46 protein-coding genes, 1 tRNA gene, 1 pseudogene and 1 CRISPR repeat array (1 of these 49 running past the window's edge) are annotated in these 57,671 nt (G+C 42.7%); of the genes and pseudogenes, 20 read left to right on the forward strand and 28 right to left on the reverse strand.

Annotated elements, in window-relative coordinates:
• Positions 1-955: 955 nt before the first annotated feature.
• Positions 956-1,043 (reverse strand) — tRNA-Ser (locus V2H77_RS14445).
• Positions 1,044-1,227: 184 nt separating this feature from the next.
• Between V2H77_RS14445 and tusE the strand changes: the two genes are divergently transcribed.
• Positions 1,228-1,557: a sulfurtransferase TusE gene (tusE, locus tag V2H77_RS14450; RefSeq protein ID WP_341499352.1), complete on the forward strand. Its 330-nt coding sequence runs from the start codon at positions 1,228-1,230 to the stop codon at positions 1,555-1,557.
• Positions 1,558-1,570: 13 nt separating this feature from the next.
• Here tusE and yccX read toward each other — a convergent pair whose 3' ends face one another.
• Complete coding sequence (yccX, locus tag V2H77_RS14455) at positions 1,571-1,849, reverse strand: acylphosphatase (RefSeq protein ID WP_341499353.1); 279 nt, start codon at positions 1,847-1,849, stop codon at positions 1,571-1,573.
• Between the two features lie 223 nt (positions 1,850-2,072).
• Between yccX and hspQ the strand changes: the two genes are divergently transcribed.
• Complete coding sequence (hspQ, locus tag V2H77_RS14460; RefSeq protein WP_036807155.1) at positions 2,073-2,393, forward strand: heat shock protein HspQ; 321 nt, start codon at positions 2,073-2,075, stop codon at positions 2,391-2,393.
• A 52-nt stretch (positions 2,394-2,445) separates the two neighbouring features.
• Positions 2,446-3,373: a CRISPR direct-repeat array (repeat unit 28 nt; unit sequence TTTCTAAGCTGCCTGTACGGCAGTGCAC).
• Positions 3,374-3,748: 375 nt separating this feature from the next.
• On the opposite strand, the gene V2H77_RS14465 is transcribed toward hspQ, so the two are convergent.
• Entirely contained in the window at positions 3,749-4,162 is a 414-nt protein-coding gene (locus tag V2H77_RS14465; protein WP_265378286.1) for a CoA-binding protein, read from the reverse strand.
• A 123-nt stretch (positions 4,163-4,285) separates the two neighbouring features.
• Here V2H77_RS14465 and V2H77_RS14470 point away from each other — a divergent pair, with 123 nt between their 5' ends.
• Positions 4,286-4,744: a methylglyoxal synthase gene (locus V2H77_RS14470; RefSeq protein WP_341499355.1), complete on the forward strand. Its 459-nt coding sequence runs from the start codon at positions 4,286-4,288 to the stop codon at positions 4,742-4,744.
• Positions 4,745-4,869: 125 nt separating this feature from the next.
• Here V2H77_RS14470 and helD read toward each other — a convergent pair whose 3' ends face one another.
• A complete protein-coding gene (helD, locus tag V2H77_RS14475) occupies positions 4,870-6,924 on the reverse strand; it encodes a DNA helicase IV (RefSeq protein ID WP_341499356.1) in 2,055 nt (684 codons plus the stop codon).
• Between the two features lie 243 nt (positions 6,925-7,167).
• On the opposite strand from helD, the gene yccS reads away from it, so the two are divergent.
• Positions 7,168-9,309 (forward strand): YccS family putative transporter, encoded by a 2,142-nt coding sequence (gene yccS, locus V2H77_RS14480; protein WP_341499357.1) that lies wholly within the window; start codon positions 7,168-7,170, stop codon positions 9,307-9,309.
• Between the two features lie 59 nt (positions 9,310-9,368).
• Here yccS and V2H77_RS14485 read toward each other — a convergent pair whose 3' ends face one another.
• Positions 9,369-9,971 carry a TfoX/Sxy family DNA transformation protein gene (locus V2H77_RS14485; protein ID WP_265378290.1) on the reverse strand — a complete coding sequence of 201 codons (603 nt, stop codon included), beginning with the start codon at positions 9,969-9,971 and terminating at the stop codon, positions 9,369-9,371.
• Positions 9,972-10,467: 496 nt separating this feature from the next.
• Between V2H77_RS14485 and sulA the strand changes: the two genes are divergently transcribed.
• Positions 10,468-10,926, forward strand: coding sequence for an SOS-induced cell division inhibitor SulA (gene sulA, locus V2H77_RS14490; RefSeq protein ID WP_341499358.1), 459 nt, complete (start codon positions 10,468-10,470; stop codon positions 10,924-10,926).
• Positions 10,927-11,484: 558 nt separating this feature from the next.
• Positions 11,485-12,585 (forward strand): porin OmpA, encoded by a 1,101-nt coding sequence (ompA, locus tag V2H77_RS14495; protein ID WP_265378292.1) that lies wholly within the window; start codon positions 11,485-11,487, stop codon positions 12,583-12,585.
• 263 nt (positions 12,586-12,848) lie between these two features.
• Here ompA and matP read toward each other — a convergent pair whose 3' ends face one another.
• Positions 12,849-13,304: a macrodomain Ter protein MatP gene (gene matP, locus V2H77_RS14500; protein ID WP_341499359.1), complete on the reverse strand. Its 456-nt coding sequence runs from the start codon at positions 13,302-13,304 to the stop codon at positions 12,849-12,851.
• A gap of 211 nt (positions 13,305-13,515) precedes the next feature.
• On the opposite strand from matP, the gene V2H77_RS14505 reads away from it, so the two are divergent.
• Positions 13,516-15,246, forward strand: coding sequence for a Lon protease family protein (locus tag V2H77_RS14505; RefSeq protein ID WP_341499360.1), 1,731 nt, complete (start codon positions 13,516-13,518; stop codon positions 15,244-15,246).
• An 84-nt stretch (positions 15,247-15,330) separates the two neighbouring features.
• Positions 15,331-15,849: a bifunctional 3-hydroxydecanoyl-ACP dehydratase/trans-2-decenoyl-ACP isomerase gene (gene fabA, locus V2H77_RS14510; protein ID WP_265378295.1), complete on the forward strand. Its 519-nt coding sequence runs from the start codon at positions 15,331-15,333 to the stop codon at positions 15,847-15,849.
• 1,198 nt (positions 15,850-17,047) lie between these two features.
• Here fabA and rmf read toward each other — a convergent pair.
• From rmf to rlmKL, 6 genes are all read right to left on the reverse strand, one after another.
• Positions 17,048-17,215: a ribosome modulation factor gene (gene rmf / locus V2H77_RS14515; protein ID WP_074524881.1), complete on the reverse strand. Its 168-nt coding sequence runs from the start codon at positions 17,213-17,215 to the stop codon at positions 17,048-17,050.
• 247 nt (positions 17,216-17,462) lie between these two features.
• Positions 17,463-18,026 carry a membrane integrity-associated transporter subunit PqiC gene (gene pqiC, locus V2H77_RS14520; RefSeq protein WP_341499361.1) on the reverse strand — a complete coding sequence of 188 codons (564 nt, stop codon included), beginning with the start codon at positions 18,024-18,026 and terminating at the stop codon, positions 17,463-17,465.
• Entirely contained in the window at positions 18,023-19,672 is a 1,650-nt protein-coding gene (gene pqiB / locus V2H77_RS14525; RefSeq protein ID WP_341499362.1) for an intermembrane transport protein PqiB, read from the reverse strand. Before pqiB ends, pqiC begins: the two co-directional genes overlap by 4 nt.
• Positions 19,673-19,692: 20 nt before the next feature.
• Positions 19,693-20,940, reverse strand: coding sequence for a membrane integrity-associated transporter subunit PqiA (pqiA, locus tag V2H77_RS14530; protein ID WP_341499363.1), 1,248 nt, complete (start codon positions 20,938-20,940; stop codon positions 19,693-19,695).
• A gap of 85 nt (positions 20,941-21,025) precedes the next feature.
• Positions 21,026-22,939, reverse strand: coding sequence for an ABC transporter ATP-binding protein (locus tag V2H77_RS14535; protein ID WP_341499364.1), 1,914 nt, complete (start codon positions 22,937-22,939; stop codon positions 21,026-21,028).
• A 5-nt stretch (positions 22,940-22,944) separates the two neighbouring features.
• Positions 22,945-25,062 carry a bifunctional 23S rRNA (guanine(2069)-N(7))-methyltransferase RlmK/23S rRNA (guanine(2445)-N(2))-methyltransferase RlmL gene (gene rlmKL / locus V2H77_RS14540; RefSeq protein ID WP_341499365.1) on the reverse strand — a complete coding sequence of 706 codons (2,118 nt, stop codon included), beginning with the start codon at positions 25,060-25,062 and terminating at the stop codon, positions 22,945-22,947.
• Positions 25,063-25,162: 100 nt separating this feature from the next.
• Here rlmKL and V2H77_RS14545 point away from each other — a divergent pair, with 100 nt between their 5' ends.
• From V2H77_RS14545 to V2H77_RS14555, 3 genes are all read left to right on the forward strand, one after another.
• A complete protein-coding gene (locus V2H77_RS14545) occupies positions 25,163-26,278 on the forward strand; it encodes a YcbX family protein (RefSeq protein ID WP_341499366.1) in 1,116 nt (371 codons plus the stop codon).
• Positions 26,279-26,763: 485 nt separating this feature from the next.
• Positions 26,764-28,047: a glycosyltransferase gene (locus tag V2H77_RS14550; RefSeq protein WP_341499367.1), complete on the forward strand. Its 1,284-nt coding sequence runs from the start codon at positions 26,764-26,766 to the stop codon at positions 28,045-28,047.
• A 233-nt stretch (positions 28,048-28,280) separates the two neighbouring features.
• The gene (locus V2H77_RS14555; RefSeq protein ID WP_341499368.1) at positions 28,281-29,576 is read left to right on the forward strand and encodes a glycosyltransferase; all 1,296 of its coding nucleotides are present in this window, start codon (positions 28,281-28,283) and stop codon (positions 29,574-29,576) included.
• A 346-nt stretch (positions 29,577-29,922) separates the two neighbouring features.
• Here V2H77_RS14555 and V2H77_RS14560 read toward each other — a convergent pair whose 3' ends face one another.
• From V2H77_RS14560 to pepN, 4 genes are all read right to left on the reverse strand, one after another.
• Positions 29,923-30,468 carry a cell division protein ZapC gene (locus V2H77_RS14560; RefSeq protein ID WP_341499369.1) on the reverse strand — a complete coding sequence of 182 codons (546 nt, stop codon included), beginning with the start codon at positions 30,466-30,468 and terminating at the stop codon, positions 29,923-29,925.
• Positions 30,469-30,784: 316 nt separating this feature from the next.
• Positions 30,785-31,795 carry a quinone-dependent dihydroorotate dehydrogenase gene (gene pyrD, locus V2H77_RS14565; protein ID WP_341499370.1) on the reverse strand — a complete coding sequence of 337 codons (1,011 nt, stop codon included), beginning with the start codon at positions 31,793-31,795 and terminating at the stop codon, positions 30,785-30,787.
• 331 nt (positions 31,796-32,126) lie between these two features.
• Complete coding sequence (locus tag V2H77_RS14570) at positions 32,127-32,381, reverse strand: hypothetical protein (protein WP_341499371.1); 255 nt, start codon at positions 32,379-32,381, stop codon at positions 32,127-32,129.
• Positions 32,382-32,466: 85 nt separating this feature from the next.
• A complete protein-coding gene (gene pepN, locus V2H77_RS14575; RefSeq protein ID WP_341499372.1) occupies positions 32,467-35,079 on the reverse strand; it encodes an aminopeptidase N in 2,613 nt (870 codons plus the stop codon).
• A gap of 346 nt (positions 35,080-35,425) precedes the next feature.
• Here pepN and pncB point away from each other — a divergent pair, with 346 nt between their 5' ends.
• The 6 genes from pncB to V2H77_RS14605 all read left to right on the forward strand — a co-directional run bounded on the left by pncB (position 35,426) and on the right by V2H77_RS14605 (position 43,285).
• Positions 35,426-36,640, forward strand: coding sequence for a nicotinate phosphoribosyltransferase (pncB, locus tag V2H77_RS14580; protein WP_265378308.1), 1,215 nt, complete (start codon positions 35,426-35,428; stop codon positions 36,638-36,640).
• 204 nt (positions 36,641-36,844) lie between these two features.
• A complete protein-coding gene (gene asnS, locus V2H77_RS14585) occupies positions 36,845-38,245 on the forward strand; it encodes an asparagine--tRNA ligase (protein ID WP_341499373.1) in 1,401 nt (466 codons plus the stop codon).
• A gap of 337 nt (positions 38,246-38,582) precedes the next feature.
• The gene (locus tag V2H77_RS14590) at positions 38,583-39,728 is read left to right on the forward strand and encodes a porin (protein WP_341499374.1); all 1,146 of its coding nucleotides are present in this window, start codon (positions 38,583-38,585) and stop codon (positions 39,726-39,728) included.
• A gap of 494 nt (positions 39,729-40,222) precedes the next feature.
• Positions 40,223-41,374: a porin OmpC gene (gene ompC, locus V2H77_RS14595; RefSeq protein WP_341499375.1), complete on the forward strand. Its 1,152-nt coding sequence runs from the start codon at positions 40,223-40,225 to the stop codon at positions 41,372-41,374.
• Between the two features lie 233 nt (positions 41,375-41,607).
• Positions 41,608-42,798 (forward strand): amino acid aminotransferase, encoded by a 1,191-nt coding sequence (locus V2H77_RS14600; RefSeq protein WP_341499376.1) that lies wholly within the window; start codon positions 41,608-41,610, stop codon positions 42,796-42,798.
• A 106-nt stretch (positions 42,799-42,904) separates the two neighbouring features.
• Entirely contained in the window at positions 42,905-43,285 is a 381-nt protein-coding gene (locus V2H77_RS14605; RefSeq protein ID WP_341499378.1) for a VOC family protein, read from the forward strand.
• Between the two features lie 66 nt (positions 43,286-43,351).
• Here V2H77_RS14605 and V2H77_RS14610 read toward each other — a convergent pair whose 3' ends face one another.
• The 4 genes from V2H77_RS14610 to V2H77_RS14625 all read right to left on the reverse strand — a co-directional run bounded on the left by V2H77_RS14610 (position 43,352) and on the right by V2H77_RS14625 (position 47,581).
• Entirely contained in the window at positions 43,352-43,999 is a 648-nt protein-coding gene (locus V2H77_RS14610; protein ID WP_341499379.1) for an MBL fold metallo-hydrolase, read from the reverse strand.
• Positions 44,000-44,044: 45 nt separating this feature from the next.
• On the reverse strand, positions 44,045-44,593 hold the full coding sequence (locus V2H77_RS14615) for a YcbK family protein (protein WP_341499380.1): 549 nt from the start codon (positions 44,591-44,593) through the stop codon (positions 44,045-44,047).
• A 155-nt stretch (positions 44,594-44,748) separates the two neighbouring features.
• A complete protein-coding gene (ldtD, locus tag V2H77_RS14620) occupies positions 44,749-46,479 on the reverse strand; it encodes a L,D-transpeptidase (protein WP_341499381.1) in 1,731 nt (576 codons plus the stop codon).
• A 427-nt stretch (positions 46,480-46,906) separates the two neighbouring features.
• A complete protein-coding gene (locus tag V2H77_RS14625; protein WP_049585324.1) occupies positions 46,907-47,581 on the reverse strand; it encodes a TetR/AcrR family transcriptional regulator in 675 nt (224 codons plus the stop codon).
• 160 nt (positions 47,582-47,741) lie between these two features.
• Here V2H77_RS14625 and V2H77_RS14630 point away from each other — a divergent pair, with 160 nt between their 5' ends.
• The 3 genes and pseudogenes from V2H77_RS14630 to V2H77_RS14640 all read left to right on the forward strand — a co-directional run.
• Entirely contained in the window at positions 47,742-49,055 is a 1,314-nt protein-coding gene (locus V2H77_RS14630; RefSeq protein WP_341499382.1) for an FAD-dependent oxidoreductase, read from the forward strand.
• A 510-nt stretch (positions 49,056-49,565) separates the two neighbouring features.
• A complete protein-coding gene (locus V2H77_RS14635) occupies positions 49,566-49,730 on the forward strand; it encodes a contact-dependent growth inhibition system immunity protein (protein ID WP_341499383.1) in 165 nt (54 codons plus the stop codon).
• 185 nt (positions 49,731-49,915) lie between these two features.
• Positions 49,916-50,002 (forward strand): annotated as a pseudogene (locus V2H77_RS14640) (helix-turn-helix domain-containing protein); the annotation flags it as partial.
• A 161-nt stretch (positions 50,003-50,163) separates the two neighbouring features.
• Here the strand turns inward: V2H77_RS14640 and V2H77_RS14645 are convergent.
• The 8 genes from V2H77_RS14645 to V2H77_RS14680 all read right to left on the reverse strand — a co-directional run.
• The gene (locus V2H77_RS14645) at positions 50,164-51,255 is read right to left on the reverse strand and encodes a type II secretion system F family protein (RefSeq protein ID WP_341499384.1); all 1,092 of its coding nucleotides are present in this window, start codon (positions 51,253-51,255) and stop codon (positions 50,164-50,166) included.
• A gap of 12 nt (positions 51,256-51,267) precedes the next feature.
• Positions 51,268-52,824 (reverse strand): GspE/PulE family protein, encoded by a 1,557-nt coding sequence (locus V2H77_RS14650; RefSeq protein ID WP_341499385.1) that lies wholly within the window; start codon positions 52,822-52,824, stop codon positions 51,268-51,270.
• Between the two features lie 30 nt (positions 52,825-52,854).
• The gene (gene pilP / locus V2H77_RS14655; RefSeq protein ID WP_341499386.1) at positions 52,855-53,382 is read right to left on the reverse strand and encodes a type IV pilus biogenesis protein PilP; all 528 of its coding nucleotides are present in this window, start codon (positions 53,380-53,382) and stop codon (positions 52,855-52,857) included.
• The gene (gene pilO2, locus V2H77_RS14660) at positions 53,369-54,631 is read right to left on the reverse strand and encodes a type 4b pilus protein PilO2 (RefSeq protein WP_341499387.1); all 1,263 of its coding nucleotides are present in this window, start codon (positions 54,629-54,631) and stop codon (positions 53,369-53,371) included. Before pilO2 ends, pilP begins: the two co-directional genes overlap by 14 nt.
• A 36-nt stretch (positions 54,632-54,667) precedes the next feature.
• A complete protein-coding gene (pilN, locus tag V2H77_RS14665; RefSeq protein WP_341499388.1) occupies positions 54,668-56,281 on the reverse strand; it encodes a PilN family type IVB pilus formation outer membrane protein in 1,614 nt (537 codons plus the stop codon).
• Positions 56,282-56,285: 4 nt separating this feature from the next.
• Entirely contained in the window at positions 56,286-56,585 is a 300-nt protein-coding gene (locus V2H77_RS14670) for a toxin co-regulated pilus biosynthesis Q family protein (RefSeq protein WP_265378323.1), read from the reverse strand.
• Between the two features lie 127 nt (positions 56,586-56,712).
• Positions 56,713-57,156, reverse strand: coding sequence for a hypothetical protein (locus V2H77_RS14675; protein ID WP_341499389.1), 444 nt, complete (start codon positions 57,154-57,156; stop codon positions 56,713-56,715).
• A 145-nt stretch (positions 57,157-57,301) separates the two neighbouring features.
• On the reverse strand, positions 57,302-57,671 hold the 3' end of the coding sequence (locus V2H77_RS14680; protein ID WP_341499390.1) for a prepilin-type N-terminal cleavage/methylation domain-containing protein. The gene runs 1,211 nt beyond the window's last position; only the last 370 of its 1,581 coding nucleotides appear in the window; the start codon falls outside the window, past its right edge; the stop codon is at positions 57,302-57,304.

Genomic DNA, 57,671 nt, shown 5'->3' on the forward strand with positions numbered 1-57,671 from the left:
CCATCAGACAAAACTTTATTATATCCTGACATTTTAAAAAGACAATTTTAAATTAACTATATTATTGCAATTAAAAATCAAATTAATTCTTTACATTAAAAAAATAAAAACCTATAAAACCTTATTTTTAATTCTAAAAAATCACATACACTCCAATTAAAAATTAATTATAAAAATATTATTTGACATTTATCACATATAGGGCAAAAAATAACAAACGGTTGTAAATCATCAACTTGTAATTATTATTCATTATGAGTAAAATCAATAATTCCGGATACAACGTATATATACAACTATTAAATTGGTTAATTGAAATCCAATCAATTAAGCCATCAAATATTATATTATCTAGCTCATGAATATATTCCACACCCAATTATATTTACCAATCCACTTTCACATCAATAATAAATTTAAGCATTTAACCACTCAGAATAAACATTAACCCTACAGATAAGATCGCTTGTAATATATGCTGCTAAATAACTGCAATGATAAAAAAATAATAGAACGAAGATTATATATAAACTCTGGTCAATCCATTGGAATTTATAATGATAGTGAGTTTGACATCCCTACCTTGTCATTGCACTCTAATATAATTATAAAAACAAAATGGACTAACGACAATTTGAGTGAGCATTATTAGGCAAACCCATTCAGAGATTACAATCTATATAATTCGATAAATACCCAGTCTAGCGAAATTAAAAAATCTCAAGATCAGATAATTTTTTTATTTACTGTAAAATTTTTGTCACCAATTTTAATAGTGACGCACCAGCATATTCAGAGATCATGAAACTTCATAAGTTAGGTGGCATGCGCAGCCATTTTTGTAATGTTTTTCTACTAGCTCGCAACCATCATACGGAAGCATGACCATATTTCACTATTCTTATTGATTTTATTGGAAAAAGTAGACTTTATAATACGTGAGTAGAATGAGAAGTGGCGGAGGAGGAGAGATTCGAACTCTCGGATGGTTTCCCATCGGCGGTTTTCAAGACCGCTGCCTTAAGCCGCTCGGCCACCCCTCCGCAATGGCGTGCACTATAAACAGCACCGAGACAGATGTAAAGCCTCTTCCTGCTCGACTGCCGTAAATTTACTCTTTTTCACTATCATTGGCTTATTTTATCCGCACATGTGCATACTATCCTTGGGTACAGAAGTGATTTTTGCTAAATTACAGCTACTTTTCTTTGATGGTTATTAATAATTATGTTGGTATTCGAAGGCCAAGAAATCGAAACCGATGCGCAAGGTTATCTGAAAAACAGTAGTGACTGGCAGGAAACAATAGCTTTACTCCTCGCCGAACAGGAAGAAATCACATTGACTGAACAGCATTGGGAAGTCATTCATTTTATCCGGGAGTTTTATAAGGAATTTAATACATCCCCAGCTATCCGTATGTTAGTAAAAGCAATCGCACAAAAGTATGGCGAAGAAAAAGGTAACAGCCGCTATCTTTACCGTCTGTTTCCCAAAGGACCAGCAAAACAGGCAACTAAGATAGCCGGACTGCCGAAACCAGTAAAATGTATCTAATCAATAATCTAGCTCAGTGGCGGACACTAAAATCTGCAATATCCTCCACTGCGCAGGATTGAGATGACAAATTATCTATCCGTGCTCCCGGCGGACCACCTTGCTCCAGCCAATGGGTTAATTTATTTAGTTGTTCACTATCACCATAAGCTACGATTTTTACACTACCATCATGTAAATTACAGACATAACCTGTCAGATTATTAAGTTTTGCCCAACGAAAAGTTTGATAACGAAACCCGACTCCCTGAACCCGGCCATAAACATAAATTGTTACTCCACATTTAATCATAATTACCCCCTATCAACCCAATCACGTTGCGGTATCGCTCACATATATAGTTAAGCATGCGACTGTCGGTTGTGTTTTATATTTACTACAGCTAACCTGAAATAGATGAAGTCGCACTCGCAATTTTAAAGCAAAAAAAGACTTCAACCACCGGGTATGCTCTTGTAATTCACCTTACTGCCCTTATATCAATGTCAATGCAAGATCTTCTTTGGAGGTGACTATGATTATCGCCAGCAAATTCGGTATCGGCCAACAAGTACGTCACAAACTTCTGGGTTATTTAGGAGTCATCGTAGACATTGATGTGGAATATTCTCTGGAACAACCCCAAGAGGATGACATTGCATCCAATGCTACCTTGCGTTCCGCTCCTTGGTATCACGTTGTGATGGAAGATGACAACGGTCAACCCGTACATACTTATTTAGCAGAAGCACAATTAGCCTATGAAACATCTGATGAACATCCAGAGCAACCTTCTCTAGATGAGCTAGCAGAGTCCATCCGCAATCAGCTATTAGCCCCAAGACTACGCAATTAATACTCCCCTTATACCCCTTAAGCAATCTAAGGCAGTTATCGTATTTTTAAGCTGCCTAAGCTGCCTGTACGGCAGTGCACCTATGCTCGGATTCAGCGCCGATGTATTTATGTTTCTAAGCTGCCTGTACGGCAGTGCACCTACATCTCGTGAACTTGACGCTTATTTAAACTTTCTAAGCTGCCTGTACGGCAGTGCACTCAGAAGGTCCTAAATCAGGTTTGAATTCAATTTTCTAAGCTGCCTGTACGGCAGTGCACCTGATAATGTTGATTACTATTACTTGCGATCTTTTCTAAGCTGCCTGTACGGCAGTGCACGACGAGAGCAGCGATTACAGTTTCGGGCAAGGTTTCTAAGCTGCCTGTACGGCAGTGCACGTTGGGAATAGCAACAGCAGATGAGGATATTGTTTCTAAGCTGCCTGTACGGCAGTGCACTTCCACCCCCGACTTTGGGGAAATTAGCTCCCTTTCTAAGCTGCCTGTACGGCAGTGCACCTATCGACCAGACGGCTTGTTTTTTACCAAAATTTCTAAGCTGCCTGTACGGCAGTGCACGTCCAAATGTATCATTGCAGTAATCTCGAAACTTTCTAAGCTGCCTGTACGGCAGTGCACACGCTAACGCCAGTTCTACGCCGCAATTATACTTTCTAAGCTGCCTGTACGGCAGTGCACACGTGATAATGTCAGGCAGCCGCTCACTGACTTTTCTAAGCTGCCTGTACGGCAGTGCACTCAGCGAAAGCAGCGATCCACTGGCGCTTTGCTTTCTAAGCTGCCTGTACGGCAGTGCACAGAGTTGTGAAATCAATAATTTAAGAACTGGATTTCTAAGCTGCCTGTACGGCAGTGCACGCTGAATCTTGGGCAGTCATCCCCATGTTATTTTTCTAAGCTGCCTGTACGGCAGTGCACGCTGAATCTTGGGCAGTCATCCCCATGTTATTTTTCTAAGCTGCCTGTACGGCAGTGCACTGTTACATATTAACTTTAAGTTGCTGACTGTTAAAGAATATAGTGATAAAAAATGAAAAAACCCTTTTTTGAAGAGATATTTTATTTCTCTTTTAAATCAATCGGTTAATTTTTGATGATAAAAAAGGGTCAAAACTGGAGTACAGAAAAAACGCCTTATCTTCATAGCAACAAAAATGTAGATTCTGGCAAACTTAGCTGTCATTAAAATAACTAAACTTACCTAATGTATTGTAATAACTGTAAAAATAGATTTTATAAGATGTTTAGAGAAGTAAGTTCCGCTGAATATCCAGTCCCTTAAGTCTGTATTGGATATTTTCCAAGTCCCCCCCATCCACCGATGAGGAACTAAGCAATCCAAACTGAAAAATATTATTTCTCAAGTCCCAATCTTGAAATTTCAATTTTTGGACAGCGATCCATAACAACATCCAAGCCTGCTTCCTCTGCCAACACTTTTGCTTGCTCATTAATAACACCAAGTTGCAACCAAAGCACTTTTGCTTTGATATCTATAGCTTCTTGCGCAATGTCATATGCAGCTTCAGCATTACGGAACACATCAACCATATCAACAGGTTGTGGAATATCTGTCAGTTGTGCATACACTCGTTGCCCAAGCAGTGTTTGTCCGGCAAGCTTCGGGCTGACTGGAATCACCTGATAGCCCTGCTCCAGTAAATAAGCCATAACTCTATAACTTGGGCGAGCAGTTTTTTCACTCGCACCTACCAACGCGATAGTTTTCACTCGTCTCAGTATGTTCGCAATTTGCTGGTCACTCATTTATTACTCCTTAAAATCCGATATTTTTACTTTGCTTATTTATATCAATGTATATGATAAACATTGTTATCAATTGAACTCACTACGTTCGAAAACACGACAACGATTATCAAAGGTATCCTTATGGAATTAACAACCCGCACAATGGCAGCTTCTAAAAATATAGCGCTTATTGCACATGACCATTGTAAAATTTCGCTACTAACCTGGTCCAAAAAACATAAAAATTTACTCAAAAAACATCATTTATACGCCACCGGCACAACCGGTAATCTGATTCAGAATGAAACCGGATTACCCGTTACCAATATGCTGAGTGGCCCAATGGGTGGAGATCAACAAATTGGTTCTCTAATCTCAAAAGGGAAAATTGATGTATTGATATTTTTCTGGGACCCACTTAATGCCGTGCCTCATGATCCTGATGTAAAAGCACTGTTACGCCTCGCTACTGTATGGAATATCCCAGTTGCAACCAATCTGGCGTCTGCGGATTTTATTGTTAGTTCTCCTCTGTTTTCTGAATCAGTAAATATTCAAGTGCCTGATTATCAAAACTATTTGAATGAACGTCTGAAATAAGTCTTTACAACATATACCTACAACTACACGCTTGCTCCAAGCCAGATACTTAGGAAAAAGCAAGAGTGGGATTTCCAGCAAAGATATCCCATGATAGCCCTGAATATTTTAGCCAAAGCAAAACCTCAAGGTTTACGTTGAACAGGCACATTTAACCGCTCTAATTGACGCACAAACACCGATGGATTCTTCTTATCCTGCATCAACCACACCTGTTTCTTCGCCCGTGTTAATGCAACATACAAAAGGCGACGCTCCTCCGCATCCGGAAAATCTTCCGGCGGCGGCAATAAAACCCGCTCTATCACAGATTCCCTTGCTGATGCAGGAAAACCATCTTGTCCCTGATGCAAACCAAGAATAATCACATAATCCGCTTGTCGTCCTTTGGAAGCATGAACAGTCATAAACTCTATTTTCAGTTTAGGCCAACGAGTTGCTGCTTTTTTCAGTAATTCAGGTTTTAAATAGTGATAACGTGCTAGTAATAAAATCGTTTCCTGCTCGGTGACATAGCCACTCATTTTATTCAATAAAGATTCAAGCTGATCTTCTGGTAAGATAACAATTGATTTTTTATTACCCTTAATCAAACTATTTAGCGGCTTCCTTAATTGATTTGGGTTTTGCTGCACAAACGTGTTAGCAATCTCACCAATCCTATTATTAAACCGATAAGAGATATCCAATACACATTCAGCATCTTTACCAAAATAATCAGCAAATACGGTATTCAACGTCGGTTCCGCACCACTGAAACGATATATTGCTTGCCAGTCATCCCCTACGGCAAACAGGCAACCTTGGCTATTTTGCGCTCGCAATGCAGTGAGCAATTTGGCCCCTAATGGTGAAATATCCTGAAACTCATCAACCAAAATATGCTTCCACGGGCTGATAAACCGCCCTTTATCCAGAATATTCACTGCCTGATGGATTAACCCTGAGTAATCAACAGCACCTTCTGTTTTTAATGCAGATTTCCACGCCTTTAATAAAGGTCCCATCAGGCGAATACATTTTTGAAACCGATCCAGATACTCTTCCTGAGCTTGCTCTATCATCGCCTTCTGACTACCACCATGTATACGCATCAAACCCAACCAACGCTCAAGCCGGTCTGACAAACGGTTAGCAAGCTGTTCATCGTGCCAAAATTCACCTTCCGGCACTTCCCATTTCAACTCTTCCGTCAGACATTCCCGCCAACCTTTGGCATGTGCTTTCTTCTCACTGCATTGTTGTTGCCAATGTTTAATCAAAAAATCTCTTCTTTTTTGCTCGTCAATTTCCAATTCGCTGATTTTTGGTACTTTATTATTTCCTTGCTGAATGATACGCAACGCCAGAGCATGAAACGTTTCTACTTTAATATCATTCACACCAAGACGAAGACGAATCCGCTCATTTATCTCATTGGCAGCCTGATTATTAAAGGCTAACAGTAATATCTGTTCGGGAATCACCTGCTGGCAAAGCAATAGCCAACCCGCCCTCGCGACTAACACCGATGTTTTTCCACTCCCCGCGCCAGCAAGAACCAGAACTGAATTTTCATCGTTAACAACAGCCAAACTCTGAGAAAGATTTAACGGAGATGTTTCAACCCGCTGAAAAAAGTCACGATGTTGCTCCAACATGCGTTCTGTCCATTGCAAATTCATCTTTTCAACAAGCTTTTCGCCATTCTCAAGCCAGCGCAAACACGTTTGATAACCATCCCGGCAATGATCAAATTGTTCCAGACGCTGTAACGGCAATGGTAAAGCCTGAAACGCTGCCTGAATCCGCTGTTGTAACTGGAACAAATCCGTTTTTTTAAACCAGCGATTCTGTTGGTCAATTCTGTTGATTTCACTAACCTGAGTTGCCAGTACATTAGCACTAATATCACTCATTTCTTGGCTCCATTTCTGCCATTCACCAAGCAGATAATGGTAAAAACGCTGAGTTTGCCGCCATTCAGTGCCATGAAGACGAACCGCTTGTCTATCGGGCAGTTCAAACTCTAACTCACCCCAGACAATTCCTCGTTTACACTGGATATTAATTAACTGGTTAAATGGGATCAGGTATTGATGCTTTTCACCACTGACTTCAATACCCGCATTCAGCAAACGCACCCGATTATAAGGATGCTGAGCAAGACGTTGACCAATTTGTGTTGCTTTAAGTTCCATTATCGAGCGCCATACCTAAAAAATAGTTGAATTATGTCTTATAAGAGTTTTTTATCACTAATAAACCTTTTATCATAATAGTTATTTATACCCTATGGATTTCAAGATGCATCGCGACGGCAAGGGAGCGAATCCCCGGGAGCATAGATAACTATGTGACCGGGGTGAGTGAGTGCAGCCAACAAAGAAGCAACTTGAAAGATAACGGGTATATGACGGCTATTATTACCTCAGGGGTATTTTGTGCTAACTGTTTTCTCCGGTCTGCGCCGTTTTCTTTATAACAGTCATTTTCTCTATTATAACCGTATCCTAATAGCCTTGGCTGGAACAACACTAGTGCCTTGGTTTTTGGATAAAGAGCCTAAAATAACTATCTCATTGACCTTGGGCGTTGTTGCCGCAGCACTCGCTGATCTTGATGATCGTCTGACTGGTCGTTTACGTAATCTAGTGATTACACTGATTTCTTTCTTTATCGCTTCAGCCTCTATTGAATTACTGTTCCCTTATCCTTGGCTTTTTACCATCGGGCTGGCGTTATCCACTTGCAGTTTTATCTTACTGGGCGCCCTCGGTCAACGTTATGCCACTATTGCATTTGGGGCATTACTGATCGCAATTTATACCATGCTCGGTACCTCTATTTTCCCACTATGGTATCAACAACCACTATTATTGCTGACAGGTGCAATCTGGTATAACCTGCTAACCCTAACCGGCCATTTATTGTTCCCTATCCGTCCATTACAGGACAATCTGGCACGCTGTTACCAACAACTTGCCGTTTACCTTGATGCCAAAGCTAGCCTGTTTGATCCCGATATAATAGAAGAAGGATATCAGCAATCCGTCGTTAATGTGGCAATGGCAAACAGTGTTTTAGTTAACACACTAAATCAAGCCAAAGCCTCCCTACTGACCCGTCTGAAAGGTGATAGCGGCCAACGTGGAACCCACAACACTCTGCACTATTACTTTGTTGCGCAAGATATTCACGAACGTGCAAGTTCATCTCATGTGCAATATCAAAGCCTACTTCATACTTTTCGTTACAGCGATATTCTGTTCCGCTTTCAACGTCTCCTCTCTATGCAAGCCCGTGCATGTGAACAGATTGCTCAATCAATACGTTGGCACAAACTATACCAACACAATCCGCGTACTGAACGTGCATTTAACTATTTGGAAAGTTCCCTACAACAACTCAATAAGCAACAGAAACATAACCTCAAGATTACCGCCTTATATAATTTGCTGAAAAACCTGCGTGCGATTGATGCGCAATTAGCCAGCATGAGTTCTGGACGAGACAATCTTTCCAAAAACAAAAAAGATGAAATTCAACTATCTGACGAAACGTTGACTGGCTGGCGTGACATCTGTTTAAGGCTCAACCGTCACCTAACCCCACAATCAGCCCTGTTCCGCCATGCAATCCGGATGTCTGTTCTGCTATGTAGTGGCTACACCATGATCCAGTTGTTGGATTTACAACATGGATATTGGATTTTACTAACCAGCCTGTTTGTTTGCCAACCTAACTACAGCGCTACCCGCCGCCGTTTGACACTGAGAATAATAGGAACCGTTGCCGGCGTATTGATCGGCTTGCCAATCCTTTACTTTGTGCCATCTATTGAGGGGCAACTGGTGCTAATTGTTATTTCTGGTGTACTATTCTTCGTCTTCCGTAATACCCAGTATGCACATGCAACCCTGTTTATCACATTACTGGTATTATTATGCTTCAATTTGCTAGGTGAAGGCTTTGAAGTCGCGTTACCAAGAATTATTGATACATTAATTGGTTGTGGTAGCGCCTGGTTAGCCGTAAATTTCATTTGGCCAGACTGGAAATTTCGCCAGTTATCACAAGTGATAAACCGGACGATGAACGCCAATTGTCGCTACCTTGATGCCATTTCAGTTCAATATCATCAGGGAAAAAATAATGGGTTGAACTATCGAATTGCCCGTCGCGATGCCCATAATAGTGACGCAGAACTGGTATCCGTTATTTCAAACATGTCTGCCGAGCCGAAAAGTGACCAGACTTCTCAAGAAAAAGCATTCCGGCTACTGTGCCTAAATCACACCATGCTAAGTTACATCTCTGCGTTGGGAGCACATCGAGATAAATTGGATAATGAAGTTATCCTGGATATTCTTAATGATGCTATTTGTTATGTCGATACAGCATTAAGACCAGCATTAATAGATGATGATGGAATTAAGCAAATACCTGCCAACATAGCGAAAAGAATCGAGCAAGCTCCGGTAGAAAGAAATAGTAAAGAGCAACTGGTATTGCAACAAACCGGTTTATTAATAGAATTGCTACCTGAAATCGTTAATACCATTAAACAAATTAATCAATTATAACCAGATTGATATACTGGGGCAGTTGGCTGCCCCTTTTATTAGCTATTCACGATAAAGATCTAACAAGCCAGCTCCTTGTGCCAACGTAATAAATCATTACGGATCTGTACCGGTAAAACGGCTGAATGACATCCTTCAATTGCACCAGCCAAAGCAAGTAATAAACTAACATTAAATTTTCTTTTATATTGATGTAGTTTTAAATAACTGGCTTTAGCGCCTAACAACCGCAAATCTTCAACTTTACATATTCCAACTTTCCATAACTGACGTTCCAAAGACATTCCAAGATTAGGCAAATCCTTTAAACGCTCTGGCATTTTCTTTTTACCCGCCATTTCAATAAATGAGTAATGATAAGCCAAATGCGCATATTGAGATAACAACTCTTGATCTTGCCAAAGTGATTCAATAACTTGGTAATAACGCAAAGTTACAGGCACTCCCTTTTTCGAGTAAATATAGTTTTTCATTCCTCTGGCTTTAAATAGTACCTCAGCATGTCCATTTCCTCGTAAATATAATTCTCCATCAGCAATAATAGCGAACATAATCCCATCAGCTAACAGACTGTAACCGCCAAACTGTGGCTTCCTTGTCAATGTCCCAAACGAAGAAAAACCATTTTTGAGTTGAGTAAAACGCACCTCAGACAAAAACATACAGATCACTCCATGAGTTTTGTGCAAATAAATCTCTTATCCATAGATTTGCCCCAATTATTAGCAAAATAAATAACAGGAACAAGCAATTAAAAACATACGCAATCTAATTTTCTCTGCCAATGGTTAAATGAGTTTACAGCCATTTACAGTCAATATTTGCGAAGCTCTTTGAAAAAATAGACTTGATCTTAGCCTAACATGAAGATACTGTATATTAATACAGTTAATTGTAGCGAGGTTCATTATGGGCATTCAATCATCCTGGGTTTACCCTTCTAAACATCAGTCAGCCAAAAAGCAGTTATCACCTACACAAGATAATTCAGCCAGAAGAGAACGGGTAGTGAAAGAGGCTAAAGAAGGTATAGCGGAAGGTATATACCCTATGGATTTCAAGATGCATCGCGACGGCAAGGGAGCGAATCCCCGGGAGCATAGATAACGATGTGACCGGGGTGAGTGAGTGCAGCCAACTAAAGAGGCAACTTGAAAGATGACGGGTATAGTGAGTGAATTGATTTATAGTGATAACCAATATAGTGATAACCAATATAGCGATAACCAAGCTGTCATTAATCGTATATTGCTACCTTTGTTACGCCAATCAGGAAATGAAGCCCGCTGGTTGCTATGGGTTAGTCCACATAAGAAACTGAGCCGCCAATGGTTAATTAACTCCGGATTACCTTTAGATAAGATTGTCCAATTAAATCGCATCAGCTCCATTACAACGGTAGAAGCAATGGCAAGAGCATTGGCGAGTGGTAATTACAGCGTGGTACTTGGCTGGTTACCAAAGTTATCAGAAAGAGATACCGTAAAATTACGGGCTGCGGCACAAAAAGGCCATGCACTGGGCTTTATTATGCGCCCACAAGATGCAAATAAAGAAACCAACTGTGCTGAATCGCGAGCAGATTTACTAAAAATCCATTCCATTTACTATCATTGACTAAAACTAGGAATTATCGCAATATTTATAACACAAAATAACCAATTCAGACCGAAAATCACTAATCACAATTAAAATCAATTAATTAAGGTAAGATTAGTTGTAAAGAATAGTAAATTTTTTTAAAAAACCATACATTATCTTTTAAATTTTTTACTCTATTAATCAAGGGGCACTTGTAACTTTTTAACTTCGTTGTAGACTTTACACCATTAAAGGTTACTGCACTTATGTACCCTTGTATTGTCTGGTCCACCGGTTTTATGAAAGTGCAGTATTCCTAACTGAGTTTTTAATCAATATGGCTCAACAGCCTATCTTAGTAGATATTAAAAGATGCTAAATTAGTGCAGGTCATTCTTATGGGTGAATAGTGAACACGGAAGCGCGCAAAATTCAAAGCGTACACACAATAATGGTACCGGAGAATTTGAGCACAATTCAGTGCTCGCTTTTATTACAAAGAATGGCAAATGAAAGCCTAATGGGATAGGCAGTCAGTAAAAAGGCTCCCAAAGCCAATTGCCTATTGGGTGATGATAATAACGAGGCGTTAAAATGAAAAAGACAGCTATCGCGATAGCAGTGGCAGTGGCCGCTTTCACAACTGCAACGCAAGCAGCTCCAAAAGACAACACTTGGTATACCGGTGGTAAGTTGGGTTGGTCCCAATACCATGACGTAAACTTCTACGGCAACGGTTATACCAGTGCAATCGGTAATGGCCCTACTCACAAAAACCAATTGGGTGCGGGTGCTTTTTTAGGTTATCAAGCCAATCCATACCTAGGTTTTGAAATAGGTTATGACTGGTTAGGTCGCATGTCTTACAAAGGCAGCGTCAATAATGGTGCCTTCAAAGCCCACGGTTTCCAATTGGCAACCAAACTGAGCTATCCAATTATGGATGACTTGGATGTCTATACTCGCCTAGGTGGTATGGTTTGGCGGGCAGATTCCAAAGCAAATTACGGCGCAACCAATACTCATCTGAAAAATCATGACACCGGCGTTTCTCCACTGGCAGCCATCGGTGTTGAGTATGCGATAACTAAAGACTGGGCGACTCGTCTGGACTACCAGTGGGTTAACAATGTCGGTGATGCAAGTTCAGTAGGCGCACGTCCTGATAACGGTCTGTTAAGCGTAGGTGTTTCTTACCGTTTCGGCCAAGATGAAGCAGCAGCGCCAGTTGTTGCTCCAGCTCCGGTTGTTGCTCCAACTCCAGCGCCAGCACCCGTTGTTGAAAATAAACGTTTTACCCTGCGTTCTGACGTGTTGTTCGAATTTGCAAGTTCTGAGCTGAAAGCCGAAGGTAAGCGTACTTTGGATAAACTCTATACTGAGTTAGCAAACATCGACCCAAATCAGGGCAAAGTACTGGTTTTAGGCTACACTGACCGTATCGGTAAAGACGCTTACAATCAGGAACTATCTCAAAAACGCGCGCAAAGCGTAGTTGACCATCTGATATCTAAAGGTATCCCTGCCGGCAGCATCAACGCAGAAGGCCACGGTAAAGCAAATCCTGTCACCGGTTCTACCTGTGATAAGGTTCGCAAACCTAACCTAATCAACTGCCTGGCGCCAGATCGTCGCGTAGAGATCGAGATTCAGGGCATTAAAGAAGTTGTTACTCAAGCACAATCTGCTCAATAATAGCCTTTCTTGGTTATAATTAATCATCGAAAGCGCAGAAAGCCCCATTGTCAGATGGGGTTTTCTTTTACCAATAGTGGAATTTTATATACCCTATGGATTTCAAGATGCATCGCGACGGCAAGGGAGCGAATCCCCGGGAGCATAGATAACTATGTGACCGGGTGAGCGGATGCAGCCAACAAAGAGACAACTTGAAAGATGACGGGTATATCAAACTGATTAAGGCGCTTGTTGCGATACCAACCTATAAACAACTGAAATTACTCTTTCTTACCCAGAATAGCTTCCAAGTCATGTTTCAAGCTGGACATTTGATTAGCATATTTTTCTTTCCGTTCAGCATCTTCAATTAACTGGATGATAGTTTCGGACAGCGTATTACCCCGTCGTTGAGAAAGTGCAGATAAGCGGTGCCACACGGGAAAATCTAAATCGATGGATTTCTTACGAGTATGCTGATGTTCTGCATTAAAATGCCGTTTACGCCGAGCACGGATAGTTTGTTTCATCCGGTTGAATAAATCAGGATTCATATGCTGCTCAATCCATTTCAGTACCTTCACCGGTTCACTCTCAAGCTCAATGAGTTTATCAACTGCTGCATGAGCGGCACTGTTTTCAATATATTTAGTAATCGGCTCGCCTTCTTGATGTTTTTTCATCAGATAAGCCCACTTCCAGCCACATTCCAAATTTTCCAGTTGTTGATATTTCATCTTGCTTTCTCGGTGACAGCGTAACTAAAAATAAGCATAACAACTATTTTAGTAAATTGCTTATAGCCAGACTGATTAATATCTGTTTTTTGATCAAATTATGTTTTACATAAAGTGTCTACAATAGCAAACATTCAAGCATGTTATGTTGGTTTATATCTTAATCTTGTATAATCGATGTTTTCCTACTTTACAATATATAGCGATCATTTTGACCACTAACAAACTAGACTGGCAGGCATTACTGCCGAATTGCGCTCCTTATGATGCGCTTTTTCATTCTGCTTCCCAACAGGCGCCTGCCAGTATGGAAGCCGTTCAATCACGGCTACATAGTGGTTTGCAGCTTTTTTGCCGGATGGATTCCCGCCAGCCTTTTATGCTACTGAAAGCTGAAGAATGTGATACTTATTTGTCAGCGTTAGCTGAATCTATCCATCCATTGCTCACGAAAGAACTTCCCCAAATTGGTGGCAATTATCACATTCAGCAACAGAAAATTAGCTGGCAACCATCAACAGAAGGCCATTTCACACCTGAATTACGCGTCGCTTATCGTGAATGGATAGAAGCAGAACAATTATTTGGCAGCTTCCATTCTCACAACGGAGAAATTCACTTACAACCCGGTCTGATTCATCAGGTAAATGGTGGTGTACTTATTCTGTCGTTACGTACCCTACTTTCTCAGCCATTAATGTGGGTTCGCCTGAAACAGATGATTATTCAACAACGCTTTGAGTGGTTATCTCCAGATGGCAATAAGCCGTTACCATTACCTATCCCCTCTATGCCGTTAAAGCTACGTCTGATCCTGGTTGGAGATCATCTAAGCCTTGACGAATTCCAGGCTACAGAACCTGAATTAGCAAAAAGCGCGCTATATGGTGAATTTGAGCTGGATATGCCATTTCATAATGAGCACGATTTAAGTCTGTGGTGCAATTATATCAATGGACTCATTCAGCAATGGCAATTACCGCCATTGAATCATAATGCCTGGCCTGAGCTTGTACAACAAGCAATCCGCCACGTAGAAGATCAACACCGCCTGCCTTTGGATATTCTCTGGCTACAACGACAACTGACTACTGCGGCACTCTATCAGCAAAAAAATCAGATTACAGCTCAATCAATTAAACAAGCAGAGGAAAATCGCCGCTGGCGTTACAACTATCTGCCCGAACGTGGTTTAGATGAAATTCATCAAGGCCAGATTCTTATCCGTACCCAAGGCATGGTCATTGGCCAAATTAACGGATTATCTGTGCTGGAGTATCCCGGCCATCCTGATCCAGTGGGAGAACCATCCCGTATCACTTGCGTGGCTCATATAGGAGACGGGGAATTTATTGACGTTGAACGAAAAGTTGAGTTAGGTGGCAATATCCATGCGAAAGGCATGATGATTATGCAGGCGTTTTTGATTTCCGAGCTAAAATTGGATCAACCACAACCTTTCTCAGCATCCATTGTGTTTGAACAGTCCTATGGTGAAGTTGACGGCGACAGCGCCTCTCTTGCCGAATTATGCGCACTGATAAGCTCTCTTTCTCTGCAACCTATTGATCAACAACTAGCTGTCACAGGTGCGGTAGATCAATTTGGTTATGTTCAACCAATCGGTGGTATTAACGAAAAAATCGAAGGTTTCTTTGAAGTATGCCGCCTCAGAGGGCTCACTGGTCAACAGGGAGTTATCCTACCAGCAGCAAACGTTCATCATTTATGTCTTAATCAAACCGTTGTAGATGCGGTAAAAGCGCAAAAATTTCATTTATGGTCAGTAAAACATGTTTCTGAAGCGCTGCCTTTATTAACAGGTATCCCTTATTATGATCAACAAGAAACACACTTGTTAGCTATGATACAAGAACGTATAACACAGGCGAATAATCAAGAACGGCCTAAATTCCCGTGGTTTCTTCGCTGGCTGGGTTAATTCAGAATGTCTGATCGGAGTTGTTCAGCGTACAAGTGTACTCTATTATTTACCCTACATTAAATATAAGGCTATCTGATAATTATGGTTGATAAACGTAAATCCTACACAAAAGAAGATCTTATCGCATCTGGACGTAGTGAGTTATTTGGCGAAAATGGACCTCCATTACCATCTGGTAATATGCTAATGATGGATCGCATCATTGAAATGACAGAAAACGGTGGTGCCTACGATAAAGGCTATGTAGAAGCTGAGCTGGATATTACCCCTGATTTATGGTTTTTCGACTGCCATTTTATTGGCGACCCGGTAATGCCCGGCTGCCTTGGTCTTGATGCCATGTGGCAATTAGTTGGGTTCTTCCTTGGCTGGTTAGGCGGTGAAGGCAAAGGCCGTGCCCTTGGCGTTGGCGAAGTTAAGTTCACTGGCCAGGTATTACCAACAGCGAAAAAAGTTACTTACCGTATCAACTTTAAACGCGTTATTAACCGTAAATTGATTATGGGGCTGGCTGACGGTGAAGTGTTAGTAGATGGTAAAATCATCTATACAGCAACGGATTTGAAAGTGGGCTTGTTTAAAGATACCAGCGCTTTCTAATCAATAAGCAGTAACATATCGAAAAGGAAGGTGACTAGCTAATTGCTTTTCACCTTTTTCTCTAAAAGCGCACCACCAAGCAAATAGCATACTATTTGAAAAAAATATTTGCTTGAAAAAATACTTGGTATTGTTTTTACCCTTCAAAGGCAATTCCGGTTATATCTTAGAGTATGAGATTCAAAATCAAACTATACCCAATGGATTTCAAGATGCATCGCGACGGCAAGGGAGCGAATCCCCGGGAGCATAGATAACTCTGTGACCGGGGTGAGTGAGTGCAGCCAACAAAGAGGCAACTTGAAAGATGACGGGTATATAACCTACCTCGACCAAGAATAACATAAAACCACATCTGAATGGCTTGCAATATAAGCATTTAGTTTATTGCTGGCTAATTAGCATGCAATTGACAAATTGTGCTATGCTCAAATTAACCTGACATATCAAATAAGCTCATAAAAGCATACTGATATCAGGTTTAACATTAATAAAACTTAATATTTTTGATTATTATTGATAAACACAACCAAGGGTAATTTATATGAACATCAGAAAAATACTGCTCATAATCGTAGCATTAACTGTTACACCAACTGCCATAGCGCTAAATAAGATTGAAGGTACCATTGAGATGCTACAAGCATCTAACACTAATGGCGATTGCCTTGGAAAAATAGTCACTCCTACTCGCGCCCAAGGATTTCGGTGGGTATGTACTTATAGTGCCGGGTCGATACTTTTATCAATGCTTCAAACCGCCTATTCAAGTCATGAAAATGTAGCCATAGCAGTCCAGGGGGATGCGGAATATAGCCCTCTCTATAAGGTTCAATTACGTCACAAATGTTTATCAAACCCTGCTTACTGCCATTATCCTTCGCATTAGTAGATAAATTACTTGATGGCCGCAATATCAGCCATTCAGCCATATTGGAGGTTAAATAGGGTGTATGAGCTGGCGGCCATGAATTCTATCTCATCAAATTTCGCAAACGAAATCCCAAAAGAACAATACAAGAAATAGGAAACCAGCACATTAATTGCTATACGTACCCTATTACAAATCCACTAGCAGGATTCAATCTGACAGATATCTGTATAAGCAATCAGTCACTGTCAGATTAAATTTGGGATATATACACGTTGATTGAGAAATGGAGGTTTTTTCTTACCTATACCATCAGTTTGGCAGAGACTAAGCCATCGTCGCCCTGTCTTCCATAGCCTGACGCCACCCTCCTAACCAATGAGAACGGGCATCTAATGAATAATAGGGACAATGCTCCCTTGGACGCCCCAAAATACCTGCATGGTACCCTCTCGATAATGCTCGTGCTAAACGATCTCGTTTCTGTCTCTTCATGCTTTTATTTACCTCATAAGCTAGATCAGTAGAAAGAAAACAGTGGTCATCATTTATCCAACCACAATTTAGAAATACCCCTATAAATTTTGAAAATCAAGTCAAGAAATTCATATTAATGTAATATTTGTTATATCAATACAAAAAAATGAATAAGGTATTAATAATAAAGAGAAATTTTTATCCTACCGATAATACCGATTTTCTCCGAGCGTAAAGGTTTTACACTCGGAGAATGGCAGAGGGGTTACGATTGGGAAATTAACTGATTGGCAATAGTTTGCGCCAACTGACTCCATCCTGTTGCCAGTGTACGAACTAAATCATCATAACCATCTTCTTCCTGTTTTAGTTCTATATTAAAGGGCTGTTTAACGACACTCCCCTCACAAGTTAATGTCCAGTAACCTTGCAAAACCACCTTACCATCATAACGACCATGAAAACTGGTTACTGTCACATCCAAGGTATCTGGTTTATTGACCAGTGGTTGAGCAGAAACTAAACGCTGAGGCAACGCCATAGTTAATTCAGTTACTAACACTTGCTGTAACTGTTGTTCAAGTGGACTTGCCCACAAGTGATTCGCCGCACTGACATAACTAACATCACTACTTTGATATACCACACCGGAGGATGACAGATAATCGGACAACATAACCCGTTGCACCCATAATTGGCGATCATGCTGCACAGTAGCACTCTTTTGTGATGCTATTGTGACTACCGGCAATTGATAATAAGTTTTTTCTGGTTGACTGCTACAAGCAGAAATAAGAATCACTAAAATTAATGCCAGTCTTTTCATCATTTTTTAGCCTTTTTCGGTTCTGGATCTTCAATTGGCTTAGCTTCAAAAATTAATGCATTGCTCTTATTATTCAACGTCCTCAGAACAGGTCGCAGTTCACTCAACACTTGATCTAATCGCTGCATATTATCCAACATCTTGTTATAAGCCGGTGAGCCAGGCTGGAAACCTTGCATACTGCGGTTAAACTCCTGCAATGTTTTCTGTATATCTTTTGGCAGATCTTTGGTTTCAGGATTTGCCAACACCTTATTCAATTCATCGAGGGTCCGCTGTGCTTTTCTTATCGCTTTCTGACTCTCTTCCAAAGTGCGAATAGCCTGATTAAACATTGGCTCAACCGGCATATTATTAATTTTATCTAACGCTGCAATAACCTTATGTTGAATTTGAGCAAGGCCGCCACTGATTGTCGGCAGTAGCGGATAGCCTGCAATTTCATATGGGCCAGCCCACCCTTTTTCATTCGGATAAAAATCCAAATCAATAAATAGCGCCCCCGTCAGCAAATTACCTGATTTGAGAGACGCCCGCAGACCACGTTTAGTTATGCTATTCAGCTCTTTCTCAACATCAAACCCTTCTCCTAACTCCTTCTCAAAGCGCTCCGGCTCAATAGAGATAAGTACTGGAATACGAAAATCGTTATCCAGCCGCTGTCTCATTCCCTCGGAATAGAACGGTACTTTCGCCACAGTTCCCATACGGATACCGCGGAACTCCACCGGCGCACCCGGCTGTAATCCTCGGACGGAATCAGAGAAGAGCAACAGATAATCTTTATGCTTGGTATATAAAGAATCTTGAATGCTTCTTTGGTTATCAAAGAGTTTGTAAGTGGCTTTTTCTTTAATTGGCTCACCCAATTCCCAACCCCTAGGTACATCAAAGCTGACGCCACCACCAAATAGCGTTGATAACGAAGCCATTTCAACACGTACCCCTTGAGAAGACATATCAAGGGTAATACCACTCTCTTTCCAAAAACGGACATTAGTTGTCAGCAAACCATCATAAGGCGCATTAATAAATAACTGATATTTCATCAAATGCGATTTCGGTTCAAACTCGCTGGTTTCAACAGAACCAACCCGATAACCACGGAACAACACCGGATCGCCCGGATTGAGCTGACCTGCTTTATCACTGATTAGGATGACACGGATACCTTTTGCATCAGGCGAAGCCAATGGTGGTGAGTCCAACAAATTAAACTTATCTTCTTCATCACCGTTCGTTCCCGGTTGAAGTTCAATAAAAGCCCCGGACAAAAGAGTACCAAGGCCAGATATTCCATCACGACCAATCTGCGGTTTCACTACCCAAAAAGCGCTATCACTGCGTAATAAGTTTTCCATGCCATCATTTAGCCGGGCCTTGATAATAACTTGGCTAAGATTATCACTCAGCATGACCCTCTCAACTACGCCGACATCCACACTACGGCTTTTAATTTTAGTTTTTCCGGCTTCAATGCCCTCCGCGTTGGAGGTAATCAATGTTACTTCCGGCCCTTGGTGGTTAAAATGATAAAACAATATCCAGGCACCAATAAGCACGGTGACAATCGGCACAATCCAGACTGGCGACCAACTTTTAATTTTATCGATTTTAGCCTGACTCTGGTCTTCAACTTTATCCGTCACCTTGACACTCCTTCATTGCCTTATAACGAATGTTTAACGTTGGTTCTATCCCAAATTAAACGCGGATCAAATGTCATTGCCGCGAACATGGTCAGGATCACAACTAAAGCAAAAATAACTGCCCCCATAGCAGGGTAGACACTCATCAATTTCCCCATACGCACCAGTGATGACAATATTGCGATAACAAATACATCAATCATTGACCAACGGCCAACAAATTCGACAACTTCATAAATAAAATGCATGCGGGCGGAATCCCGTTTACCGTGACCTTTGGCATCCCAACATAACCAACCAATTGCCAACATTTTCAGTGAGGGCACCATAATACTGGCAATAAAAATGACTAAAGCGACCGGATATGAACCGACACTCCATAGCAGTATCACTCCCGCCATAATAGTGGAATCACTCTGACTACCTAACGATTCCGTCACCATCATTGGCATGACATTAGCAGGAATATAAAGCATTAAAGCCGTCGCTATCAGCGCCATTGTCCATTGCAGACTGTTACGGCGGCGGGCATGCCCACGCGTATGGCAACGTGAACAGACTAACTGGTCTGCCGGTAAGATAGCTGTACAACACTGACATAATCGAACCCCCTGCACTAACCCCGATCTTCCTGCCTGTAACGGTATATTCACCTGAGGTGCGAGCGCTATCTGATTCCATAACCAGTGGCGATCCAAACATTGAAACGCTCTCACCTGGAGAAGGCAGAACAGACAATATGGCAAAAAACTTAGACCTAACCCAATATCACCATAGGCCATTAACTTAACAAAGCTGACTAATACCCCTGCCAAAAAGATTTCAACCATACACCAGCTTTTCATCTGAAATAAAACCCTGGCTAACCAGGCTTTTACCTTCTGAGAAATAACAACACCCTGGCACAATAGAATAATCGCTACCATACAAAACGCAGGCACTAGTTGAACACAGAGCAAAAAGAATGTTCCCACACTGATGTAATTTTCATTAAACATCACCTGAGGGATTTGAGATAAGGTAATTTCACTGCCAATTCCCGCTACGCTCATGCTGACAAACGGAAACAGGCAAGCCATTAACAGCATAAATAATGCACTGACTGCATAACCTGTCGGCTGATGTTTAGGTTCTTTCCACCATGTGACTAATGTCGTCTTACAACGAGGACAAATCGCCTTCGTTCCCTGAGCCCATTCTGGCAATGTCACCAGTAAATCACATTGAGGACACAATACCATTTCATGATGATGGTTACTGGAACACAAGGTTTTTCTCCTGCAAGGAAATTGGCAATATTCACAGAATCATACTCAGAAGAATTTCGCCATATGATTCTGCTCATTATGTTAACTATTGGCTGTTTTTCAATGTTTCCAATTCATGCCAGCGATCAAAAGTAGCTTCTAATGCTTGCTCTTTTTCAGATAGCTCAGTCAGTATTTTTTGGGTTACTCCATGAGGCTGATTAAAAAATTCAGGATCACTCACTTGAGATTGTAACTGATCAAGCTCTTCTTCCAGTTTCTCCAGCAATGATGGTAATTGCTCTAACTCTCGTAATAAATGGTAACTCATTTTGTTACGAGAATTTTTTGGCGACTCCTTAACCTTTTCTACTTTAACTTCCGTTTGAGGTTTTTTCTCATTCCGCTGGCGCAACGATACAGTTTGTTCGCGCTGTTGCTGAGCATCGTAATAACCACCAACATAATTATTGATCACACCATTACCTTCGAAAATCCAACATTCGGTCACGGAGTTATCAACAAATTGACGATCATGACTGACCAACAATACAGTACCTGTATAATTGTCTACCAGTTCCTCCAGCAACTCTAATGTTTCCACATCCAGATCGTTGGTTGGCTCATCAAGTACCAACAGATTACTGGGTTTCAGGAACAGACGCGCCAGTAACAACCGGTTCCTTTCACCACCAGAAAGCGCTTTAACCGGTGTCATTGCCCGTTTAGGATGAAACAGAAAATCCTGTAAATAACCCAGAACATGACGAGGACGACCATTCACCATCACTTCCTGCTTACCTTCAGCCAAGTTATCCATTACGGTTCTTTCCGGATCAAGCGCTATCCGATGCTGATCAAAATAAGCAATTTCTAGTTTAGTACCACAATGAACACGGCCACTATTAGATTGCAGCTCACCTAACATCAGTTTCAGTAAAGTTGTTTTGCCGCAACCATTTGGTCCCACCAGTGCAATTTTATCCCCACGCTGAATTTGCGCACTGAAATTATTGACCAGTTTCCTTTCACCAATTTGATAGTTAACATTTTCCAGCTCAAAGATAATTTTGCCGGAACGACTCGCTTCTTCCATTTGTATTTTAGCGGTTCCCATTACTTCACGACGTTGTGAACGCTCAATACGTAATGCTTTCAACGCCCTAACGCGCCCTTCATTACGAGTACGACGCGCTTTAATTCCCTGACGAATCCACACTTCTTCTTGAGCCAACTTACGATCAAATTCAGCATTTTGCATCTCTTCCACACGCAATGCTTCTTCTTTGCCTTCAAGAAACTTATCGTAATTGCCTGGCCACGACACCAACTTACCGCGATCTAAATCGACAATACGGGTTGCCATATTGCGAATAAATGAACGGTCATGGGAAATGAAAACAAGGCTACCCTGAAAATCTTTCAGGAAGTTTTCTAGCCATTCAATCGTATCGATATCCAAGTGGTTAGTCGGTTCATCAAGAAGCAAGACTTTTGGTGAACTGACCAACGCCCTTCCCAATGCCGCCTTACGCAACCAACCACCTGAAAGAGAAGAGAGCTTCGCTTCCGCAGGTAAAGAGAGCTGTTTCAATACGTCATTAATCCGGCTGTCCAGTGACCATAGCCCGCGGATATCCAGTACTTCCTGCAATTCTGCCAAGCGGTTGAGGTTCTTCTCATTCGGTTCTTGCTCCACCAGACGGGAAACCTGATGAAAAGATTTAATATATTCGGCCTGTTCCTGAACACCTTCGGCAACAAAATCAAAAACCGTCCCTTCCACATCACGGGGAGGGTCCTGTTGTAAACGGGAAACAATCAGATCCTGCTCGTAAATAACCTGACCATCATCCAACGGCTGCTCTTTCGCTAATACCCGTAACAAGGTCGACTTTCCAGCACCGTTACGACCAACCAGACAAACTCTTTCATTTTCTTCTATATGCAATTCTGCATTATCAAGTAATGGCGCATCACTGAACGACAACCACGCACCAGATAAATTAATCAACGACATAGTAATTATTTTTCCTCACCAGCATGACTTAATAGCCAGCAGTTGTGAATCTGACGGTTACGGGCAAAATCCTGCGACTGGGTTTTATTGGTGATCTCTTCCGCCACCAAGCCAACTTTTTCCAGCTCAGCAAAATCCATTTTAAAACCTCGTTTATTATTGGAGAACATCAGCGTTCCCCCGCGACGTAACAAGCGCTTAAGCTGTTTCATCAATATGATATGGTCGCGTTGTACATCAAATGCATCTTCCATTCGTTTAGAATTGGAGAAAGTCGGCGGATCAATAAAAATCAAATCAAACTGTTCACTGGCCCGAGCCAACCACGCGAGACAATCTGCCTGAATCAACCGATGCTGACGCCCTGTTAATCCATTAGCCTGTAAGTTCCGCTCAGCCCATTCAAGATAAGTGCGAGACATATCAACCGTTGTTGTTGAACGCGCGCCTCCTAATCCAGCATGTACTGTCGCTGATCCGGTATAAGCAAACAGGTTCAGAAAATCTTTTCCTTCACTCATTTCACCTAGCATTTTCCGGGCAATACGATGATCAAGGAACAAGCCTGTGTCCAAATAGTCTGTTAAATTAACCCAAAATTTGGCGTCATACTCATTTACCAGAAAGAATTCCCGTTTTTCTGCCATTCTTTCATACTGGCTTTTACCTTTCTGACGCTGACGAGTTTTAAGTATTAATTGATTTGATGAAAGCCCAAGAACTTGCATCGTCGCGCTAATAACATCGAATAAACGCTGACGCGCTTTATTAGCATCAACACTTTTCGGCGGAGCATACTCCTGAATCACCACTTTATCTGCGTAACGGTCAACAGCCACATTGTATTCTGGCAAATCAGCATCATACAGACGATAACAATTAATCCCTTGCTGTTTCGCCCAGTTGGTTAATTTCTTTTCATTTTTGCGCAGACGGTTGGCATAATCCTCCGCCACACTCCCCCCTGATGAGAGTGGTTTATCTGACAACTGATAATTTTTCTGTACGCAATCCAATGGACCATTTTTAGCTTTAAACTCACGTTCAGCCCGTAATTGCAAGCAGCTCAGCAATTCAGGCGACGCACTGAATAGAGACAGACGCCAGCCAGGGAAACGGCTTTTCATTATCCGCCCAAACAAACTGTGCAGCGCAACCAATGCAGGTTCACTTTCCAAGCGCTCACCATAAGGCGGATTACTTAATACTGTTCCAGTAGAGCCTTCTGATAACGGATTTTCCAGACGGCTGGCATCGCCTTGCTGGAAAGTTATTAACTGTGCAACCCCTGCTCTACGAGCATTTGACCGAGCCATATCCAGCACTCGGCGATCAATATCAGAACCCACAAAACGGGAAGTTGTCTCCTGAAGACCTTTGCGAAAGCGGATCTGCGCTTCTGTGGTTACCTCGCGCCAAATTGCTTCATCATGTTTCAACCAGGCAGTAAAGCCCCAATGGTTACGATGTAAACCTGGCGCACGATCAGCCGCCATCATTGCGGCTTCGATCAATAATGTGCCGGAACCACACATAGGATCGACCATCGGAGTGCCAATCCGCCAGCCTGAACGTAGAATAATCGCAGCAGCCAGATTTTCTTTCAGCGGAGCCTGACCAGCAAGATCGCGATAACCTCGGATATGCAAACCATCACCACTTAAATCCAATGCGACACTGGCTTTCTCTTTATTCAAAAAAACATTAACGCGAACATCCGGTTGTTGCTTTGCCACATTGGGACGTTGATCTAACTTACGAATAAAGCTATCGACAATGGCGTCTTTAACCTTGAGCGCACCATATTGAGTATTCCGTATCTCTTCATTTGTGCCGCTGAAATGAACAGAAAAAGTACTGTCTACAGAGAAAATCTGGCTCCAATCAATAGATTGAACCCCAAGATAGAGATCTAAATCGCTATAAACATTAAATTCGTTTAGCGGTAGCAAAATACGTGATGCCAGCCTGCTCCACACCAGACTTTTATACATCACTCTGTCATCACCTTGAAAATGAACTCCGCCTTGCACAATTTTACATGATTGCGCCCCCAGCATTTCCAGTTCGTTCTTCAATAATTCTTCTAATCCACGCGCCGTGCTGGCAAACAGAGAGTTCATGTTACATATCACCAAAAAGAAAATTGTCACGCATTATAGCTAATCCAGGTGACATGTCATAAAGTTGCGCGTGTAAAAAATGTTTCATGGAGATTAACGGATGATCACTCTGTCTCGCCTGTATACCCACCCGGTAAAGTCTATGCGTGGTTTGCAACTTTCCCACGCATTAGTCAGTGAAAGCGGCCTTATATTTGATCGCAACTTTATGATCACAACAACAGACGGGACTTTTATTACTGCCCGTAAATATCCTCAGATGTTGTTATTTACTCCGGCTATGTTAAATAACGGTATTTATCTACGCGCGCCCAACGGAGAAAATGCCACCGTACTTTACAGTGATTTCCTACCTGAACAGCAGCCCACAGAAGTATGGGGCAACCATTTTACGGCCCTAATTGCACCAGAAACAATTAATCAATGGCTAAGCGGTTTCTTTGATATTCCCGTGCAATTGCGCTGGTTAAGCCATGAATTAAGCCGTAAGGTAAAAAAACACCCTGACATTCCATTATCATTTGCGGATGGTTATCCATTTCTATTAATTAATGAAGCCTCATTTCATTTATTACAACAACGTTGCCCGGCCAGTATTAAATTAGAGCAATTTCGTCCAAATATCGTTATTACCGGCGCAGAAGCATTTGCAGAAGACAGTTGGCAATCAATTCAGATTGGCGATGTTATTTTTGATTTACCTAAACCGTGTAGCCGCTGTATTCTGACCACAGTCAGCATTGATAAAGGCGTTAAAAATCCCAACGGAGAGCCATTAGCGACATTGCAATCATTCCGAACAGCAGAAAATGGCGATGTCGATTTTGGTCAGAATTTAATTACTCGTTCAAGTGGTATTATTCGAATCGGGGATAATGTCACTATATTAGCTAAAAAAGATCCACGTCAATATGGCAGTGGCGAAAAAGCTGAAGATATTGATTTACCAAAAATAAATGAGAAATCTGTCACTATTGAATATAACGGGAAAACCTTTACAGGTAATAATCAACAAATCATTTTAGAACAATTGGAACAACAAGGAATTAAAGTACCCTATTCATGTCGTGCAGGAATATGTGGATGTTGCAAGATTTCTTTAGTTAAGGGGGAGGTTTCTCCTTTAAAAGCCACGGCGATTAAAAACGATGGCCATATTCTAGCTTGTTGTTGTATTCCAAAAAGCAATCTTATTCTTAATAATAGCGAAGAATAGATCTTTAAATTAGAATCAAACTACCGTGCCATAAATTGGCACGTTGGTTTATTGGGAATCACATCAATTCTGCTATAGCTCTTAGTAATCCTACGCTAAAGATATGACTATATTGAAGAATTTATCTCATTTGAACACCGGTTGTCGGGATCTGCATTACTAATAACCAATGGCGGTTACAGAACAGTTAATTATGTCCCTGAACCACGGATTCCTCTCAGATTCAGGAGAAGGAAGGCAGGAAATCACCTTCCGCATAGGATGGACTGGTGCAGTATTAACATCAATACGGAATACCCTTTAGCCTAAAATGGGAGAAATCAATTAACCATGTTTCATAATTTCATCAAAAAATCAATTCCGTTGATTATTTCAATAATGAATTAATTATTACCATAATGAATTTACGATTACTGTCATAAAATGATTACACTCTAATAATCAAGAGCTAAAACAGCTCAACCAAAATACAAAAGGAGTAAGTCATGGCACGTATTGTCATTGCGGCGGTCGCAACCCCCGGACATGTCTATCCGATGTTGAAGGTTGCTCAATCACTGATAGCACAGGGACACCAAATAACCGTATTCACCGGTGAGTTATTTCGCCAACAGGTAGAAGCTATAAACGCGCAATTTGTCCCTTTTGATGAACAGGTAGATTTTGACTACCGCCACTTAGAACAGCATTTCCCCGACCGCGCTCAACTTCCTCCGGGAAATGTACAAATGGCACTGGCATTCAAGAACTTCTTCTCCGCCCCAATCCCATTGCTCGACCATCAACTGCGACAAATCATTCGTGAACAACAAGCGGAATTACTGATAGCCGAAAACTGTTTTTACGGCATATTACCTCTGCTGCAAGAAGAAAAAGCCCATCGCCTGCCAATAATAGTTACTGGCATAACGCCTCTGGCCTATTCCTCAAAAGATTCAATTTTCTGGGGACCACGTATCCCACCTGCGGTATTACCACCAGAATTGACACATGAACAACTCGTAGATGAAACCAACCAGCAACTCATAGCCGAAGTTCAAGATAGCTTCAATGACGCATTAATTCAGTCAGGAAGCTCTGCGTTAACCAGACCTTTCAACGATGAAGTGATTCTCAGCGCTGATCGCTTTTTGCAACTCTCAACTCTGGCATTTGAATACCCACGAGAAGGATTGCCTGATACAGTCCATTTTATTGGGCCCCTCCCCAACCCTGCACCGACAACAGAATCGCCTCAGTTATGGGAAGAAGATGATCCACGTCCATTAGTTATAGTTACTCAGGGTACTATCTCAAATACCGATTTAAATCAGTTGATTCTCCCCACATTGCATGCACTGGCGACATTACCGATACGTATATTGGCAACCACCGGCGGCAGATCGGTAGAAACACTGAGTAAAGATCTACCCGAAAACGTGCGCATTGAAGAATTTATTTCATTTGAGCACTGGCTACCAAAAGCTTCATTACTAATATCCAACGGGGGTTATGGAACCATCAATTATGCTCTCAGCCACGGAACACCGTTACTCATTGCAGATGCAGGTGAAGGCAAGCAGGAAGCCGCTTTTCGTGTTGTATGGGCTGGATGCGGTACTAATCTGGATACAGCACATCCTACTGAATCTCAACTTAAGCAAACAGTGGAAAATATGCTGAGTACCGATTTGTTTAAACAACGTGCGCAAATTGTCCAAAAAGATTACGCAAGACATGATGCATTAGCCGCAATATCCCATCACGTAGAACAATTAATTTTTGAATAAAGCCGCAGTAACTAAGCTCTAGATACCTCCCTCCGCTTTAGCGCTAACACAGACTAACAGGGGGAGGAAATCGGCATATTTCATAACTTCATAAAAAAATAAACTACCGTGATTATTGTCATAACAAATTATTATTACTACAATGAATTTGTAACAGTAGTCATGAAATGATCACACTCTGAATTAGGAGCTAGTTAGCGTAATTAAATCAAAACAGTACAAAGGAGCAAGTTATGGCACGAATTGTCATTGCCGCGGTTGCAACACCCGGGCATGTCTATCCGATGTTAAAGGTAACTCAATCACTGATAGCACAAGGACATCAGGTAACTGTCTTCACTGGCGCGTTATTTCGCCAACAAGTAGAGGCTTTAAATGCACAATTTATCCCTTTTGATGAGCAGATAGATTTTGATTACCGCCACTTAAAACAACGTTTTCCTGACCGAGCGCATCTTCCTCCGGGAAATCTGCAAATGGCGCTAGCGTTTAAAGATTTCTTCTGTACCCCAATCCCCTTCCTTGACCGCCAACTACAACAAATCATCCATGAACAGCAAGCAGAACTACTTATCGCCGAGAACTGTTTCTATGGCATATTGCCACTGCTGCAAAAAGAAAAAGCTCATCGTCTTCCAGTGATCATCATTGGTATAACGCCTCTGGCTTACTCTTCGAAAGATTCAATTTTCTGGGGGCCACGTATTCCCCCCGCATTACTACCATCAGAGTTGACACATGAACAACTTGTAGATGAGGAAACACGACAGTTAATAACCGAAGTTCAGGATAGCTTCAATGACGCATTAGCTCAGTCAGGATGCGCTACGTTAACTAGATTTTTCAATGACGAAGTCATTTTGGGTCCTGATCGCTTTTTGCAACTTTCAACCTTGGCATTTGAGTACCCACGAGAAGAATTGCCTGATACAGTCCATTTTATTGGCCCCCTCCCCAATCCCGCTCCGATAACAGAATCACTTCAATTATGGGAAGAAGATGATCCACGCCCATTGGTTATCGTCACTCAGGGCACCATGTCTAATACTGATCTAAACCAGTTAATTTTCCCCACATTGCGTGCACTAGCTACATTACCTGTGCGTGTATTAGCAACCACCGGTGGTAGTTCAGTAGAAATACAGCCAGAGAACATACCTGACAACGCACGTATCGAAGAATTTATCTCATTTGAGCACTGGCTGCCAAAATCTTCATTGTTAATATCCAACGGGGGCTACGGAACCATTAATTACGCCCTCAACCACGGTACACCAGTGCTCATTGCCGATACAGGAGAAGGTAAGCAGGAAACAGCGTTTCGCGTCGTATGGGCTGGATGCGGTATTAATCTGGATACAGCACAACCGACAGAATCTCAGCTTAAGCAAACCGTGGAAAATATGCTGCGTACAAATTTATTTAAGCAACGGGCGCAAATCGTCCAAGACGACTACGCCAGTCACGACGCATTAGCAGCAATATCTCATCACGCAGAACAATTAATCCTCGAAAATCGTGCTAATTAACTTCATTATCTCTCCTCCCCATCTCGAAGCTAATGCTATCCAGAGGGGAGGGAATTATTAAAATACTGCTTATCTATTTTTCACACCAACTTCAAATGAGTAAGCTATAGCTATTACTATAATAGGTAAATTTCTGTGATAATAGCCAACAGGAAATTTTAGAACCCAAGAAAAAAGCGACTTACTCATAATCAGATGGAAAGATGTGAATGTGATAAAATTTCCTCAGATGATAAAGAACAATTCTCTCAATTAAAAACAGTGATTATCTTCTGATTCGTCGTTCTATTTTCAAAAAGCAGCTTAACTCTTGGAAATCACGGAACAATGAGATCTTAAACCCAAATCAAACCGCAGTGCCATAAATTGGCATACAAACTGGTTCCACAAATGGCATCAATCGATCATTCATAATCTTAATTGGATCGCAAAAATTCATTGCCCGATCGGATAACGTTAATTGCGGTTGAGCTAGCAGACAAAGGCTTGCACTATCCCCTGCCTCTACTACCAAGAATATAGCGTCTGCCCCACAATCCTGGAGCCGTACCTGAATCAGCTCTCCTTGCACTGGCTTTTCTATCATGGCAAAACGGGAAAAATACCAGCTCCTTGGCATCTGTGGCTTAATAAAGCGAAAAGCCACTAACGCATTAAGAATTAATTCAGCCCTGGATTCATCTGAAATATTAATTCGGCGTGTCTGTTCTTCAAAAGAATAATAAAGCGTCGCATCTTCTACAGAAAACGAAGTTTCCCCCATTGCATGGGGTATCAGCATCTTCGCTGGAAAACAGGAACGAAAAACCATACCATTAGACAGATCAAGCATCACACGGTCATGGTCAGTATCAAAATACCAGCGCCATTGGTCATCGGGTTTAATGTTCATGAGTTATCCTTTTATACCCGTCATCTTTCAAGTTGCCTCTTTGTTGGCTGCACTCACTCACCCCAGTCACATAGTTATCTATGCTCCTAGGGATTCGTTCCCTTGCCGTCGCGATGCATCTTGAAATCCATTGGGTATATGCCAGAAAAACTTACATCGCTAAACAGATTGTAAATAACTTGTCCGCTATTCAGTGAAATAAGCCCTGCCATAATTAAAAGACATGCGAAGATACAGATAAAATTTAGATGATCGGAGCGAATATAGACGAATTGGGGGCAAAAATAAACCCCCAATGATAAATTAACAGCAAGATTTAGATATGATTGACGATATCTTTGATTAATTTTGGACCATGATAGATAAATCCAGAGAAAATCTGTATTAAAGAAGCCCCTGCCGCTATTTTTTCTCTGGCGGAGACAAGTGAATCTATTCCGCCAACACCGATAATGGGAATTTTACCTCTTAATTCCTGAGAGAGCTGGCGAATAATTTCTGTACTACGTAATTGAACCGGTCGACCACTTAACCCACCAACTTGTTGGCAATAGTTAAGTCCTTCAACTAATTTCTTATCTAACGTTGTATTAGTGGCAATAGCACCATCGATATTATGACGAATTAAACTATCTGCAATTTGAATCAACTCTTCTTGAGAAAGATCCGGTGCAATTTTTACCGCAACAGGGACATATTTTTGGTATTTTTGCTGAAGTTCACCCTGTCTATTTTTAATCGCCGATAATAGATCATCCAACGCTTCGCCGTATTGCAACGTTCTTAAGCCAGGCGTGTTAGGTGAAGAGATATTAATCGTGATATAACCCGCGTGAGGATAGATTTTATCCATGCAGATTAAATAATCATCTTTTCCATGCTCTACTGGTGTATCTTTATTTTTGCCAATATTGATCCCAATCACCCCGCCATATTTTGCCTTTTTGACATTCTCTACCAGGTTATCAACACCAAGATTATTGAAGCCCATACGGTTAATTAACCCTTCTGCTTCAACGATACGGAATAATCTCGGTTTATCATTTCCTGCCTGAGCACGTGGGGTTACAGTGCCAATTTCAATAAAACCAAATCCCATTGCACCAAACGCATCAATGCAATCGCCATCTTTATCAAGGCCGGCAGCCAGACCAAGGGGATTTTTAAATGACAGGCCCATACAAGTAACAGGTTTTGTCGCAACTGACTGGTGGATAAGAAACTCGAAAGGACTACCGGTAATACGCTTGAGCTGACGGAAGGTTAGTTCGTGCGCCCGTTCCGGATCAAGCTGGAACAACGCTTTCCTGACTAGTGGGTAGTACATAATTCTAAACCCATTAATTAATTTATAAACATTAAACTACACACATTTCTATACACATTCATGTACCACTTGGAGGTTTTTGAGCTAAAAAACGCGCATCTTTAACCGCCAAAATATTTCGGCAAGTAGGGTAACCGAATAACATGGGCTGAATCTACAGAAATATGCTAATTAGGAACAAATCTTTCCCATATGCTGCGAGTGAAAATCGGGAAAATATATTGGTATATCAAGAATACACTGTGATTATAAGCGTTGGCATTTCTTGCCCAAGATACTTTTCTTCTCTCGGAACAACTCAAAGGGAAGCAGACCAATGAAGTATCAAGCATCAACCAATAAAAATGTATTTCAATGCCGCAGTAACAACAGCAATACCAACTGCTAATGCCAGTTTCTTAATCCAATCTAAATCTATTTTTATAGTACCAATATCGGTTTTAATGCTCTCAGTAGCAACAGTCAGATCTGCTTTGGTAACAACGCTTATGTTTTGCAGTTTTGTAATAACTTCAACGATTTTTTCAGACTGCTCATCATTAAAACCAGACGCTTTAAGTGCCTTAACTGCTGTATATATATCCATAATAAGTGAAGAAATTTATTATCCGGAAAAATAAGTCAGAAATAATATCGGGCCAATAACCATTAGCCCGATAAATAAATAGTTATCAGCTTTCTAATGCCTTGGTAATTTTTTCAAACAGATCACCAGACAGATTTTCCAATTCTTTCAACTGTTCCAACGCACTACGCATCATGTTTTGACGTTTTTCATCATAACGTTTCAGGCGAATCAGCGGCTCAATCAAACGGGAAGCAACCTGTGGGTTACGGCTATTAAGGTCAGTCAAAATTTCTACCAGAAATTGATAACCGTTGCCATTTTCAGCGTGGAATGCAACTGGATTATTAACAAATGTTCCAATCAGAGCACGAACCCGGTTTGGGTTACTGATACTGAATGAACGATGATTCAGAAGATTACGCACATTAGCCAGAACATCTGCCGCCGGGCTACTTGCTTGTAAGCTAAACCATTTATCCATCACCAGACCATCCTGATGCCATCGATCATCAAATTCCTTCATGAGTTGATCACAACAAGGCAACTCTGCCAGCACCGCGCCAGATAATGCCGCCAGTGCATCGGTCATATTGTCAGACTGATGATATTGATTTGATACCACTTTATCAGCCTGCTCTTGATCACCAAAAGCCAGATAATAGAGGCAGATATTACGCAGAGAGCGCTTAGCAATATCCTGATGAGCGACGCGATATGCACCGATATTAATAGCGTTATAAACCACCGCAAACTCATCAGCCATTTCTTGAGCCAAAGTACGGGTGGTGGCATCCAGAACTTCATGAATCGCTTTAGGATCGATAATCGTAAACAATTCCGCCATCTCACTTTCTGATGGTAAAGTCAGAATGTGAGCAGCCAGAGCCGGATCAATATCTTTATCCAATAGCACCGCGCGGAAAGCATCCACTACATGCATTGGCAGTTCTATCGGTTGCTTCTGCTGATAACGGATAACATTCAGTTTGATATAGTTTGCCATCAGCGACTGAGCCGCATCCCAACGTGAAAACGCATTGCGGGCGTGTTTCATCAGGAATGCCAATTGCTGATCGCTGAATTTGTAATCCAATTTCACGGGTGCTGAGAATTCCCGTAATAAAGAGGGAACCGGCAGTGATGGCACGTCATCAAATACAAACGTCTGCTCTGCATTGGTCACATTCAGTACATGATGAACCGGTTGACCATCATAACGTAGCGGAATCACATGACCTTTAGTGTCATAGAGCTCAATATCCAGAGGAATATGCAGAGGCTGTTTCTCTTTTTGATCAGCAGTAGGTGGCGTCATCTGACTGACATGCAACTTATATTGCTGCTTTTCTGCATCATATTCATCGCGAACTGTCAGTACCGGTGTACCAGACTGGCTATACCAGCGACGGAAAAGTGACAAATCAACATTTGACGCATCTTCCATTGCCTGAACAAAATCATCACATGTTGCAGCACTACCATCATGGCGATGAATATAAAGCTGCATCCCTGCCTGGAATTGCTCTTCCCCTAGCAAGGTATGAATCATACGAATAACTTCCGAGCCCTTCTCATACACAGTCAGGGTATAGAAATTATTCATCTCAATCACTTTATCCGGGCGAATTGGATGGGCCATTGGGCTGGCGTCTTCCGCAAACTGCGCCGAACGCATAACACGCACATTATTAATGCGATTAACAGAGCGAGAACCAAGATCGGAGCTAAATTCCTGATCACGGAATACCGTCAATCCCTCTTTTAAGCTCAGTTGGAACCAATCGCGACAAGTAATGCGATTCCCGGTCCAGTTATGGAAATATTCGTGACCGATCACAGCTTCTATACCAAGGTAATCTTTATCAGTCGCAGTTTCAGATTTTGCCAACACATATTTGGAGTTAAAGACATTCAGCCCTTTATTCTCCATAGCGCCCATATTAAAGAAATCTACCGCGACAATCATATAAATATCGAGATCATATTCAAGGCCAAAACGGGTTTCATCCCACTTCATAGAATTTTTCAGGGAAGTCATTGCCCAATCAGCCCGATCAAGATTGCCACGATCAACAAACAGTTCCAATGCAACTTCACGGCCACTGCGCGTCGTAAATGTGTCGCGCAACACATCAAAATCACCCGCGACCAGAGCAAACAGATAACAAGGTTTTGGGAATGGATCTTGCCATTTCACCCAATGACGCCCATCATCAGTTTCTCCCTGCTCAACCCGGTTACCGTTTGAAAGCAAATACGGATACCTGGCTTTATCGGCTGTGATACGTGTTGTAAAACGAGCCAATACATCAGGGCGATCGAGATAGTAAGTAATGTGGCGGAACCCTGCTGATTCACACTGGGTACAAAGCGCATCACCAGAAACATACAAACCTTCCAGCGCCGTATTTTTCGATGGATGGATCTCATTGACAATTTTCAAAGTGAACTGAGCCGGCAACTGTTCAATAACCAGCGCTCCTTCCTGTTCACGGTAATGGACCCACGGTTGACCATCTACATGAAGGCTTTTCAGTGTCAAGTCTTCACCATCCAATACTAATGGTGTTATTTCGTGGCTCAGACGTTTTATCTGGCTAATTGCCGTAACTTCTGTGTTATCGGCATCAAGATTAAAATCGAGTTCAATATCAGAAATCGTATAGTCGGGAGCGCGATAATCCCGACGGTACTTAGCTTGTCGCTGTTGTGTCATAAGAAACCTTTTTGTTTCATGCCTGATGGAATTAATTCAATACTAAGCCTTACGCTGCCATAGAAAGAGGTTAAATTTCAAGAGTGAATAACGCACCTTCTGATGTTAAACATTCATTAAGAACGAGTATGATATTGTGTAAGGAATATGTTTATTCTTTGGTGCTTGTCATCACCTAATGATCAAATAACATGATAACATTTGACCAAAGGCCCTGTTTAGCTTCGATATTTTGGTGAACTATATGATGTTATGTGACTTCAATAACAAAATAATCCCGGTATACTCTTCCAACTTTATCGATTTAGCTAATACGAATACGCTCCGTGAGGATGCATAACGCGCTATGACACTAGACGCTACCCCAATTATAAAATCACTGCTTGATACTGACGCTTATAAACTTCATATGCAACAAGCAGTATATCACCGCTACAGTCACATGCCTGTTGTTGCAGAGTTTCGCTGCCGCGGCGATGAATTGCTAGGCGAATATGCCACAGAATTACGCTATCAAGTTAATATGATGGCTGATCTGGCATTAACCGACGCTGAATTTAATTACCTTTCCAGCCTGCCTTTTTTTAAGGCTGATTATCTGGATTGGTTAAAAACTTTTCGTTTTAACCCACAGCAAGTCAATATTTCTGTTACAGATGGCGGCCAATTAGCCATCCGTATTTCAGGATTATGGCATGAAGTCATTATGTGGGAAGTTCCATTATTGGCGCTAATTAGCGAATTAGTTCATCGCTATCGCTCACCAGATAATGCAGTGGAAAATGCAGTTAATCAGCTACGCAAGTTGATCAAACTGTTTTATCAAGATGCTGAAAGTGAAGGAATTGATCTCTCCAGTTTCAAATTGATGGATTTCGGTACGCGTCGGCGTTTCTCACACTGTGTGCAACACGCTATCGTCAGTGAACTGCAACAGCATTTCCCTTATCTGATTGGCACTAGCAATTATCAACTTGCACAACAACTTGGACTCCCTCCGGTTGGTACACAGGCGCATGAGTGGTTTCAAGCTCATCAGCAAATCAGCCCAGATCTGGCTAGCAGTCAACGAGAAGCATTACAAAGTTGGCTGAAAGAATATCCTAACCAGCTAGGTATTGCCTTGACTGACTGCATTACAATGGACGCTTTCCTGCGGGACTTTGATGCTCAGTTTGCCAAAAGTTATCAAGGCTTACGCCATGATTCGGGTGATCCCGTTCAATGGGGCGAGAAAGCGCTCGCCCACTATCAAAAACTGGGTATCGACCCAATGACGAAAACGCTGGTGTTCTCTGACAGCTTGGATTTCCAAAAAGCGCTAGCGCTCTATCGTCATTTCCACAACAGAATAAACCTGATTTTCGGTATCGGTACACAGCTTACCTGTAATATTCCAGGGGTTAATCCACTGAATATCGTCATCAAACTTGTTGAGTGTAATGGCAAACCAGTCGCAAAGCTTTCAGACAGCCCCGGCAAAACCATTTGTGAAGATAACGAGTTTGTCAACAGGCTACGCGCCGCTTTTGATATCCCCCAAGTTAAACAAGCTTGTTAACTCAAATTTCATTAAAAAATACCATTGTGCTGCTGGCAGATAAGACAGCAGCACATCTAAAAAGCGCTATTTCCCTACTATTTCACCATTTAAATTGATGATTTCCCCTTGTTTCTTAAAACAAGGCAAGTAACATAGAATAAGTTTCCCCTTGTGGGGATATTCATTTTCATAAACTTGAACTGATAAAGAAGAGAGAAATCTATGAGCGTAGCGCCTGTAGTCGACGTACTGCAAGGCCGGGTTGCGGTTGATAGCGAAGTCACCGTTCGCGGCTGGATACGTACAAGGAGAGATTCTAAAGCCGGCATCTCCTTCCTCGCCGTCTATGACGGTTCCTGCTTTAATCCATTACAGGCCGTCGTTAATAATAATTTGCCTAATTATCAGGATGAAATTCTACATTTAACTACCGGTTGCTCTGTCGAAGTGACAGGGACAGTCGTTGCTTCCCCTGGTCAAGGGCAGAGTTTTGAACTACAAGCGACCCAAGTCGTGGTGATCGGCATGGTTGAAGATCCTGACACCTATCCAATGGCCGCTAAACGTCACAGCATTGAATACCTGCGCGAAGTGGCTCACCTGCGTCCACGCACTAACCTGATTGGCGCCGTTGCTCGTATGCGTCATACCCTTGCTCAGGCATTACACCGTTTCTTCCATGAAAATGGTTACTTCTGGGTTTCCACTCCGTTGATCACAGCCGCTGATACAGAAGGTGCCGGCGAAATGTTCCGCGTCTCTACGCTGGATCTGCAAAATCTGCCTTTAACTGACAAAGGTGAAGTGGATTTCAACCAAGATTTTTTCGGCCGTGAAGCTTTTCTGACCGTATCCGGCCAGTTGAACGGTGAAGCATACGCTTGTGCATTAAGTAAAGTTTACACATTCGGTCCGACTTTCCGTGCTGAAAACTCTAATACCAGCCGCCATCTGGCAGAATTCTGGATGCTTGAACCAGAGATCGCTTTCGCCAACCTCGATGATGCCGCCTCATTGGCTGAAAATATGCTGAAATATGTTTTCAAAGCTGCGCTGGCAGAGCGCTCTGATGATCTGCAATTCTTCGCTGAACGCGTAGATAAAGATGTTATCACCCGCTTGGAAAAATTTATTAATTCTGACTTTGCTCAAATTGATTACACCGATGCCGTTGAAATTCTGCAAAACTGTGGCCAGGAATTTGAAAACCCAGTTTTCTGGGGAGTTGACCTCTCTTCAGAACATGAACGTTATCTGGCAGAGAAACATTTCCAAGCTCCGGTTGTCGTGAAAAACTATCCAAAAGATATTAAAGCTTTCTATATGCGAATGAACGACGACGGTAAGACTGTCGCGGCAATGGATGTACTTGCACCAGGCATTGGCGAAATTATCGGTGGCTCACAGCGTGAAGAGCGTCTGGATATGCTGGATAAACGTATGGAAGAGATGGGGCTTAATAAAGAAGATTACTGGTGGTACCGTGATCTCCGTCGTTATGGCACTGTACCTCACTCTGGATTCGGGTTGGGCTTTGAACGCTTGGTTGCTTACGTGACTGGTGTGCCAAATGTACGTGATGTCATCCCATTCCCTCGCACACCAAGAAGCGCAAACTTCTAATGATTGCGTAAAATAAATATTAAAAAATTATTATATATAAGGCCAGCAAAAGCTGGCTTTTTTTATTCTTTCAATTCAACACACGATCAAAAATTCTATTTCATTTACATTTTGCAATATATTATTTTCACTTTATTACAAAAACCTTCACTTTGTATCAATTTAATGATGGATAAAATCCACGACTAGTGAAAAACTGTGCCCCGACTCGGACGGAACGATATTTTCATAAATAATTTCAACGAGTTTCTTAAAGGAATTATTTCTGTCAGTAACAAATGTCCGAATAACGCCAATGATGGTAATTAACGATTGTAATTAAATGAAGGTAACAATAATGAAGGGTAGTATCCTTTCCGTGGTCATCCCAGCGCTGTTAACTGCTGGTGTAGCAAATGCCACTGAAATTTATAACAAAAACGGTAATAAACTGGATCTCTATGGAAAAATTGATGCGCGTCATCAATTCTCTAAAATTACCCAAAGATCGGATAAATACCCTATCTATAGTGAAGATGGCGATGCAAGCTACATTCGTTTGGGTTTCAGAGGTGAAACCCAAATCAATGACCAATTAACGGGTTATGGTCGTTGGGAATACAATATTCAGGCTAACAAAGCTGAGGCAAACGATTCCGAAGGCAATCAAACCCGTTTGGGCTTCGCTGGTCTAAAATGGGCTAAATATGGTTCTCTGGATTACGGTCGTAATTACGGTGTTCTTTACGACGTCAATGCCTGGACCGACGTACTGCCAGTATTCGGCGCTGACTCTATGTCGCAAGCTGACACCTACATGACCAACCGTGCTACCGGTGTCTTGACTTATCGCAATACGGATTTCTTCGGCCTGGTTGATGGCCTGAACTTCGCCCTGCAATACCAAGGTAAGAACGATGAAGACAGCAAAAACGGCCGCAATTCAATTCGTAAACGCGGTGATCTCATTAAGCCCAATGGCGGTAGTAATGGTGACGGCTTCGGTCTCTCTGTTACTTATGATATCGGCAATGGTATCAGCGTAGGGGGAGCCTACTCCAATGCCGACCGCCCTATTACACATGAAAGGCTCGTTACATCCGTCGCTCGCGGTGAAAGAGCTGAAGCATGGAACGTCGGCGCCAAATATGATGCAAACAACCTATATCTGGCTGCCATGTATGGCGAAACTCACAATATGACCTCTTTCGGCTACCAAGACTTCGTCTCGGCAAAAACCCGCAATATCGAATTAACTGCCCAATATCAGTTTGATTCTGGCCTGCGTCCATCTCTGGCATATGTTCAATCCAGAGGAACAACTTTTTTCACTCATCAGGACTGGGTAAAATATATCTCTATTGGTTCTTATTATAACTTTAACAAAAATTTATCCACCTATGTTGATTATAAAATCAACTTAGTACATGACAACTTCTACACCAAACACTTGGATGTCAACACGAATAACGCGGTGGGTATAGGTTTGGTATATCAATTCTAACAACCAGGTAGATTAACAGGAGCTCCAATTAATATGTTATGGCGCTCACTTAAAAGTGAGCGCTACTTTTTTCAAGAATAATCATTATTAGGTATCTGTTAAAAAATGGTATATAACACATCGACAAACATATCAGTAAGTTACATATAAAAAACATTATTGATGAAATAAACACCATATTTTACTCTTTTTATTAAGATCAACAGGTAATTTTCTTCCGCCACTGACTACCATTCGTTTTTCACTTTTTTGATCAACTGGACCAACCAGAGATTAAAAAACGATCTCATATTTACATTTTGAAACACTTTGTTTCACATTTTTACTAAATTTTCTTTTTTATAGCATTTTGTGAGTGGATAAAAATAACAACCAATGAAACACTTGACAGTGAAACAGACGACACTAAACTCTCACAAATAGTTCCGTAAATTTTTAAAGAATTATTTTTGGCAGTGGCAGGTGTCCGAATAACACCAATGAGGGTAATAATAATGATGAAACGCAATGTTCTTGCAGTAGTAATCCCAGCTCTGTTAGCTGCTGGCGCAGCAAATGCAGCTGAAATTTATAACAAAGACGGCAACAAACTGGATCTGTACGGTAAAGTTGAAGTCCAGCACAAATTCGCTAACAACAAAAGCGGCGAAGATGGCGATAACACCTTCGCCCGTCTGGGTATCAAAGGCGAAACTCAAGTTAATGACCAACTGATCGGTTTTGGCCGTTGGGAATACAATATCAAAGGTAACCGTGCAGAAGGTAATGACGACACTAGGACTCGTCTGGCTTTCGCTGGCCTGAAGCTTTCCGACTACGGTTCTCTGAACTATGGCCGTAACTACGGCGCAGTTTATGAAGTCAACGCTTGGACCGACGTGTTGCCAGTATTCGGCGGTGACTCAATGGCGCAGACTGATAACTTCATGACTGCTCGTTCTACCGGTCTGTTAACTTACCGTAATACCGATTTCTTCGGTCTGGTCGATGGTTTGAATTTTGCTCTGCAATATCAGGGTGAAAATAGTAAAAACACGTCTAATGGCCGTGATGACCGTAAAGACAACGGTGATGGCTACGGTTTCGCTGCAACCTATGACGTAGGTTACGGTATCAGCGTCGGTGGCGCATACTCTAACTCTGCCCGTACTTCTGCGCAAAAAACCGCCTATGATATCAAGGCCAAAAAAGGCTCTGCTGCCTTAGGTGATCGCGCTGAAGCATGGAACATCGGCGCCAAGTACGATGCTAACAACATCTACCTGGCTGCTATGTACGGTGAAACCCGTAACATGACCCGCTTCGGTGGAAAAGTTGGTAACGATAATATGGAAAATATCGCTAACAAAACCCAGAACATCGAATTGACCGCCCAATATCAGTTCGACTTCGGATTACGTCCATCTCTGGCATACGTTCAGTCCAAAGGTAAAAATCTGTTCGGTGACGTTGAGCATGATGGGAAAGAATCCGACAGTCGCGATCTGGTAAAATATGTCTCTGTTGGTAGTTACTACTACTTCAACAAAAACTTGACTACCTATGTTGATTACAAAATCAACCTGCTGGATAAGAATGAATTCACCAAAGCAACAGGTATCAGCACTGACAACGTTGTTGGCGTAGGTATGATTTACCAATTCTAATTACCGCTGGTAAATAGATTTAGCTGAACAAGTTAAACACCATTAAGAGAAAGCAGCGCTTATGTGCTGCTTTTTTTGTCTTACGTTTTCTCTCTACTACTCCAACTTTTTCTCACTCCGCAAGCTGCCTCACAAGATTATCTTCTTTTTACGACAAATAGTTGGCAAACTGTTTTAGCAACGTTAACCTGACTACCCTTTTGGGCTTAACTCTGAGCTTTGGAATTACAAACATGTTTGAGAAAATTACCGCAGCGCCTGCCGACCCTATTCTTGGCTTAGCCGATAGTTTCCGTTCTGATCCTCGTACAAATAAAATCAACCTTGGTATCGGTGTCTATAAAGATGAAACAGGAAAAACCCCTGTTCTGACCAGTGTTAAAAAAGCTGAACAATATTTACTGGAAAACGAAACAACAAAGAATTATCTGCCGATTAGCGGCTTAGCCGAATTTGGCCGCGTAACTCAAGAATTACTGTTTGGCAAAGATCACCCAGTCGTTACAGATAAACGCGCCCGCACAGCACAAAGTCCAGGCGGTACAGGCGCTTTACGTATTGCTGCGGATTTCATTGCCAAACAGACTAATGCTAAACGCGTTTGGATTAGCAACCCAACCTGGCCAAACCATAAAAACGTTTTTTCCGCCGCTGGACTGGAAGTCTGTGAATATAAATACTATGACGCTGAAAAACACGCGCTGAATTTCGAAGGCATGCTAGCGAGCCTGTCTGAAGCTCAGGCAGGAGATGTTGTTCTGTTCCACGGCTGCTGCCATAATCCGACAGGCATCGATCCAACCCCGGCGCAATGGGCTAAGCTGGCAGAAATGTCCGCGGAGAAAGGCTGGTTGCCTATTTTTGATTTCGCTTATCAAGGATTTGCCAAGGGCCTGAACGAAGATGCAGAAGGTCTACGTATTTTTGCGAAAAATCATAATGAACTGATTGTTGCCAGTTCTTACTCTAAAAACTTTGGCCTGTACAATGAACGTGTCGGCGCCTGTACCATTGTTGCTAGTAACAGCGATACAGCAGAAAAAGCGTTCAGCCAGGCTAAAGCGATCATCCGAGCCAACTATTCCAACCCACCCTCTCATGGCGCATCTGTTGTCACCACCATTTTGTCAAATGAAGATCTGAAAGCAGCTTGGGAACAAGAACTAACTACCATGCGCGAACGTATCCAGCGTATGCGTCAACTGTTTGTCAATACCTTGCAGGAAAAAGGGGCAAAACAGGATTTCAACTTTATTAGTAGCCAAAATGGTATGTTCTCATTCAGCGGCCTGACAAAAGAGCAAGTAGAACGCCTGCGTGAGGAGTTTGGTATATACGCTGTCAGTTCCGGTCGTATTAACGTCGCTGGCTTGACGTTGGAAAACATGGCTCCACTGTGTGAAGCCATTGTTGCGGTACTCTAGTTAATATTTACCTTATAAAAAAGTCGCTGAATTTCAGCGGCTTTTATCATTCAGAAGATTCGTCATCCGACACAATTGCGATATTAATCTTATTGAGTGCATCAAAATGAAAATAGAACGGCTTGATCATCTGGTGTTGACAGTTAAAGACCTTGAAACCAGCAGCCACTTTTATCAACGCGTTCTTGGTATGTCGATTGTGACTTTCAGTGAAGGCCGTATCGCGCTGTCATTTGGTAACCAAAAAATTAATCTACATGAATATGGGCGGGAATTTGAACCTAAAGCTCAAACGCCGCTGCCCGGTTCTGCTGATTTATGTTTTATCAGCCTATTGCCTATAGATGAGATTATTCAACATCTACAGCAACATGAAGTTGAAATCCTTGAAGGGCCGGTTAAACGTACCGGAGCAAACGGAGCTATTATGTCCGTCTATTTTCGCGATCCGGATCAAAATCTGATTGAAGTCTCCAATCAGTTATAGTTGCCATCAAACAACTATCAGCCAGCCCTCAAATTGACACTTACTGAATATAAACGCTACACCACATCACCAACCTGGTACTTCATCCTGTAAAAATGGATTAGTCTGCCGCTCATAACCTAGCGTCGACATTGGCCCGTGCCCTGGAATAAATTCATAATCATCACCAAGCGGCAGAAGTTTATCTTTAATTGAGTTAATTAACTGCTGGTGATTACCGCGTGGGAAGTCACTACGTCCAACCCCCCCTTTAAACAGAACATCTCCCATATAAATCAGCTTATCTTCATGATTTACAAACACAACATGCCCTGGCGTATGCCCTGGACAGTGCAATACAGATAAATCAATGCCCCCTACCCGTAGCTCATCACCTTCATTTAACCAGCGATCAGGTTCAAATGACGGGCATTCTTCAATGCCAAACATTCGACTTTGAGCTTGCAAGCCTTCAATCCAGAAAGCATCTTCCTGCTGCGGCCCGTAGATCGGCACATTAAAATATTTAGCGACTTCCGTGGTTGCCCCAACATGGTCAAAATGACCATGAGTCAATAAAATCTGGGTCAATTTCAAACCACGGCGTTCTATCTCGGCGATCAGCTTCTCTGCTTCCCCCCCCGGATCAACAATTGCCGCTTCCTTACTCTCTTCGTTCCAAATAAGGGTACAATTCTGCATAAAAGCAGTAACAGGAATAATTTGGTATTTCATTATTTCATTTACTCCATAGTCAAAACAAAATAGTTACTCACCAGATTACCACGTCCTGACGGGACCTGTATCAATATGAACGAAATTACTGCGTGGATAGTACCCCACTCCCCCCGCTTTCATTTTCAGAGCAGCCTTGCAGATACGACTAAGCTCAATACCTTCAATATGAAAATCCATCGCCCGCCCGCGAGTATGGTAACTCTGTTTAGCCACACCTTTACTTTGCTTGCGCAACTGATTGTTGGTTACCAGTGAACGATAACCAGAAATGAGTTGTACAGGCTTATTAATGCCCATCATCATTTGCAGCAAATAGATCTGATCAAACAATTTAGGATCGATAATCTTAACTCTATTTTGACGGTAATCCCGAAACAGATGATCCAAACGGGCTAGCTCTTCTTTGTTGTAACGATAACCGTCAAAAAATTCGGCTTTAATCGTTTCACCTGTATGTAAGTTGTCAAAACGTAAAATTCGTGGACGTGGAGTGGCCAGAGTCGCAAAAGCATGCCCCGGCAAAAAACTCAAGCCTAAAGTAGCAGCCCCCACACAAAGCCACTTACGACGATTATGATCAATTATATCCATGAAGAAACGTCTACTCAGATTATGGAAAAAATAAATCACCAGGCAACTGGTCACTGGTCACTGGTCACTGGTCACTGGTCACTGGTCACTGGTCACTGGTCACTGGTCACTGGTCACTGGTCAGTATGACAACTAATAACAAAAATTAGTTGCATTTAGTTTTGTAAAGGTAACAACTTTGACAAAAACTGGGAACCTTGTTTCACACTATTATCGTAGTCATAAATATCGGTACGGTACTGAGGAACCCCCTGTTCATCTACCCAGGCAGTTAAATAATACAAATAAACAGGAATACGCTGTGGGATATTAACATAAACGGTATTACCCTGTTTCACGGTATTAGTCACTTTGTTTTGAGTCCAACCCACATCTTCCAATAACATATTCGCTAATTCTGAAGCCTTGTTAATCCGTACACAACCAGAACTGATCGCTCGGATATCTTTGTTAAACAGGCTATGGTTCGGCGTATCATGCAAATAGATAGCATCCGAATTTGGCATATTAAATTTATAACGGCCCAATGAGTTAGTCGGTCCCGGAGCTTGCCATATTCGATAAGGAAAGTTAGCAGGCGTAATCACTTTCCAATCAATAGTATAAGGGTCGATTACACTGGCATCAGCACGCCAATTTGAAAAGATAACGTATCCTCCCCGTTGAAAATATCCGGGATCATCAACTCCCCGTGGTGCGATATCTTTTCTTGCCAGGCTAGTTGGCACACTCCAGGGAGGGTTAATCACCACATTATTCAGTACACTACTCATAATAGGTGTCTTACGGCTTGGACGACCAACGATCACTTTCGAGTTCAACACTTCCTGATCATTAAGATAATAATGCAATGAATAATCTGGAATATTGACCATAATTCCTGTGGACACATGTCCTGGGATAATACGTAAGCGCTGGATATTAAGCGCTATCAAGCCAGCTCTAGTTTGAGGTGAAGTATTTAGCCAATCTCTTGTACGTTTACCAATTACGCCATCCGGCGCCAACCCTTGCCAATGCTGGAAATTTTTTACCGCAGTCACCAATTCAGGATCGTAGACATGATCTGATTGGGTTGTCAGTTCACTCAACATCCCAATACGAATAAGTATTTCTCTCAACACAGCGACATCAGAGCTACTCTGCCCCGGTTTTAACGCACTTTTATCAGAAAGCTGCGGCCACGGTTTACTATCAGCCAGTTGTTTCATCATCTCCTTGCGCATATTTTCATATTGAGGATGTTGTGGCGCCAATGCTGCAATATAAGCGGCCACATTGTGATCGATAATAGCTTGCTGCCACTGACCGATAACGACTGGTGAAGGCAATGCAATTTTATAAGGTATAGCGCTGTTATATAACACAGTGCGATAGAGCCAGCTTTGGCCCTGATGATCGACATCTGAGACAAATTGTAAATAACCTAGCATAGCATCCGACAAGATCAGATCACGTCCCATCGGATTCAATTGACCATCATTGAGTTCAGTCAGCCATTGGCCAAATTGCGGCTGAAACCCAGCCAATGCCAGTTCTGAAAGTTGTTGTTCAAAGCGCTGAACCGCGATTTCATCTTGCCACAAAGGTTGCATTTGATTGGAAGAATACAAGCTAACCAATTGGTCAAAGAAAACAGGCTTAATTTGTGCTGGTATCCAGCTTCGTAGCATTTTACGACGTTCTGTTTCTGAAATTGCGGCAGCTTGAATTTGTACTTGTTCAGGTGTGGTTGTTTCAGATATTTTTTCAACCTGCATTCTTGGCAGATTTTGAATATCACCTTCAATAAGCCTACTCTGATGCTTAGCTAACGCATATCCAGCTACTATTGATGTACTACAAATAACCGAAATGCACAGTGGCTTTATCGCTCTTTTTACCATATCAACATACCCATCTTCAGAACATTTTCATGAATTAATTTTAATTATGACAAATTCAGGCTCTAATCAAAGAAAAACAACAAGTTATTTACATTGTAAACTATTTATCTACAAAGGAAATATAATAAGTCATCGCCAGCCAATTCAGCACACAAGAGCAAAAAAGACGTCAAAGCGTCTCGTCTATATTCAAGGTATATACCCTATGGATTTCAAGATGCATCGCGACGGCAAGGGAGCGAATCCCCGGGAGCATAGCAAACTATGTGACCGGGGTGAGCGAGTGCAGCCAACAAAGAGGCAACTTGAAAGATAACGGGTATGCAAACCACTTTCTTAACTCAGCAGAGAGACCTATCTGATAACAGGTAGGCCCCCAATTTAACGCCATTCCTACGATAATTTCTGGTTTACGACAACGCGACTATCATGATGAAGAAGTGCTATCACATGAGGCAGTACCATATGCAGCGAGAAATGACTGAACCGCGATGGCAATTCGCTGGGATTGCTCCTCTGGAGTAGGTAAACCAATGCCCAAAGTAGCCTTAAGCCTTGGCGTTCCAATGATGCCATCGATAAACACCTCCGCAGAGATTTTCGGGTCTACTATGTTCAATTTTCCCTCCTTCATCTTTCGTAGCAGATATTCGACAAGAAAATCGACTATCTTTTTGACTCCCTTTTCATAATAGATTTTACCTAGTTGCGGAAAACGTTGGGCTTCCAGAGTGACCACCCGGTAATTTGCAATCATTGCCTCAGAAAGAATTACCGTGAAAATTTCCTCTGCAAAAATTGTTAACGCTTTCCCAATATCTGGTTCGGGATTCATGGTCTTGTCCAGATCGCCCTCAACCTCTTCTATTCTCTGCTTAACAACGGCTACCAACAGCTCTTCTTTGGAAGGAAATCGACTATAATAGGTTCCCTTCGAAGCATTAGCACGTTTCGCCATCTCATTGATACTGGCACCATCAAAACCCCGTTCTGCAAATACCTGAGCAGCAATTTTTAACAGCTCGTTAACTCGTTCTCCTGAAATTCTAGAGTACGAACGGGTTCTTTTGTGATCTGTTTGGGCTTTAGGTGTATTTGTCATGTAAAAAACCTAAATTTTTATTGGTACCGAACGGTACGGTATACTATTATTAAGACTATAGCAGTAACACAACCGATGGCTGTGATCAAATGGTCCTAGCCAGCTACAGTCACCATGATTCTTTCAGAATCACATCGTACTACTTATGGAGAAAAAAGAAATGAACGTTGGAATAATTGGTTCAGGGATTGGAGGAGCATGCCTGGCACATGGCTTGCGCAAAAACGGAATAAAGGTGAAAGTCTATGAACGAGGCTCTGCTACGTCATCCATACTTCCTGGTTATGGAATTTACGTCGATACATTCGGCCAGCAAGCAATGCAGGAATGCCTCCCAGAAACCAACTGGCTAACCTTTAAAAAGATTTCAAAGCCTGTTGGCGGACAGACAAGATTCTATGATGAGCATCTGCATCTTCTTCTCGCAGCTCAGAGAGATATTCACCAAGAAGATGGGGAAATCATTACCGAAGATCGAATGTCAATCAGCAGATCTGAACTTATAGAAGTACTCAATGAGGGACTCTCAGATACCGTGCAATGGAACAAAACGTTCGAGCGTTATGAACACATGCAAGACGGTAAAGTCAGACTTTTTTTCACAGATAAAAGTCACGAAGATGTTGATGTTCTTATCGGTGCGGATGGAAGCAATTCAAAAGTACGCAAGCAGTACCTCCCGGCGATAAAAAGGCTTGATATTGGCGTCACTCTCACCGTTGGGCGTGTGCGCCTTACCCAAGCTCTTGCTGCCTCATTGCCTCCCTATTTGCTAGATGGTTCGCCCAACAATATCGTGCCTAAAAGCCCTGGGGGATTGTTTGTCTCTCTATGGCGTGCTCCAGTCAATACCCGGGTAAAAGCCACATCGACAGAAATTGGCGATTTCGTCATGTGGGCCTATGCAGCAGCAACGAATAGCTATCCGAATACGATTACTGATTTTCCTGCGGAATCTCTGTGTGATCTGATCTGCTCCCGGATTGCTTCATGGGACCCAAACCTGCATACCCTGATTAAGCAAAGTGATATGGAAAACATCTCTGTGATTCGATTACACAGTATGGATCATCTCTTACCTTGGCGTTCTAGCGCTGTCACCCTACTCGGCGACGCTATTCACAACATGACGCCAATGGTGGGAATGGGAGCCAACACAGCGCTTCGAGACGCACTTTTACTTACCCAGACGCTGACTCGCGTAGCCTCTGGTCATGAAGAGTTAATCAAGGCGATTTCAGATTATGAACAACAAATGCGAACATATGCTAATGAGGCCGTTGATATTTCGTTACGTACCGCGCTAAATGCAGCTGATCGCTCAATGATCAAGCGAATACTGTTTCGAACTGTACTTCGGGTTGCACAAACTTTACCGCCAATAAAGCGAGTGCTATTCCCGATAACAAAATCTGCGCAACACCAGGGAAAAATAAAATTAGGTACTACACATTCTTTTGGTAGTACGCAATAAAGAGGCTTTCACTTTACCGCCAGATAACTTGAATAAACGATTAGCAAAGAATTTGCTGTAATATTGCGTCGTCCCAAGAATGGAGTCTGGTTTTGGTAAATCAGTGAGAACTTCTTTTTGAAAAATAAAGACTTGATAAGGCAGAATCGATTATTTACTATCGCAACGGCCAGAATATCTTTGTCTAAAAAATATAATAAAAATCCATGCCCGGATTATTTGGTCGATTTTTGCCAAATTTACAATGGCTTAACTCCATATTATCCGGGCTACAAAAATTTATGAAATTATATATTTTTAAATCTATTTTATTTAAAAGATATGAATTAAATTAATTTACCATTTTATATGGTAGATTCACATAATAAGTTATTCCGATTATCGTGCTTTGCATTTATACCCTATGGATTTCAAGATGCATCGCGACGGCAAGGGAGCGAATCCCCGGGAGCATAGATAACTATGTGACCGGGGTGAGTGAGTGCAGCCAACAAAGAGGCAACTTGAAAGATGACGAGTATAAATCCTTTAGGAGGCAACCATATCTTATCTCCTAATGTAACTGACAGCCAATTGGGTAGTACCGTTTTAGATTCACTTTCTAAAAGTCGGTTGGTCGATCCGGATAATGATTTTTTTGATAATGAAAAAACATCTGAGCAAGATGAGGAATGAATTAAACCAGTGATGAAAATTTGCCATTAACTTTCTGACTAAAAAATTTCTTTATTATGTTAAACTCGCTGCTTATATAAAAGCCTTAATCTCTCTGTATTTTCACTTCTAAATGGTCATGTCGAATTAAATAAATGTAAAATAATCTGAGGATAGCCAGAGGTATCTGGGTATATCATAAAGGCAATAACATCACCAAAGCCAGCATCGATACACTGACCCGTTACGCTCACGCCTGTGGTATTAAAAAGCCCGTCATCACCCTCTACTGAATAGCCAGCACTTTTGGGCTGGTCTACCTTTTATTTGGATGTAAGCGCTGGAACCACCGATAATCCTGGCATTCTAAAATTTTGGCGGGTTCCAGCTTCAATGTCCTGCCTGATTTTCATCGTTAATCCCAATATTAAGTATTGCCTATTGAACTTTACAGCTAAACAGACGGCATAGATAACGACTGTTCAATAGCATTCTCAATACCCGACACCGCCGTAACCACCAGCATCAACATACCACCGATCATGAGGATCGAAGCGAACAGGAACCCACGGGTCACTATCTGCACTTTAACAATCGTTTCATCCAACCAGTGCCGTGCAAACTTCGCCATTGATTGATCAAACCCCTGTAACCGCGACAACAGCCGCAGATAACTGATCGCCTCGTTATCGGGAAAACGGTAACCAGTATCGCGCAACGCCTCACCGAAACCGGCCCCCATAGAGATATGTTCAAGCGTGGCGGCGATACGTACATACAACCAACGTGAACCGGCCTGTTCCAGCAACAATTCTAACGCCGATTGCAGCATCATCCCTGAGCGGATCAACAGCGACACATTCAATATGAACATACTGCCATGAATGGTTCGGTAGAGTGACCACGGTGGGAATCGGTCAAGTTCCGTTCGTAACCGTCCGCCAAGAAAAGGCAACGATAATGCCACTAATATGAACAATATCATCAGGAATATCAGAGAATACAGCCCATAGTCATTAACAAATGTTCCCATCAAATACAAGGTATAAGCCGCACCATCCCAGGTTTCCGGCTTAGAAACCGCGGCCAATTTTGGTACCAGATTGCCTGCCACAATGTGCAACAATACGCATATCATCCCAATGAGCACTGCGGGATAAATAGACGCGCCGATGACTGCACGGCGAATTTTGCTACTCGCGTCGATCATGGCGATCGCATCCATGAAAGCGCTACGGATATCACCGGAACGCTCACCTGCGGCAATCACCGCCACCTCATTAGGACCAATCCATTGCAGCAAACTTTCTGCCAACGTGCTGCCCTGGCTCACAGCTTCATAACAACTACTCAACACCAACGCATAACCACAGTTAGGTTTATGGCCTTCGTCGCTGGCGACATTGTACATTTCACGTAATGCATCAATCAGCATGACACGATTCTCTAACATCATAATCAGATGTTCATAGAAACGGACCCGCACTTTCTTACTGAACTGTATCTTCACCATCCGATAGTTCAGTCTTGCAATAAAATCGGTCATGGACATATCGTTTCACTCTATTTGATGGATCGCAGGAATAATCGGCCCCATCACCCGTTCTGCGGCACGAGGATCGATTATTCCGTCATTTATTTTGCGAATAAGCGCGTCGATCTTGCTTAATCCCCCCATCTCCGAGATCCAATATCGAGTCGCTTCATGATGGTGACCTATTCGATAAGCTTGCATTAAACCCGGGGAAGTGCGTATCACTTCAGCAACTACCGTTCGGCCCACGGTGCCGCACTGTTTGCAATAGTCGCAACCTTTGCCCTGTAGACAAACCGATTTAGGCTGACAATAAAGATTCAGTCGTTTCAGCAGACGCTCGGAGACTTCCTGCTCGTTCCCTTGCAGGGGAACTTTACAATGAGGACATAACACTTGAATCAGCGATTGACTGACCAAACCAATCACCAATCGCGAATCCATCAATAACGACTCCATCACAGCCTCATCCTGCAAGCGGGGCAAGATCGCTAAAGCATCGTTTGCATGTATGGTGGTCCAAATAAGATGGCCGGTCATGGCTGCACGAAATGTCATCTTTGCAGTCACTGCGTCGCGAATCTCACCGACCATAATCACATCGGGATCGAGTCGCATTGCATCAGCAATCGCCATCGCCCATTCTTGTTCGATAATCAGACTATCGCCACGATCGCCGGTGATAGGGGATTGATTAGCCCCTTCAATTTCATATTCAGGCGGGTCTTCAAGCGTGAGCAGATGAATGCCAGCTTGCTCGGCTATCATCTTCTGCATCACGATCTTCAAGGTAGTGCTCTTGCCGCTACCGGTCGCGCCAGACAAAAGGACCACACCGGCCCGATGGTCCATGAGTTCTTCCAGTATCTGGCACTGTTCCGGCAAATAGCCAAGATCGCTTAAAGTACACACCGTGCCGGGGCTGTCCGCATACAACAATCGCAGCACCATCAACATGCCACGATCAAGCGGACGGGTATTAATCCGCGCTCCAGAAAGTCCGCACTCGGCCAAGAACTCATCCTTCATGCGCGCGCGCTGCGCCTGCATCGGTTTAAAAGTCGGCTCTGCCACGTCGCACATACTTTGATAGATAGTCGCACATAATCGCAACCCTTCTTCCGGCCGCAGTTGTCCTATCGGCCGCAAATAACCATCGATCCGGCAACGGATTTCACAATAATTACGGCGAGCGACAATATGCAAATCCGACGCCCGTTCCTCAGTGGCTTCACCGATTAAGCGAATGATATAACGCTGAACATCCGATTCAGTCCCTCCCAGTCCATGACTCTCGCCCTTACTGAGACGGTACAATTCCAATATGTTCCCCATGCCACAAGTGACAATTTGATAGACAAAGCCATTCCTTTTAACCGTCTCTTCATAGGCCAGCACATGAGGATCAAGTCGGTGGGAAGCAGACACGGCAAGTACGCATTGCCCCTTCTGCTGGGGCAACTCAACAAGACATATCAAACTGCGGTTAGCTAACTCTATTTCAAGCACTCCGCTCAAGGCAGATAAAACTTTTGCGCCCTGCCTGACCATACACAACAGATCGGAGCATGTTATTGCCATAAATATCTCCACCCATCAGTAATTAACGGTTTAACGCAGCGGCGGCGCAACCATTAAATCAAGGCTATCCAGCAACGATGCATCGTTGGTAGCAGTAAGACCTACATCATAGAATCGCCCCTGTTTGGAGAAAGTCACTACCCCGGTATCAATGCGGACCACTTTATAACCATTCGGCAACTGTTCACCTGTTTTCACATCCATGATGCCGCCTGAACGAAGCCGGAGCGTAGCGGTCAGAACCCCATTGCGCCCGAAGATTGACTTAACCAGAGGCAGGCCATTATTAACGGCTCCTTTATTCACCATCTTGGAAATTTTATCGAATTCAGCTTGAGCATTTGCCCTTGCGGTTTCAGCTTTAAGCAACATCAAATCCGTCTGTAACTTTTCCAGTTGCGCGGCAACGCTGTCAGCCGTTACCGCTGGCGATGCAGGCTTCTGCGCACCATGCTTCGCCTGAGCTGCCGGTAGCTCAGTAGATGATGTTTGCGCATATGTCAGGAAAAATACCGACGCCACAAATAGACTGATTATAAGCTGGCTAATTTTTTGCATAGAAAACTCCACTCAGCTTCCACTCAGGAAAACCATCAGATAACACAATTCTGGCGCTGGTTACTCTCAATCCAGGGAGCGGCTTACCTGAAAACAGGGCATCTGGAGATAATTGAGAAGTCAATGTCCAGTTATAAGTCTGCCAATCAGGATTGGCCCACACGCGTGTTTCTCCCTCCGGCAAAGGGGGCGGAGGCAAAACGGAAGCGCCCTCGGTCAAAGTTGGAGACGGCAAACCTAGCGCCTGAAAATAAGACATCAGCTCAATCAGCGCCTGATCTGTCGACTGCAATACATCGTCGTTGTTTTCCTGATCATGACTCTGCGACTGCCCAAACGGTATCAATACTTGCGCCTGTTCCCCACCATTGGAAATCACCGGGCCAGCCCGGAAAATATTGATAGCAGCAACCTGAAAGACATTGATCGGCATCCCGTCATGACGCTGATAACTCACAGAAACCGCATCAGCATCCAGCATAATGGATTCAACCTGCCACCCCGCGAGCGATAAGGGAACTTTGGCTAAAGCTTTATTCCATGCAGCAAACTGCCATTCCATTGTCGGCTGCGTAAGCCACGGATGCGGCGGCGGAACTTCCACCACCTCATTGGATAAATCCGGTACCCTTATTTGCGTATTCTGCTTATGGATGTGCCATATCCACCAACCGCCAGCTAACAAGAACACCGTACCTGCGGTCATGGCAAAGATCTTAATTTGATGCTTCGACATTTCGCCGGTTAAACTCTCAAGCTGACCGACAGATTTTCTCAATGCGGACTGTGGCAACAATTGCGCCAATGGCATCTCCGACCACGGCGATTCAAACTCCTTCGGCGCATAAATCACATTCCACACCCCATTGGCGCCCTCGACCAACTGCACCGTATCGCGCAATTTCGCTTCGATTTCTTCACGAGTGCCGATCAAATCACGTCCAGCCATGATCGCGCCCTGATGTACCGCTACCAATGCATAATGCCCATCAGGCAAATGAAACGCACCTATCCAGTTAGGCTTATCCACCGCTTTAGCAAGAATGGCCGCCAATGAATAACAACCTGGCGCTCCTGCCTCTTTTGGTACATACCCAATCTGTATACTTCGCCCAGCACGATGCCGGACAACCAAGGTAAACCCTGCGGCAATCCCATTTCTACGGATGTTAGAACGTGTTAACACAGTGACAGGCGGTCGCCAGATGATGCCTGCGACCAAAGTTTTACCATATAGTTTGATTTGCATAGCGCGCTCCGCGCCTGTTTCAGTCTGGGTCATTTTTCAATCTACCACTATAGGGGTAATCATGACTACGATCACATTATGGTTTCTTTTAGCCTGACGGCTCCCACCCAAGAATTGATTATCCGGGCTACCCAAACCACGACGGTCACTGGCATCCGACTGTTGCTCGAACCCTGATAACACCAGCGTTTCACCTGAATGTAGTCTCACCTTCTGACTGAATGCGCGTAAATCTATTGTCGGCAACTGCACCTGACCGGTCTCTTCCTTGCCGAATTTCTCCAGCCTCTTTAAATCGCTCAAACTAATGTTGTACTGCAACAATATTTGCTTGTCGGCCATTGCATAAGGCAGCATCAACATATTAAAACCCGTCGTCACTGTCGCCGGCTCGATCCCGACTGAAATACCGACTTGTGGCGTTGAGGTATTAGAAATTGATGAAACATAACCGGTCTGGGTTGCAACCTGCATCGGTACTGCTTGCAAATTCAGTGTAGTCACAGAAGGTTGAGTCACTATAGAAACTTTACCTTGAGCCGATAACGCCTTGATCAGTAACTTACTGTCACTAAATGGCCCCTTGAGAATATGAATATTGGTACTGATATCGCGCCCATCAGTAACACTGCTGCCCTCACCGCCCACGCCGATATGAGCGCTTTTATAGGCCAGCGACCAATCAACGCCATACTGATCAGCCCTATCGAACGTCAGGTTAAGGATCTTGACATTAAGCACTACTTGCGTTGTCAATAATTTGTTCTGCTGATCAATATAATCTTTAATTCTATCGAGTACCTCAGGTGAATCGGTCACTACCAATGATGCCGTCGCCATAGACAAAGTTAACTTACCTTCACCAGGCGTTAGCATATTCGATACCGTTTTTTGGATCTCATCCATAACCGAACGAGTCAAAGAAGTTGCGAGAGTTTGGGAACTGCCACTGTTACCGTTACCGCTATCGCCTCCATTTAAACCACCACCGAACGTGGCATTGGTCGTCGCTGTCACGCTGGAAGACAATGCATCCGTACCCGGCAATGCATATATTTGAAATACCCGCGTCTCTGTTTTGAAAATATGTACTACTCCATTGTGTACTTTCCAATACAATCCTGACGATAAAATGACCGAATCAAGCAAACCTGCCAAGGAGCCATGCCAATTCACGTTTATTCTCATCTCTTCTGATTCACCGCCTTCAGATACTGACTGCGCGTTCGAATTGTCAACAACAATCCCCTGACCATTTTCTTTCTCCTCCAATGCCGGCGCCGCACTAGGATGCACGGCAAACCGCGCATCAGCGCTGATCTGCACCGGCACGCCACAGATACGCTTGATCTTTTCCGCAAACTGACTCAGCGTCATCGGTTCAGCTTCCTCCAGAGTCAACATGCAGGAAACCGTTTCCCCCTCCTTCTTTGATGGAATCTCCTTAGTTGATACCCAATAACCATGCTCATGCACATGCACAGCCGTCATGGCGGGAGTATTACGTAACTCCTTAATAATACCGGTAGCATTTACCATCTCGGCATCTGCCTGCCGATCAACATTAGAGATTGCTGCACAACCTGACAGGCCAGCCGCTATGCAGGGCAACAACACCAATCTGGAAAACGTCAAAAACTGGATATGCATGTTATTACCCCCGAGCCTGGACATGAACAAGCCGCTGTTCCTGATAAATATCGACAACGAAAGGACGATTCGCCATCGTGTAGGCTTCGAACAGCTCGCTTACCGCATGGATAAACGTGCCATTAAAACGCAGACTAGCTCGGATAGGAAAATCATAGGAAGCATCCCATACCACTTGGTAGCCAGATCTACTGGCCCATTCTTGTGTAACATCACGCAGAGTTTGCCCCGGAGTTGCTGTCCATACCGCCGCCGCAGGAACTGGCGTCAGCATCGGTGTTGCATAAACGGCGACACTTGACATACAAACAAGCACCGTAAAAACATATGTAATTATTTTGTTCATCGATTTTTCCAAAAAGAAAAAAATAGCCAAACAACCTATTAACAAAGCCCAGTAACCGAAGGAAAGCCCGCTTGCGAAACAACAACTACAGTATTTCCACCAGCGCTCCGTCAGATACAAACTTCCGCACACCATCCGGTAACCGTCTGGCAAGCAAACTCTCTACCCGTTTTCCTCTACCGTCGATAAGTCTGGAACCCTGCTTAAAACCAATCTGATCGGGTTCAGCACTCCATTTAAGCAATTCTCCGAAAGCGCGATGCAGCAACCCATTGTCGCCGGGGAGGCTATTTTTGCGGAAAATATAGACATGAGCCCCTGAAACAAACCCGCCCCAGAGGCACTGGCTGGCAACGTTGTCACACCAGGCATCGGTATTCACCCACGTCATATGTCGAGCAGCCAATGCCTGCCGCATCTTGCGACTCTTGATCACGCCAACGGAATGCTTATTAAGCAATTGCGCGCCGACTGAAGCATAGCTACGAAACAGCGCGGCTACATCAGTCTTGGCACGCACTGACTGCACACGCACTTCATACAACAACTCGCCAAAAATCAGTTGCATGAAAAATACGACGGCAATCCCAACAATCGCTAATGGCCACATTTATGTTCTCCTATTACTCTAGATTGGTTAATGCCAAATCATCAGATGCACAAAATTCTGTTCATCAGTGATGACTTCTCAAAATATGGGAACTGTTATTAGAAGAATGGAATACGCTGGCAATATTATATTTGCGATGTGGTCCAGCAATGAATGTCACTATACAAGTTCTTGTATTCTTTCGATTTACACTGGAACTCGCTTCTGGATAATCCACCAGCGCAGATCGTTGAAAAACAAGCGGCAAATCAGATTCCTGGCTGTTGCCATTCTCATCCGCTTCATACACAGCCAACACGCAACGCATACGATGGTTATTAGAAATCGGAGGTGTAGAGACAGTGACTAACACAGGGGCATTTGAATTATTAAAAAAAGGCTGACTCCGACGGTTTGCTTTACCGCCACTGCCAGCATAATAGTTCCCTCCCTCT

Source organism: Photorhabdus sp. P32, assembly GCF_038085095.1.
GTDB classification, from domain to species: domain Bacteria; phylum Pseudomonadota; class Gammaproteobacteria; order Enterobacterales; family Enterobacteriaceae; genus Photorhabdus; species Photorhabdus luminescens.

Coding starts and splice junctions, on each gene's coding strand:
- tusE (WP_341499352.1), top strand. CDS start 1,228: ATGTTGGTATTCGAAGGCCAAGAAATCGAAACCGATGCGCAAGGTTAT.
- yccX (WP_341499353.1), bottom strand. CDS start 1,849: ATGATTAAATGTGGAGTAACAATTTATGTTTATGGCCGGGTTCAGGGA.
- hspQ (WP_036807155.1), top strand. CDS start 2,073: ATGATTATCGCCAGCAAATTCGGTATCGGCCAACAAGTACGTCACAAA.
- V2H77_RS14465 (WP_265378286.1), bottom strand. CDS start 4,162: ATGAGTGACCAGCAAATTGCGAACATACTGAGACGAGTGAAAACTATC.
- V2H77_RS14470 (WP_341499355.1), top strand. CDS start 4,286: ATGGAATTAACAACCCGCACAATGGCAGCTTCTAAAAATATAGCGCTT.
- helD (WP_341499356.1), bottom strand. CDS start 6,924: ATGGAACTTAAAGCAACACAAATTGGTCAACGTCTTGCTCAGCATCCT.
- V2H77_RS14485 (WP_265378290.1), bottom strand. CDS start 9,971: ATGTTTTTGTCTGAGGTGCGTTTTACTCAACTCAAAAATGGTTTTTCT.
- sulA (WP_341499358.1), top strand. CDS start 10,468: ATGACGGGTATAGTGAGTGAATTGATTTATAGTGATAACCAATATAGT.
- ompA (WP_265378292.1), top strand. CDS start 11,485: ATGAAAAAGACAGCTATCGCGATAGCAGTGGCAGTGGCCGCTTTCACA.
- matP (WP_341499359.1), bottom strand. CDS start 13,304: ATGAAATATCAACAACTGGAAAATTTGGAATGTGGCTGGAAGTGGGCT.
- fabA (WP_265378295.1), top strand. CDS start 15,331: ATGGTTGATAAACGTAAATCCTACACAAAAGAAGATCTTATCGCATCT.
- rmf (WP_074524881.1), bottom strand. CDS start 17,215: ATGAAGAGACAGAAACGAGATCGTTTAGCACGAGCATTATCGAGAGGG.
- pqiC (WP_341499361.1), bottom strand. CDS start 18,026: ATGATGAAAAGACTGGCATTAATTTTAGTGATTCTTATTTCTGCTTGT.
- V2H77_RS14535 (WP_341499364.1), bottom strand. CDS start 22,939: ATGTCGTTGATTAATTTATCTGGTGCGTGGTTGTCGTTCAGTGATGCG.
- rlmKL (WP_341499365.1), bottom strand. CDS start 25,062: ATGAACTCTCTGTTTGCCAGCACGGCGCGTGGATTAGAAGAATTATTG.
- V2H77_RS14545 (WP_341499366.1), top strand. CDS start 25,163: ATGATCACTCTGTCTCGCCTGTATACCCACCCGGTAAAGTCTATGCGT.
- V2H77_RS14550 (WP_341499367.1), top strand. CDS start 26,764: ATGGCACGTATTGTCATTGCGGCGGTCGCAACCCCCGGACATGTCTAT.
- V2H77_RS14555 (WP_341499368.1), top strand. CDS start 28,281: ATGGCACGAATTGTCATTGCCGCGGTTGCAACACCCGGGCATGTCTAT.
- V2H77_RS14560 (WP_341499369.1), bottom strand. CDS start 30,468: ATGAACATTAAACCCGATGACCAATGGCGCTGGTATTTTGATACTGAC.
- pyrD (WP_341499370.1), bottom strand. CDS start 31,795: ATGTACTACCCACTAGTCAGGAAAGCGTTGTTCCAGCTTGATCCGGAA.
- V2H77_RS14570 (WP_341499371.1), bottom strand. CDS start 32,381: ATGGATATATATACAGCAGTTAAGGCACTTAAAGCGTCTGGTTTTAAT.
- pepN (WP_341499372.1), bottom strand. CDS start 35,079: ATGACACAACAGCGACAAGCTAAGTACCGTCGGGATTATCGCGCTCCC.
- pncB (WP_265378308.1), top strand. CDS start 35,426: ATGACACTAGACGCTACCCCAATTATAAAATCACTGCTTGATACTGAC.
- asnS (WP_341499373.1), top strand. CDS start 36,845: ATGAGCGTAGCGCCTGTAGTCGACGTACTGCAAGGCCGGGTTGCGGTT.
- V2H77_RS14590 (WP_341499374.1), top strand. CDS start 38,583: ATGAAGGGTAGTATCCTTTCCGTGGTCATCCCAGCGCTGTTAACTGCT.
- ompC (WP_341499375.1), top strand. CDS start 40,223: ATGATGAAACGCAATGTTCTTGCAGTAGTAATCCCAGCTCTGTTAGCT.
- V2H77_RS14600 (WP_341499376.1), top strand. CDS start 41,608: ATGTTTGAGAAAATTACCGCAGCGCCTGCCGACCCTATTCTTGGCTTA.
- V2H77_RS14605 (WP_341499378.1), top strand. CDS start 42,905: ATGAAAATAGAACGGCTTGATCATCTGGTGTTGACAGTTAAAGACCTT.
- V2H77_RS14610 (WP_341499379.1), bottom strand. CDS start 43,999: ATGAAATACCAAATTATTCCTGTTACTGCTTTTATGCAGAATTGTACC.
- V2H77_RS14615 (WP_341499380.1), bottom strand. CDS start 44,593: ATGGATATAATTGATCATAATCGTCGTAAGTGGCTTTGTGTGGGGGCT.
- ldtD (WP_341499381.1), bottom strand. CDS start 46,479: ATGGTAAAAAGAGCGATAAAGCCACTGTGCATTTCGGTTATTTGTAGT.
- V2H77_RS14625 (WP_049585324.1), bottom strand. CDS start 47,581: ATGACAAATACACCTAAAGCCCAAACAGATCACAAAAGAACCCGTTCG.
- V2H77_RS14630 (WP_341499382.1), top strand. CDS start 47,742: ATGAACGTTGGAATAATTGGTTCAGGGATTGGAGGAGCATGCCTGGCA.
- V2H77_RS14635 (WP_341499383.1), top strand. CDS start 49,566: ATGACGAGTATAAATCCTTTAGGAGGCAACCATATCTTATCTCCTAAT.
- V2H77_RS14645 (WP_341499384.1), bottom strand. CDS start 51,255: ATGACCGATTTTATTGCAAGACTGAACTATCGGATGGTGAAGATACAG.
- V2H77_RS14650 (WP_341499385.1), bottom strand. CDS start 52,824: ATGGCAATAACATGCTCCGATCTGTTGTGTATGGTCAGGCAGGGCGCA.
- pilP (WP_341499386.1), bottom strand. CDS start 53,382: ATGCAAAAAATTAGCCAGCTTATAATCAGTCTATTTGTGGCGTCGGTA.
- pilO2 (WP_341499387.1), bottom strand. CDS start 54,631: ATGCAAATCAAACTATATGGTAAAACTTTGGTCGCAGGCATCATCTGG.
- pilN (WP_341499388.1), bottom strand. CDS start 56,281: ATGCATATCCAGTTTTTGACGTTTTCCAGATTGGTGTTGTTGCCCTGC.
- V2H77_RS14670 (WP_265378323.1), bottom strand. CDS start 56,585: ATGTCAAGTGTCGCCGTTTATGCAACACCGATGCTGACGCCAGTTCCT.